The sequence below is a fragment of the Paenibacillus sp. KS1 genome, assembly GCF_001680695.1.
Classification (GTDB): domain Bacteria; phylum Bacillota; class Bacilli; order Paenibacillales; family Paenibacillaceae; genus Paenibacillus_B; species Paenibacillus_B suaedae.
This window is the reverse complement of record NZ_MAIS01000029.1, coordinates 1-57671: the sequence shown is the minus strand read 5'-3', so window position 1 is coordinate 57671 and position 57671 is coordinate 1. Positions and strand designations below refer to the sequence as shown.

General features: G+C 47.4%; 59 protein-coding genes. All 59 read left to right on the top strand.

The annotated features are described in order from the left end of the window. Nucleotides 1–223: 223 nt before the first annotated feature. Nucleotides 224–1384, top strand: coding sequence for an ADP-forming succinate--CoA ligase subunit beta (sucC, locus tag BBG47_RS12075; protein WP_065291900.1), 1161 nt, complete (start codon nt 224–226; stop codon nt 1382–1384). 25 nt (nt 1385–1409) lie between these two features. Further along, the gene (gene sucD, locus BBG47_RS12070; protein ID WP_044358057.1) at nt 1410–2351 is read left to right on the top strand and encodes a succinate--CoA ligase subunit alpha; all 942 of its coding nucleotides are present in this window, start codon (nt 1410–1412) and stop codon (nt 2349–2351) included. A 183-nt stretch (nt 2352–2534) separates the two neighbouring features. Further along, nucleotides 2535–3650 carry a DNA-processing protein DprA gene (gene dprA / locus BBG47_RS12065; RefSeq protein ID WP_065291911.1) on the top strand — a complete coding sequence of 372 codons (1116 nt, stop codon included), beginning with the start codon at nt 2535–2537 and terminating at the stop codon, nt 3648–3650. A 32-nt stretch (nt 3651–3682) separates the two neighbouring features. Beyond that, a complete protein-coding gene (topA, locus tag BBG47_RS12060; protein ID WP_028531204.1) occupies nt 3683–5776 on the top strand; it encodes a type I DNA topoisomerase in 2094 nt (697 codons plus the stop codon). Nucleotides 5777–5969: 193 nt separating this feature from the next. Next, nucleotides 5970–7295 (top strand): FADH(2)-oxidizing methylenetetrahydrofolate--tRNA-(uracil(54)-C(5))-methyltransferase TrmFO, encoded by a 1326-nt coding sequence (gene trmFO / locus BBG47_RS12055; RefSeq protein WP_021262471.1) that lies wholly within the window; start codon nt 5970–5972, stop codon nt 7293–7295. A gap of 81 nt (nt 7296–7376) precedes the next feature. Then, nucleotides 7377–7919 carry an ATP-dependent protease subunit HslV gene (hslV, locus tag BBG47_RS12050; RefSeq protein ID WP_021256561.1) on the top strand — a complete coding sequence of 181 codons (543 nt, stop codon included), beginning with the start codon at nt 7377–7379 and terminating at the stop codon, nt 7917–7919. Between the two features lie 33 nt (nt 7920–7952). Further along, nucleotides 7953–9356: an ATP-dependent protease ATPase subunit HslU gene (gene hslU / locus BBG47_RS12045; RefSeq protein WP_065291899.1), complete on the top strand. Its 1404-nt coding sequence runs from the start codon at nt 7953–7955 to the stop codon at nt 9354–9356. A gap of 332 nt (nt 9357–9688) precedes the next feature. Further along, a complete protein-coding gene (gene flgB / locus BBG47_RS12040) occupies nt 9689–10093 on the top strand; it encodes a flagellar basal body rod protein FlgB (RefSeq protein ID WP_021256559.1) in 405 nt (134 codons plus the stop codon). A 9-nt stretch (nt 10094–10102) separates the two neighbouring features. Next, on the top strand, nt 10103–10555 hold the full coding sequence (gene flgC / locus BBG47_RS12035) for a flagellar basal body rod protein FlgC (RefSeq protein WP_021256558.1): 453 nt from the start codon (nt 10103–10105) through the stop codon (nt 10553–10555). A 55-nt stretch (nt 10556–10610) separates the two neighbouring features. After that, nucleotides 10611–10925, top strand: coding sequence for a flagellar hook-basal body complex protein FliE (gene fliE, locus BBG47_RS12030; protein ID WP_021256557.1), 315 nt, complete (start codon nt 10611–10613; stop codon nt 10923–10925). Between the two features lie 40 nt (nt 10926–10965). After that, complete coding sequence (gene fliF, locus BBG47_RS12025; protein WP_021256556.1) at nt 10966–12552, top strand: flagellar basal-body MS-ring/collar protein FliF; 1587 nt, start codon at nt 10966–10968, stop codon at nt 12550–12552. A 5-nt stretch (nt 12553–12557) separates the two neighbouring features. Beyond that, complete coding sequence (gene fliG, locus BBG47_RS12020) at nt 12558–13565, top strand: flagellar motor switch protein FliG (RefSeq protein WP_005550597.1); 1008 nt, start codon at nt 12558–12560, stop codon at nt 13563–13565. After that, a complete protein-coding gene (locus BBG47_RS12015) occupies nt 13558–14403 on the top strand; it encodes a FliH/SctL family protein (protein ID WP_065291898.1) in 846 nt (281 codons plus the stop codon). The genes fliG and BBG47_RS12015 overlap by 8 nt, the downstream gene beginning before the upstream one ends. Continuing rightward, nucleotides 14393–15721 (top strand): flagellar protein export ATPase FliI, encoded by a 1329-nt coding sequence (gene fliI / locus BBG47_RS12010; protein WP_021256554.1) that lies wholly within the window; start codon nt 14393–14395, stop codon nt 15719–15721. The genes BBG47_RS12015 and fliI overlap by 11 nt, the downstream gene beginning before the upstream one ends. Nucleotides 15722–15728: 7 nt before the next feature. After that, complete coding sequence (gene fliJ, locus BBG47_RS12005; RefSeq protein ID WP_065291897.1) at nt 15729–16175, top strand: flagellar export protein FliJ; 447 nt, start codon at nt 15729–15731, stop codon at nt 16173–16175. Nucleotides 16176–16229: 54 nt separating this feature from the next. Then, on the top strand, nt 16230–17138 hold the full coding sequence (locus BBG47_RS12000; RefSeq protein ID WP_065291910.1) for a MotE family protein: 909 nt from the start codon (nt 16230–16232) through the stop codon (nt 17136–17138). A gap of 27 nt (nt 17139–17165) precedes the next feature. Then, on the top strand, nt 17166–18488 hold the full coding sequence (locus tag BBG47_RS11995) for a flagellar hook-length control protein FliK (protein WP_065291896.1): 1323 nt from the start codon (nt 17166–17168) through the stop codon (nt 18486–18488). A gap of 43 nt (nt 18489–18531) precedes the next feature. After that, complete coding sequence (locus BBG47_RS11990) at nt 18532–19071, top strand: flagellar hook capping FlgD N-terminal domain-containing protein (protein ID WP_065291909.1); 540 nt, start codon at nt 18532–18534, stop codon at nt 19069–19071. Further along, complete coding sequence (locus BBG47_RS11985) at nt 19068–19466, top strand: TIGR02530 family flagellar biosynthesis protein (RefSeq protein WP_065291895.1); 399 nt, start codon at nt 19068–19070, stop codon at nt 19464–19466. Before BBG47_RS11990 ends, BBG47_RS11985 begins: the two co-directional genes overlap by 4 nt. 141 nt (nt 19467–19607) lie before the next feature. After that, nucleotides 19608–20429 carry a flagellar basal body rod protein FlgG gene (flgG, locus tag BBG47_RS11980; RefSeq protein ID WP_021262460.1) on the top strand — a complete coding sequence of 274 codons (822 nt, stop codon included), beginning with the start codon at nt 19608–19610 and terminating at the stop codon, nt 20427–20429. Nucleotides 20430–20523: 94 nt separating this feature from the next. Further along, nucleotides 20524–20748 carry a flagellar FlbD family protein gene (locus BBG47_RS11975; RefSeq protein WP_021256547.1) on the top strand — a complete coding sequence of 75 codons (225 nt, stop codon included), beginning with the start codon at nt 20524–20526 and terminating at the stop codon, nt 20746–20748. Continuing rightward, the gene (locus BBG47_RS11970) at nt 20745–21200 is read left to right on the top strand and encodes a flagellar basal body-associated FliL family protein (protein ID WP_021262458.1); all 456 of its coding nucleotides are present in this window, start codon (nt 20745–20747) and stop codon (nt 21198–21200) included. The genes BBG47_RS11975 and BBG47_RS11970 overlap by 4 nt, the downstream gene beginning before the upstream one ends. A gap of 50 nt (nt 21201–21250) precedes the next feature. Continuing rightward, on the top strand, nt 21251–22249 hold the full coding sequence (gene fliM / locus BBG47_RS11965; protein WP_021256545.1) for a flagellar motor switch protein FliM: 999 nt from the start codon (nt 21251–21253) through the stop codon (nt 22247–22249). Beyond that, nucleotides 22239–23504: a flagellar motor switch phosphatase FliY gene (gene fliY / locus BBG47_RS11960; protein WP_065291894.1), complete on the top strand. Its 1266-nt coding sequence runs from the start codon at nt 22239–22241 to the stop codon at nt 23502–23504. Before fliM ends, fliY begins: the two co-directional genes overlap by 11 nt. Nucleotides 23505–23526: 22 nt before the next feature. After that, nucleotides 23527–23889, top strand: a complete 363-nt coding sequence (locus BBG47_RS11955) for a response regulator (RefSeq protein ID WP_005550576.1) — start codon at nt 23527–23529, stop codon at nt 23887–23889. A 4-nt stretch (nt 23890–23893) separates the two neighbouring features. After that, a complete protein-coding gene (locus BBG47_RS11950) occupies nt 23894–24433 on the top strand; it encodes a flagellar biosynthetic protein FliO (protein ID WP_021256543.1) in 540 nt (179 codons plus the stop codon). Between the two features lie 8 nt (nt 24434–24441). Continuing rightward, complete coding sequence (fliP, locus tag BBG47_RS11945; protein ID WP_021256542.1) at nt 24442–25194, top strand: flagellar type III secretion system pore protein FliP; 753 nt, start codon at nt 24442–24444, stop codon at nt 25192–25194. A 34-nt stretch (nt 25195–25228) separates the two neighbouring features. Continuing rightward, nucleotides 25229–25498 carry a flagellar biosynthesis protein FliQ gene (gene fliQ, locus BBG47_RS11940; protein WP_021256541.1) on the top strand — a complete coding sequence of 90 codons (270 nt, stop codon included), beginning with the start codon at nt 25229–25231 and terminating at the stop codon, nt 25496–25498. 11 nt (nt 25499–25509) lie between these two features. Further along, entirely contained in the window at nt 25510–26298 is a 789-nt protein-coding gene (fliR, locus tag BBG47_RS11935; RefSeq protein WP_065291893.1) for a flagellar biosynthetic protein FliR, read from the top strand. Continuing rightward, complete coding sequence (gene flhB, locus BBG47_RS11930; protein ID WP_021256539.1) at nt 26298–27434, top strand: flagellar biosynthesis protein FlhB; 1137 nt, start codon at nt 26298–26300, stop codon at nt 27432–27434. Before fliR ends, flhB begins: the two co-directional genes overlap by 1 nt. A 32-nt stretch (nt 27435–27466) precedes the next feature. Next, complete coding sequence (gene flhA, locus BBG47_RS11925; protein ID WP_021256538.1) at nt 27467–29500, top strand: flagellar biosynthesis protein FlhA; 2034 nt, start codon at nt 27467–27469, stop codon at nt 29498–29500. Beyond that, the gene (gene flhF / locus BBG47_RS11920; protein WP_065291892.1) at nt 29497–30855 is read left to right on the top strand and encodes a flagellar biosynthesis GTPase FlhF; all 1359 of its coding nucleotides are present in this window, start codon (nt 29497–29499) and stop codon (nt 30853–30855) included. The genes flhA and flhF overlap by 4 nt, the downstream gene beginning before the upstream one ends. Nucleotides 30856–30859: 4 nt before the next feature. After that, a complete protein-coding gene (locus tag BBG47_RS11915) occupies nt 30860–31774 on the top strand; it encodes a MinD/ParA family protein (protein WP_065291891.1) in 915 nt (304 codons plus the stop codon). 67 nt (nt 31775–31841) lie between these two features. Continuing rightward, entirely contained in the window at nt 31842–33200 is a 1359-nt protein-coding gene (locus BBG47_RS11910) for a protein-glutamate methylesterase/protein-glutamine glutaminase (protein ID WP_083189243.1), read from the top strand. 41 nt (nt 33201–33241) lie between these two features. After that, a complete protein-coding gene (locus BBG47_RS11905) occupies nt 33242–35326 on the top strand; it encodes a chemotaxis protein CheA (protein WP_065291890.1) in 2085 nt (694 codons plus the stop codon). A gap of 58 nt (nt 35327–35384) precedes the next feature. After that, on the top strand, nt 35385–35846 hold the full coding sequence (locus tag BBG47_RS11900) for a chemotaxis protein CheW (RefSeq protein ID WP_044356881.1): 462 nt from the start codon (nt 35385–35387) through the stop codon (nt 35844–35846). A gap of 4 nt (nt 35847–35850) precedes the next feature. Next, complete coding sequence (locus BBG47_RS11895) at nt 35851–36471, top strand: chemotaxis protein CheC (RefSeq protein ID WP_021256533.1); 621 nt, start codon at nt 35851–35853, stop codon at nt 36469–36471. Continuing rightward, entirely contained in the window at nt 36468–36962 is a 495-nt protein-coding gene (locus tag BBG47_RS11890) for a chemotaxis protein CheD (RefSeq protein ID WP_021256532.1), read from the top strand. Before BBG47_RS11895 ends, BBG47_RS11890 begins: the two co-directional genes overlap by 4 nt. 1 nt (nt 36963) lies before the next feature. Further along, nucleotides 36964–37395 (top strand): hypothetical protein, encoded by a 432-nt coding sequence (locus tag BBG47_RS11885; RefSeq protein ID WP_021256531.1) that lies wholly within the window; start codon nt 36964–36966, stop codon nt 37393–37395. Nucleotides 37396–37410: 15 nt separating this feature from the next. Next, complete coding sequence (locus BBG47_RS11880; protein WP_021256530.1) at nt 37411–38196, top strand: FliA/WhiG family RNA polymerase sigma factor; 786 nt, start codon at nt 37411–37413, stop codon at nt 38194–38196. Between the two features lie 64 nt (nt 38197–38260). After that, nucleotides 38261–39667 carry a flagellar assembly protein A gene (locus BBG47_RS11875; protein ID WP_028531193.1) on the top strand — a complete coding sequence of 469 codons (1407 nt, stop codon included), beginning with the start codon at nt 38261–38263 and terminating at the stop codon, nt 39665–39667. Nucleotides 39668–39700: 33 nt separating this feature from the next. Beyond that, nucleotides 39701–40033 (top strand): hypothetical protein, encoded by a 333-nt coding sequence (locus BBG47_RS11870; protein ID WP_065291889.1) that lies wholly within the window; start codon nt 39701–39703, stop codon nt 40031–40033. An 81-nt stretch (nt 40034–40114) separates the two neighbouring features. Next, complete coding sequence (locus tag BBG47_RS11865; protein ID WP_065291888.1) at nt 40115–40786, top strand: DUF6115 domain-containing protein; 672 nt, start codon at nt 40115–40117, stop codon at nt 40784–40786. Beyond that, nucleotides 40779–40967, top strand: coding sequence for a hypothetical protein (locus BBG47_RS11860; protein ID WP_065291887.1), 189 nt, complete (start codon nt 40779–40781; stop codon nt 40965–40967). The genes BBG47_RS11865 and BBG47_RS11860 overlap by 8 nt, the downstream gene beginning before the upstream one ends. A gap of 191 nt (nt 40968–41158) precedes the next feature. Continuing rightward, a complete protein-coding gene (gene rpsB, locus BBG47_RS11855) occupies nt 41159–41857 on the top strand; it encodes a 30S ribosomal protein S2 (protein ID WP_065291886.1) in 699 nt (232 codons plus the stop codon). Between the two features lie 143 nt (nt 41858–42000). Continuing rightward, complete coding sequence (gene tsf, locus BBG47_RS11850; protein ID WP_021256524.1) at nt 42001–42654, top strand: translation elongation factor Ts; 654 nt, start codon at nt 42001–42003, stop codon at nt 42652–42654. A 125-nt stretch (nt 42655–42779) separates the two neighbouring features. Continuing rightward, nucleotides 42780–43508 (top strand): UMP kinase, encoded by a 729-nt coding sequence (gene pyrH / locus BBG47_RS11845; RefSeq protein ID WP_021256523.1) that lies wholly within the window; start codon nt 42780–42782, stop codon nt 43506–43508. Next, nucleotides 43508–44062 carry a ribosome recycling factor gene (gene frr, locus BBG47_RS11840; RefSeq protein ID WP_021256522.1) on the top strand — a complete coding sequence of 185 codons (555 nt, stop codon included), beginning with the start codon at nt 43508–43510 and terminating at the stop codon, nt 44060–44062. The genes pyrH and frr overlap by 1 nt, the downstream gene beginning before the upstream one ends. Nucleotides 44063–44160: 98 nt before the next feature. Further along, nucleotides 44161–44928: an undecaprenyl pyrophosphate synthase gene (locus BBG47_RS11835; protein WP_021256521.1), complete on the top strand. Its 768-nt coding sequence runs from the start codon at nt 44161–44163 to the stop codon at nt 44926–44928. Between the two features lie 18 nt (nt 44929–44946). Beyond that, nucleotides 44947–45747: a phosphatidate cytidylyltransferase gene (locus tag BBG47_RS11830; protein ID WP_065291885.1), complete on the top strand. Its 801-nt coding sequence runs from the start codon at nt 44947–44949 to the stop codon at nt 45745–45747. Nucleotides 45748–45825: 78 nt separating this feature from the next. Beyond that, nucleotides 45826–46968, top strand: coding sequence for a 1-deoxy-D-xylulose-5-phosphate reductoisomerase (locus BBG47_RS11825; protein WP_065291884.1), 1143 nt, complete (start codon nt 45826–45828; stop codon nt 46966–46968). Nucleotides 46969–47122: 154 nt separating this feature from the next. Then, entirely contained in the window at nt 47123–48400 is a 1278-nt protein-coding gene (gene rseP, locus BBG47_RS11820; protein ID WP_065291883.1) for an RIP metalloprotease RseP, read from the top strand. Between the two features lie 74 nt (nt 48401–48474). Beyond that, a complete protein-coding gene (gene proS / locus BBG47_RS11815; protein ID WP_028531191.1) occupies nt 48475–49923 on the top strand; it encodes a proline--tRNA ligase in 1449 nt (482 codons plus the stop codon). 152 nt (nt 49924–50075) lie between these two features. Then, nucleotides 50076–54401, top strand: coding sequence for a PolC-type DNA polymerase III (locus BBG47_RS11810; RefSeq protein ID WP_065291907.1), 4326 nt, complete (start codon nt 50076–50078; stop codon nt 54399–54401). Between the two features lie 174 nt (nt 54402–54575). Then, entirely contained in the window at nt 54576–55037 is a 462-nt protein-coding gene (gene rimP / locus BBG47_RS11805; protein ID WP_021256515.1) for a ribosome maturation factor RimP, read from the top strand. A 90-nt stretch (nt 55038–55127) separates the two neighbouring features. Then, a complete protein-coding gene (nusA, locus tag BBG47_RS11800; RefSeq protein ID WP_021256514.1) occupies nt 55128–56225 on the top strand; it encodes a transcription termination factor NusA in 1098 nt (365 codons plus the stop codon). Between the two features lie 86 nt (nt 56226–56311). Then, a complete protein-coding gene (rnpM, locus tag BBG47_RS11795; RefSeq protein ID WP_065291882.1) occupies nt 56312–56623 on the top strand; it encodes an RNase P modulator RnpM in 312 nt (103 codons plus the stop codon). Next, nucleotides 56616–56954 carry a L7Ae/L30e/S12e/Gadd45 family ribosomal protein gene (locus BBG47_RS11790; RefSeq protein ID WP_021256512.1) on the top strand — a complete coding sequence of 113 codons (339 nt, stop codon included), beginning with the start codon at nt 56616–56618 and terminating at the stop codon, nt 56952–56954. The genes rnpM and BBG47_RS11790 overlap by 8 nt, the downstream gene beginning before the upstream one ends. Then, nucleotides 56932–57671: translation initiation factor IF-2 N-terminal domain-containing protein (locus BBG47_RS11785; RefSeq protein WP_175400517.1), on the top strand; the 740-nt coding region annotated here is incomplete at its 3' end. The genes BBG47_RS11790 and BBG47_RS11785, both read left to right, overlap by 23 nt.

Sequence of the window (57671 nt, the reverse complement as noted above, 5' to 3'; positions counted from 1 at the left end):
ATGAGAGGAAAGCGTTTTAAAATCATGATACAATGTGTTCGGATTGTATATATTTTCCGTTATTGTGAGTAGCGGTGGCGAAGCGGCGGAAGCGGTTCCCCAATTTCACGGACGCGCCGCGAGGTGTAGTAACAGGAGCTAACTCATTATGCTTCTGCCCTACAACCTCGGCTTCGAATCGGAATAAGCCCATGAGGCTAACGATCGGATAGGGGGATGCACGATGAATATTCATGAGTATCAAGGCAAAAGTGTATTGAAGCAATATGGCGTTGCTGTTCCAGAAGGGAAGGTTGCTTTTACGGTGGATGAAGCCGTCCAGGCAGCTGAAGAATTGGGCACTCCCATTGTTGTCGTCAAGGCGCAAATTCATGCAGGCGGCCGTGGTAAAGCGGGCGGAGTGAAGATAGCGAAGAGCTTAGATGACGTGCGTACATATGCGACGGAATTGCTTGGCAAAGTGCTCGTGACGCATCAAACAGGTCCGGAAGGCAAGGAAGTAAAGCGTCTGTTGATTGAACAGGGCTGCGACATTAAGAAGGAATATTACATTGGTGTAGTTGTTGATCGTGGTACAGGTCGCGTCGTGATGATGGCGTCTGAAGAAGGCGGCACGGAAATTGAAGAGGTTGCTGCAGCAACACCGGAGAAGATCGTGAAGGAAGTTATCGATCCTGCGGTCGGTCTGCAAGTCTTCCAAGCGCGCAAGCTCGCATATGCAATCAATATTCCTGCTGAGCTGGTCAGCAAGGCTGTTAAATTTATGGTTGCCCTGTACCAAGCATTCGTTGAGAAGGATTGCTCGATTGCAGAAATCAACCCACTGGTTATAACAGGTGAAGGTGAAGTAATGGCTTTGGATGCGAAGCTGAACTTTGACTCCAATGCACTGTATCGCCATAAGGACATTCAAGCGCTGCGCGATTTGGATGAAGAAGACGAGAAGGAAATCGAAGCTTCCAAGTTCGATTTGAGCTATATCGCCCTCGACGGCAACATCGGCTGTATGGTTAACGGTGCAGGTCTTGCGATGTCCACGATGGATATCATTAAATATTACGGTGGAGAGCCGGCTAACTTCCTAGATGTAGGGGGCGGCGCTACAACGGAGAAAGTAACAGAAGCATTCAAGATCATTTTGTCAGATGAAAATGTAAAAGGCATATTTGTAAATATCTTCGGCGGTATTATGCGTTGTGATGTCATTGCAAACGGTGTTGTCGAAGCTGCGAAGCAAATTGGTCTTGATCGGCCGCTCGTCGTCCGTCTGGAAGGTACGAACGTGGAGATCGGCAAGCGCATTCTGAATGAATCCGGATTGAACATTGTTGCAGCCGATTCGATGGCAGACGGTGCGCAGAAAATTGTCGCTTTGGTTCAATAATTCACGGACGAGAGGATGAGAGTCAATGAGTATCTTAATTGATAAACATACCAAGATTATTACACAAAATATGACGGGTGCTACAGGCATGTTCCATACAAAGGGCGGGCTTGAGTATGGCTCACAGATGGTGGCAGGCGCTGTCCCTGGCAAAGGCGGAACTACGGTTGACATTACGCTTGATAACGGTGAAGTGGTTACACTTCCTGTTTACAATACGGTAGTGGAAGCTAAGAATGCAACAGACGCAACAGCGAGTGTTATTTATGTGCCGCCAGCATTTGCAGCAGATGCGATTATGGAAGCAGTAGATGCCGATCTAGATCTGGTTATCTGTATTACAGAGGGTATTCCTGTATTGGATATGGTCAAGGTTAAGCGCTACATGGAAGGCAAGCGCACACGTCTTATCGGTCCGAACTGCCCAGGTGTCATCACACCAGGACAATGCAAGATCGGTATTATGCCGGGATATATTCATGCACCAGGTCATGTAGGCGTCGTATCCCGAAGTGGAACACTCACATATGAGGCTGTTCATCAATTAACAACGCGCGGCATCGGCCAATCTACTGCAGTTGGCATTGGCGGTGACCCGGTTAAAGGCTCTGAATTCATTGATATCTTGCACCTGTTCAATGAAGATCCAGATACACATGCTGTTATCATGATCGGTGAGATCGGTGGTACAGCTGAAGAAGAAGCAGCAGAGTGGATTCGTGATAACATGAAGAAGCCGGTAGTAGGTTTCATAGGCGGAGCGACAGCACCTGCAGGCAAACGTATGGGTCACGCAGGCGCCATTATTTCAGGAGGCAAGGGAACTGCTGCTGAGAAGATTGCTACGCTGGAGGCTTGTGGTGTAAGAGTTGCGCCTACTCCTTCGGAAATGGGCAGCACGCTTGTTGCTGTACTTGAAGAGCGTGGGATTCTTGAGTCCTGCACGACGCATGTTGTGAATTCCTAATATTCAAAAGGTAAGCAACCTTTATTGCACGGAAACGTGTATAAAGGTTGCTTTTTTTTATTTTGTTAGCAAATTAAAGTTCTATGAATTTCAAAAACAATGGGTTGACACTTGCAATCTGTTAATATCTCAAGCAAAATAAGGGAAGCGGATTCGCGCTTTCTAATGAAGGGAAAGAATGCGATGAGCAGATGGACTGAACGTCAAATTTTATTTGCACTACATGAAGCAGAAGGAATTGGATGGCACACTATTCGTGATTTAATGGATAGAATAGGGCTATTGGGGCTGCCATGCTGGTTGGATCGACCTTCCTCACAGTGGCAGGATTCTGGATTGAAGCCGAATGTGGCTGCCAAGCTAGCTGCACAGTTTCGTTCCGACCGTCTCGAGCAGCGACTTGAGTTCACGAAGCGCAGCGGCATTGAATGGATAACGGCGCTTGATGAACATTACCCATTATTATTGAAGGAAATCCCTCAATATCCTTGGGTGTTATATGGTAGAGGAGATTGGAAATGCCTCGGGGAAGCTTCCGTTAGTATCGTAGGTACACGAACGCCTACGTCATATGGCAAGAAGGTCGCAGCTACACTAGGGGAGCAGCTAGGACATATAGGGCTGCATGTGGTTAGCGGGCTAGCGAGAGGGATAGATGCATCCAGTCATGAAGGCGCTCTCAAGTATGGCAGAACGGTTGCAGTCATGGGGACGTCATTTGACCGAGTGTATCCACCCGAGAATCGAAGCTTGGCAGGAAGAATTGTAGAGAACGGAATTGTCATTACCGAGTATCCGCTCGGCATGAAGACGCACCCGGGAATGTTCCCACTTCGGAATCGAATTATTGCGGGGTTGTCCCTGGGAACAGTTGTTGTAGAGGCCAATTTGCGCAGTGGCGCCTTAATTACGGCGGACATGGCGTTAGAGTCGAATCGCGAAGTATTTGCCGTTCCTGGTCCGATTACATCTCCGAAGTCGGCAGGGACGTTGAAATTGCTGTACGAAGGCTCGGCTAAATTAGTTCGTTCGGCTAGTGATATTGTGGAAGAATTCAAAGGTTGGTTGACAACAATCCCTTCGCCGTACAATAATGAAACGGTCGACGCTATTGGGGAACAACCCCTAACTGATGAAGAGAAGCGCATTTATAAGCTCATTTGTGATCAAGACAGTACAATCGATGACTTAATGCAGCGCAGCAGTTCGACATTTGCGCAACTCCATGAAGTTTTGTTATCCTTACAATTAAAAAAACGAATCCGAGAAGGCCCGGGGGCCGTATATAGCTCGGAATGATAGTGCAGTATGCTGGAGAGGAGGATGCGCCTGTGGCGGATTCACTAGTAATTGTCGAGTCACCTGCGAAGGCCAAGACAATTGGAAAGTATTTAGGAAGCAAGTATATAGTGAAAGCATCAATGGGGCATGTTCGCGATTTGCCGAAGAGTCAAATTGGCGTTGAGATCGAGGACAATTTTGCACCCAAGTATATAACGATTCGCGGTAAAGGCAGCGTCCTGAAAGAATTGAAGGATGCTCGGAAAAAAGTAAAAAAAGTGTATCTCGCAGCTGACCCCGATCGTGAAGGAGAAGCGATTGCTTGGCATTTAGCACACGCTCTCGAATTGGATCAGTCAGAAGCTTGCCGAGTCGTATTTAATGAAATTACGAAGCAAGCGGTGAAGGATGCGTTCAAAACCCCGCGTCAAATCAATATGGACCTCGTTCATGCACAGCAAGCGAGACGTATCCTTGACCGTTTGGTCGGTTATAAGATAAGTCCGCTTTTGTGGAAGAAGGTGAAGAAAGGATTGTCGGCCGGACGCGTACAGTCCGTGTCCGTCAAACTGATCATCGACCGGGAAAATGAAATCAGCGCGTTCATTCCGGAAGAGTATTGGACGATTACAGCACGCTTGAACATGGGCAAGTCTTCATTCGATGCGAAGTTCTACAGTATCAATGGGGAGAAGAGAGAGCTTACGAGCGAAGCTGAAGTAAATGAAATTCTTCAAGCAATTAAGGGCAATTCATTTGTCGTCAGCGAAGTGAAAGAGAGAGAGCGCCTACGTCATCCTTCGCCTCCGTTTACGACAAGCTCCTTACAGCAGGAGGCTGCCCGCAAATTGAATTTCCGTGCGGCGAAGACGATGTCTGTTGCACAGCAATTATATGAAGGGGTCGACCTTGGCAAAGAGGGAACGGTAGGTCTCATTACGTATATGCGTACGGACTCTACGCGTATTTCCCAGACAGCACAGGAAGAAGCGGGAGAGTTCATTAAGGGTCATTACGGCGATGAGTATATGCCTGAGACTCCGCGTCAATATGTGAAGAAAAATGCGAATGCGCAGGATGCGCATGAAGCGATCAGACCTACATCCATAATGCGAACTCCTGACGAGATGAAGTCCTTCTTGAGTCGGGATCAGTTCCGCCTATACAAGCTGGTATGGGAACGGTTCGTGGCAAGCCAGATGACATCTGCCATTATGGATACGATGACCGTAGATATTAAGGTTGGAGAAACGATGTTCCGTGCGAACGGATCTAAAATCCGCTTCCCTGGCTTTATGAAGGTGTATGTGGAGGGCAACGACGATGGCACGGTTGAGGATGACAAGTTTCTGCCACCGCTCACTGTTGGAGACAGCATGCAGACCGAACAGATTGAGCCGAAGCAGCATTTTACACAGCCGCCACCGCGTTATACAGAAGCTCGACTGGTCAAGACGCTAGAGGAGCTTGGAATCGGACGGCCGAGTACATACGCGCCAACACTGGAAACAATTCAGAAGCGCGGATATGTAGCGATTGAAGAGAAGAAGTTTGTCCCAACAGAATTGGGCGAGCTGATCATTCAACTCATGGAAGAGTTCTTCCCAGAAATTTTGGATGTCGAATTTACCGCTCACATGGAAGAGGATTTAGACCATGTCGGTGAAGGGCAGCAGGATTGGGTCAAGGTACTTGCGGATTTCTATGAATCCTTCGAGAAACGACTGCTTGTAGCGGAAGAGGAAATGAAGGAAATCGAAATCGAGGATGAAGTGTCCGATGAGATTTGTGAGAAATGCGGACGTCATTTTGTATACAAGATGGGTCGGTTCGGTAAATTCCTGGCATGCTCAGGCTTCCCGGATTGCCGCAATACACGCCCGATTGTAAAAGATACCGGTGTTACTTGTCCGAAGTGCCACGAAGGCAAGCTCGTTGAGCGCCGCAGTAAGAAGGGACGTGTCTTCTATGGATGCGACCGCTACCCAGAATGCGATAATGTGATGTGGGATCGCCCTTCTGCTAAGCCTTGTCCTTCGTGCGGAAGCTTGATGATTGAGAAACGGAGCAAGCAAGGAACGAAGCTAATCTGCACAAGCTGTGATCATAATGAGCAGGTGCAAGAAGATTCAGATGATGAATAAGGAGCTGCTGGCATACACATAAATGAACGTGACCATGCTGTGGGATGTCAGGCTTCGCTGCTGTAATTCTCGTGCTATCTTCACAAGTTTACAGTCTGAATTACGATAATAAAAGGTTAGCTCTGCATCGCGGCTGCTTATTCAAGGAGCCGCGATCAGTGCTTTTGCATACAACTGAGGGGGATATCAACAAATGAATCAGCCTAGAGTAACCGTCATTGGTGCAGGATTGGCGGGGAGTGAGGCGGCATGGCAAATTGCACAGCAAGGCGTGCCTGTCACACTATATGAAATGAGACCTGTCAAACAGACTCCAGCTCACCATAGCGGACGGTTTGCTGAACTGGTGTGCAGCAACTCGCTGCGAGCAAATGGATTGAGCAATGCAGTAGGTGTATTGAAGGAAGAAATGCGCTACATGAACTCATTGATCATGAGCGCAGCTGATAAACATGCTGTACCAGCAGGTGGAGCATTGGCGGTTGACCGTGAAGGCTTCTCGGATGAGATTACGAACACGCTGAAGGAGCATCCGCTAGTTGAGGTACGCAACGAGGAAGTTGCGGATATTCCTGAAGATGGTATTACCGTCATTGCGACAGGTCCTTTGACATCCGAATCGTTATCCGCACGTATTAAAGAATTGATGGGTGAGGAGTACTTCTACTTCTACGATGCGGCGGCGCCTATCATTGATAAAGATACAATCGATATGAACAAGGTATATTTGGCTTCTCGTTATGATAAGGGTGAAGCAGCATATTTGAATTGCCCAATGAATGAAGAAGAGTTCAATGCGTTCTACGAGGCGATTATTACAGCAGAGAAAGCTGAACTGAAAACATTCGAGAAGGAAGTTTACTTTGAGGGCTGCATGCCGATTGAGGTAATGATGAGCCGCGGCAAGCAGACAGCTCTGTTCGGGCCAATGAAGCCAGTAGGTTTGGTTGATCCGAATACAGGCAAGACGCCGTATGCTGTTATTCAGCTTCGTCAGGATAATGCAGCAGGCACACTATACAACATGGTCGGTTTCCAGACTCACTTGAAATGGGGAGAACAGAAGCGGGTGTTCCGCATGATCCCTGGTTTGGAACAAGCCGAATTTGTACGTTATGGCGTTATGCACCGCAATACGTTCGTTAACTCACCGAAGCTGCTTGAGCCAACTTATCAATTCAAGGGCCGACCATCCTTGTTCTTTGCTGGTCAGATGACAGGGGTAGAAGGTTATGTAGAATCTGCAGCATCGGGATTGATTGCAGGACTGAATGCAGCACGGTATGCAGCGGGCAATTCATGTCTTGTATTGCCGCAGCAAACGACATTAGGAAGTATGGCGAATTACATTACAACCGCGGATTTTAAACATTTCCAACCTATGAATGCGAACTTTGGCTTGTTCCCGCCGCTGGAGACTCGTATTCGCAACAAAAAAGAAAAGAACGAAGCCATCGCACATCGTGCGCTTGATACGCTGCGTGCATTTCAGGAAGAGCATGGCATCCACATCAAATAATTGGTGAAGCGTAAGGAAGCAGCGGCCGTTTTGTGCATGTCTGGTTCCTTTGCGCGTTCATGAGGCAGGAGGCTTGGTAGAGTGGAATATTCATTTCATGCAACAACGATTTGTGCGGTAAGACATAATGGTGCAGCTGCGATTGCAGGCGACGGTCAGGTGACCTTCGGCAACAACATGGTGATGAAGCAGCACGCACGCAAGGTTCGACGCTTATATCGCGGTCAGGTAGTCGCTGGATTTGCAGGTTCGGTAGCGGATGCGATTACATTGTTCGAGAAGTTCGAAGGCAAGCTGGAGGAGCATCACGGCAATTTGCAGCGCGCAGCAGTCGAACTTGCGAAGGACTGGCGTCAAGATCGTGTGCTTCGCAAATTAGAAGCATTGATGATTGTAATGGATGCGACCCATATGCTGCTTATTTCGGGCGGAGGAGAGATTATTGAGCCTGATGACGATGTCATCGCAATCGGATCTGGTGGATCATTTGCACTCGCTGCTGGACGCGCTTTGAAACGACATTCTCCGAATATGACAGCCAAAGAAATGGCGGAAGCTTCACTTCAGATTGCAAGTGAAATCTGTGTATATACGAATGACAATATTGTGGTTGAACAAATTTAGTAGCCGTATGGCAGCCGGAGCGGAGGGATAGTAATGAATCAGCAAGCGTGGACACCGCGACAAATCGTTACTGAATTGGATAAGTATATTGTTGGTCAGAAGAATGCGAAACGTGCCGTTGCGATTGCACTGCGCAACCGATATCGCCGTGGACTGCTTGATGAGAGCATCCAAGATGAGATCGTTCCGAAAAATATCTTAATGATCGGGCCTACAGGTGTGGGTAAGACGGAAATTGCCCGTCGCCTGGCGAAGCTTGTTCATGCGCCATTTGTTAAAGTGGAGGCGACGAAATTCACCGAAGTAGGTTATGTCGGTAGAGATGTCGAATCCATGGTTCGAGATCTTGTAGAAACCTCGATTCGAATGGTGAAGCTGGAGCGTACAGAGAAGGTGAAGGACAAAGCAGAGGAAATGGCAAACGAGCGTATTGTTGAATTGCTAGTGCCTACACCTCAATCGAATAAGAATGGCCGTAACCCGTTTGAGATGTTTTTCGGCCAGAACAACAACCAGGAACAGTCATCTCCTGAGAAAGAGCCAGACCCGGGCATCCAAGAGAAGCGCCGCAAAGTACGTTTCGAATTGTTGTCTGGGCAGCTCGAGAACGATATGATTGAAATCGACGTGGAAGAGAATACACCGAGCATGCTTGATTTCCTGTCTGGCCAAGGTAATGAGCAGATGGGCATGAACATGCAGGAGATGTTCGGTAATCTGCTGCCTAAGCGCATGAAGAAGCGCAAGCTGACGATTAAGGAAGCACGCAAAGTTTTAACACAAGAAGAAGCGGGTAAGTTAATTGATATGGACGATGTTACTCAGGAGTCCATTCGACGTGCAGAGCAATCCGGCATCATCTTCATTGATGAGATCGACAAGATTGCTTCCAGCGGACGGGGAGGTTCTGGCCCGGATGTATCCAGAGAAGGGGTACAGCGAGACATTCTGCCGATCGTAGAAGGCTCAACCATTATGACCAAGTATGGGCCTGTAAAAACAGACTATGTGTTGTTTATTTCAGCAGGTGCCTTCCATATCGCCAAGCCGTCTGATCTTATTCCCGAATTGCAGGGACGATTCCCGATTCGTGTCGAATTGAACAATCTGTCGCTGGATGACTTCGTGTCCATCTTGACGGAGCCGAAAAACGCATTGACGAAGCAATATGTCGAATTATTGAAGACAGAGAATATTGAAATACAATTTTCGGATGAAGCAATCCGGGAGATTGCCAATATTGCTGCAACGGTGAATCAGAACATGGAGAATATCGGGGCAAGACGCCTTCATACGATCATGGAGAAGCTGCTCGAAGACTTGTCTTTCGAGGCGCCAGAGCTGACATTGGAGACATTTCAGATTACACCGGAATATGTACGTGAAAAACTAGCAGATATTTCTCAGAACCGGGACTTGAGCCAATATATATTGTAGTATAATCCGACAAAGTGTGACAATTGTTATTGAGATATAGACCAGTCAAAATGTTCGACAAACTATTTAGAAAAAGCCCTGACTTTCGGACGAAAGATAGGGCTTTTTTCTTATTGTGTTATAACCCAAAGTTTAAGATGATAGGTATGGCGTTAATTATCTTCTTCTGTCATAAAATTAACAAATTGAATGAATAATCGCGAATCATGCACATGCGTCCTTCGACTTATGCACAAAAACAAATATTTTGTCGAAAAAAAGAAGGAGAAACGTCAAAGTAAATGGTATAGTAATATAGTCAAAATTTTAAACAACGAAAAGGAGGGGTTATTGTGGATCTATTGAATGGCGTTCATATGTCGCGCCTGGAAGGTGCCATTCAAACTTCTGTAGCGAGGCAGAATGCGATTTCAAATAATATTGCGAATGTCGATACGCCATATTTTAAGCGTTCGGAAGTGCAATTTGAATCTCTCCTGAGAGATCAGATGGAGGGCGGGTCTCTGGTAGGTCGCCGAACGAATGAAAAGCACTTTTATATTGGGCCTTCTCAATCAACGCCGTCCATGCAGGTGATTCGCGACCAAGCTACCGTGATGGGCAATAATCGCAACAACGTCGACATGGATCGGGAAATGACGATGCAGGCGGAAAACCAGTTGCGCTACAACACCTTTATACAGCAGCTTAACCATCATATTAATATGATGCGAACATCAATGGATGTTAGGAGGTAATCGATAGTTATGAAGATTAGCAACAGTTTTCAAATTAGCTCGTCCGGTTTAACCGCTCAAAGATTGCGCATGGATGTCATCTCCTCCAATATCGCGAATGCGGAGACGACGCGTGCACAGTATGTGAACGGGAAGTTCGTACCGTACACTCGCAAGGTTGTCGTCATGTCACCGACAGAGCCGACTTTTCAACAATCCTTTGAAGCTGCGATGAAGGGTGAGCCGACATCAAGAGGGGTTAAGGTATCCCAAATTAAAGCGGATAATTCGGCCTTCAAGATCGCATACAATCCGACACATCCGGATGCAGATGAGAATGGTTATGTAACGATGCCTAACGTCGACATAGCGAAGGAAATGGTCGATATGATCTCAGCAACTCGATCATATGAGGCGAATGTAACAGCACTAAATGCTTCCAAATCGATGGTTATGAAGGCGCTCGAGATCGGCAAGGGATAATTTCGCTATTTTTCGACAAAAATCTGCCGAACCATTCGGATAAGGAGGGAAAAGAGTGATTCAGAATACAATGCTCCCAATACATATGGCTCAGCCGGCCACGTCTTCTACGGCCGCAGCAGGGCTGAAGCAGAATTCACCAGCAGAAGTGACAAAGTCTTTCGGCACTTTCTTTGCAGATGCACTCCAGCAACTTGAAGGACAAGAGCAGCAAGTCCAGACGATGAATGACAAGTTTATACTGGGTGAAGTTGATGTCGATCAACTCATGATCGCCTCAGAGCGTGCGCTACTCGGCATGCAGCTGACTACTCAAGTGCGCAATAAGGTCGTTGAAGCGTATCAGGATATTATGCGCATGCAGTTATAACAGCGTGATGTCTTACATAGTTTGGGTGGGGTGACGTGAAGTGAATGAAAAAGTGACCCAATATCGTGATAAAGCGTCTCGATATTGGAATCAATTCAGCAAGAAACAAAAGGCATTGCTGTTGTCGACAATTGGCCTTGTACTCGTAGCTGCAGTTATCATGACGTATTTATTTTCGAAAACCGAGTATGAACTCGCATTTCGCGATTTGAACGCAAATGATGCGGCTGGCATCATTGAGTATCTAAATTCAAACAACATTCCGTATCAATTAAGTTCCAATGGAAGCCAAATATCCGTCCCAAGCACCTCAGCTGCAAAAGTTAAGGTGGATGTTGGTGCGCAAGGGATTGTGAAGAATGGCTCGATCGGCTTCGAATCATTCGGCGCTGACGGGCTAATGAGCGGAATGACCGACAATGTATTTGACGTGCGTTATAAGAACGCATTGAACGGAGAAGTCGAACGGTTACTGCGTCAAATGCAAGGCGTTCAGGATGCAAAAGTAATCGTCAATTTGCCTAAAGAGACAGTATTTGCTACACCGGATCAAGAACAAGCATCGGCATCCATCGTGCTTAGCTTTAAAGGCGGCTATCAGCCGAACCAGGCAGAAGTTGATGGATATTTCAATTTGGTGAAGACAGCTGTGCCGCATTTGCCGATTGAAAATATTACGATTTCTAGCAATGAAAGTATGTTCTTCGCTTCGGGTTCAGTCGGCGGTAATGGCAAAAACGCGCTCGGTGAAGTCGATGAGCAACTCAAAATTCAGCGTAAGTATGAAAACGATATTCGCATGACCGTTCAGCAGTTCCTTAATGGCCAATTTCCGGCTGACAAGGTTCATATCCTTGTCTCTGCCAAATTGAATTTCGACAAAATCCACAAGAAAGAAGATCTTGTCGAGCCTGTAAATAAGGAAGAGATGAAAGGAATTGAAATTAGCGTACAGGAAATGCAGGAATCCCATACAGGTAAAGGTTCACCTGAAAGTGGTGTTGCTGGCGTTGGCGATGGAGAAGTAACGAATTATCCTTCTGCATCTAACGGCGGAGAGACGAACTCCGAGAAATCCCAACGCACGACCAATTACGATGTGAATCGGATATCGAACACGATTGAAGCAAGTCCATATGCTGTTAAAGATTTAACCATTCATGCAGCAATCGACTCAGATCAAATGCAACAAGATCGAGTGCAGCAAGTCGAAAAGGTGCTGCGCAGTATTGTTGCTACTCAATTGAGAGATTCAGGTGTTACATATACAGACGTTGATCTGACGCAAAAAGTTTCTGTTATGACTCAAAATGGTTCTAAAGATGGAGTCGTGTCGGACAATCAGTCGATTCCGAACTGGGTATGGTATGGCGCGGGTGCGCTTGGATTACTAGCTGTGGCAGGAGGAATTACCTACGCGGTCGTCCGCAAACGAAGACAAGAAGAGGAAGAAGAATATTACGAGACCGAAATGTCTGGTCCGTCTCAACTCGAACTTCCTTCTATTGACTTAGAGAATTTGACTGGCGAGCATCAGGTACGCAAACAGCTGGAATCGCTAGCGAAGAAGAAACCGGATGAATTTGTTAAATTGCTGCGCACATGGCTAGTAGAGGAATCGAGGTGAGCGGAATGGTCAAAGGCGGATTAACAGGCAGACAGAAGGCGGCGATTTTGCTTATAACGCTCGGGCCGGAAGTGTCAGCTCAAATATTCAAGCATCTTAGGGATGAAGAAATTGAGCAGCTTACGCTCGAAATTGCAAATGTCCGCAAAGTAGATGCAGCGGAAAAAGAAGCGGTAATGAGCGAATTTCACCAAATTTGCCTAGCACAGGAATATATATCGCAAGGCGGTATTACATACGCAAAAGAAATTTTGGAGAAGGCACTCGGACAGCAAAAGGCGCTGGATATTATTAATCGCCTGACAGCAACGCTGCAGGTGAGACCGTTTGACTTCGCACGCAAGGCAGACGCACAGCAGATCTTCAACTTTATACAGAACGAGAATGTTCAAACGATTGCGCTGGTTCTCTCTTACTTGCAGACCGAACAAGCTTCGGTCATCCTATCCTCGCTTCCTCCTGAGAAGCAGGCAGAGGTGGCGAGAAGAGTTGCGTTGATGGACAGCACTTCGCCGGAAGTTATTAGTCAGGTGGAGCAGGTGCTTGAACAGAAGCTTTCGTCGACGGTTACCCAAGATTACACAAGCGCAGGCGGCATCGAATCGATCGTCAATATCTTGAATGGTGTCGATCGAGGAACAGAGCGGACGATTCTGGACTCTCTCGAAATTCAGGATCCGGAATTGGCCGAAGAAATCAAAAAGAGAATGTTCGTATTCGAGGATATCGTCAATATCGACAACCGTTCGATTCAACGCATTATCCGCGACATCGACAACAGCGATTTGCAGCTCGCACTCAAAGTTGCAAGCGAAGAAGTACGCGAGTCGATATTCCGGAATATGTCCAAGCGTATGGCGGATACATTCAAGGAAGAAATGGAATTTATGGGGCCTGTACGGCTTCGTGATGTGGAAGAAGCACAGACTCGAATCGTGTCGACTATCCGTCGCTTAGAAGAAGCGGGTGAAGTGATCATCGCTCGCGGCGGAGGAGATGATATCGTTGTCTAATGTCATCAAATCAACCGAGTATGTTCCTGTCGAGCAGCTGAGAATGCTGGAGGCGGTGCGCCGCCATCTCAGACAGGACGCGGCACCGGTAGAAGAACAAGCTGAGCCGTTGACTGCGGAACATGTCTTGAATAAGGATGAGCAGCTTGCAAGTTTGCGGCAGTCCATTCTCGATGATGCAGAATCGTTCGCTGAAGAGCATGTACGCAATGCAGCAGACGAGGCTGAGACGATGTTAAGCGAAACTCGTGAACAGATCGATGCCTGGTGGACAGAGCGAAGAGAACAAGATGAGCAGCTTGTCGAGTCATTGAAGCAGCAAGGATATGACGAAGGCTATCAGCAAGGGATGGCACAAGCGGAGCAGGAAATACAGCAGGCATATGAGCGCAAGATTGCTGAAGCTCAAGCCGTTTTGCAGCAAGCGTATCAGGCCAAAGAGCAAATCCTCCAGGAGGCGGAGCCTTTCGTCGTTACGCTTAGCTGTGCCGTTGCTGAGAAGGTCATTCAGCAGCAGCTCACGGTTGATCCGGACATTATACTCGAAATCGCTCGAAGAACACTTGCCCGCAAGCGTGAGAGCGGCACAATTACACTGTGTGTGTCGCCTGAGCAGTTCTCCTTCGTCCATGCAGCACGTGAGGAGCTTGGATTTGCAATAGACTCTCAAGCAGAACTGGAGATTATTCCAGATACAAGCGTGAACGATGGAGGTTGTGTTGTACGGTCATCCCTTGGAAGCATCGACGCCCGCATAGACACACAGTTGTCTGAAATCAAGAAGGCACTTCTGCAGGTGGCGATTCAGCAAGAGGAGCGTATAGACGATGGCGCTTAATTACAAATGGAATGCGAATAAATATATGGATCATTTACGGCAAATAGATCCAGTTCGTGTTAATGGTAAGGTAACGCAAGTAATCGGGCTGATGGTTGAATCTGAGGGGCCGGATGCAAGTGTTGGGGAAGTATGTTATATCTACCCGACGAAGGGCTGCGAGCCGTTGATGGCGGAAGTGGTAGGCTTCCGTGACAATAAGGTGCTTCTTATGCCGCTTGGCGAGCTGCAATCCATTGGCCCTGGCTGTGATGTTGTAGGCACAGGAAAGCCATTGAGTGTATCGGTTGGCTCAGAACTGCTTGGCAAGGTGTTAGACGGGCTAGGAAGACCGCTCGACGGATCTTTCTTGCCGACACGAATGTCGCAGTATTCGACAAATAATATTCCGTCCAACCCGCTTAAGCGTCAGCGTGTAAGCGAACCGATTGGAGTAGGAGTAAGGGCAATTGATGGGTTGCTAACGATTGGAAACGGGCAGCGGGTTGGTATTTTTGCCGGATCTGGTGTCGGGAAGAGTACACTTCTTGGCATGATTGCACGTAATACAGATGCGGATGTAAACGTCATCGCCCTGATTGGGGAACGCGGACGCGAGGTGCTCGAATTTATCGAACGGGATTTAGGGCCTGAAGGGCTTGCTCGTTCGGTTGTTATTGTTGCAACCTCGGATCAGCCTGCGCTCGTTCGGATTAAGGGCGCGCTTATTGCGACAACGATAGCAGAGTATTTCCGAGATCGTGGGATGAATGTGATGCTGATGATGGATTCAGTAACTCGTTATGCAATGGCAATGCGTGAGGTTGGACTTGCCGTTGGGGAGCCTCCGGCGACACGCGGATATACACCGTCCGTGTTTGCAAGCTTACCGAAGCTGCTGGAGCGTTCAGGAACGGGAACAAGCGGTTCAATTACTGCGTTCTATACGGTTTTAGTAGATGGTGACGATATGAACGAACCAATTGCCGATGCGGTTCGGGGGATACTGGATGGACACATTGTATTGAACCGGAACATCGCCAATAAGGGACATTTTCCTGCAATTGATATATTGGCCAGCGTCAGTCGGGTTATGAAGGATATTGTGCCGAAGGATCACCAATTGTCAGCAGAGCAGTTGAAGCGGCTGCTGGCAGTCTACCGTGAATCGGAAGATTTGATTAACATCGGCGCTTATCAGCAAGGCAGCAATCCTGCTATCGATGAAGCGATTGCCTATATCGAGCAGATCGAAACCTTTACGAAGCAGCGTATTGAAGAGGAAGCTTCCTATGAGGATACGGTGGAACAATTAATGATGCAATTTCCAGGGAGTTGAATGAGCAGTGCGAGCTTTTCATTATTCATTCCAGAAGGTTCTGGATCTGAGGACGAATGAGAAGAAACAAGCGGAATGGATGCTGTCAGAGGCTGTTGGACATCTGCATGCGGAAGAGAACAGCCTGCAAGAATGTCTTCGAGAATTCGAGACAGCAAGGCAGCAGCTGCAGCATAGTGTGGACAGCTGTGCGCCAGCAGCTGAAGTTCAAGCTTGGCAGCAGTACATCTCCCATGTGGAACAGCAAATCCAACATGCGAGGACACGGGTACGGTCAGCAGAAATCCATGTTCAGGACAAGCAGGGTGAGCTTGCAGAACGAATGACGGATGAAAAGGTATGGACCAAAGCCCGTGAAAAAGCAGAAGAGGAGTTCAAGCGGCAGATGGCATTGTGGGAGCAAAGTGAGATGGACGAGCTCGCAACGGTCCGCTATCACATGGCCGCCCGCTAACATGGATACCGGTTCGAACCCGCCGCACAAGCAGGAGGGATAGCAGTGTCAGAGATGATGACAGAAGAAAAAGAAAGCAATTATTCAGGTTTTGAGCGTTTTTTGTTCTTTGTGACACCAATCATTTTTGCGATTATTTTAATCGGTGTGTTGTTGACACTCTTTAATGCGAATTGGCGCAGCCAGCTCGTGTCGATTGCCAGTGAGATTCCTATCGTGAACAAGTGGGTGACTCCAGAGGAAGCTCCGAAGGATAAAGCGAAGGAAGAAAAGAAGGCACAGAAGGAAGAAACCAAGGCGCAATCTGAACAAATTACAGAATTAAAGGCGCTGCTTGCTTCTAAAGATCAGGATTTGCGAGTCTTGGCCGACAAACGGAAAAGTCTTGAGGGGGAAGTTTCTGAGTTGAAGCACCAGCTTCAAAGTCTGAAAAGCAATCATCAGGAGCAGCAAGCGAATCAAGAGCAATATGATCGTCAAATTAAGGATTTGGCGAACGTGTATGCCAAGATGATGCCGAGTAAAGCAGCTCCGATCTTAGAGAATATGGCAACGGAAGAGATTGTGCTCGTACTGAATGCAATGAAACAAGACAACCGGGTCAAAGTTCTCGAGAAGATGAATCCCAAGGTGGCAGCTGAAGCATCCATGATGTTGAAGGATATTAAGCCGTCCGACAATTTGGAAATTCGCGCGCTGCAAGCGAGACTCAAGAAAAACGAGAACAGCAAAGAGGCGCAAACAGGGCTGGATCGTTCGCAGCTCAGTAAAACGTTCTCGAGCATGACACCGAAGAGCGGAGCAAGCTTCCTGCTTGAAACTGCGAAAATAAATCCGGACAAAGCACTGACAGTACTGAGTTCGGTTGACGATGCGACACGCTCGAAATTGATTAATGCCATGACAGACATAGACAAGACGAAGACAGCTAAGTTAGTTGCCAAATTATTGCCGAACCAATAACCGTATGTAACGGAAGGAGGTGAAAACATGTCAGGAACGATTACGAACGTATCTGCTGGTAATGCGGCATCGTTTTTCGGTGGAGTTCAATCGAAAGGCGATACAGGAGCTTCTGGTTTCTGGGCTACACTTGCTCAGTGCATGAGCAGTGCTGGAGCAGAAGGAGACGCAATGATGTCCTCATCACTCGGTTCAATGATGTCAGCAAATGAAATATTGGCATCACTGGGTTCGGAAGGAGAGGAATCATTGACTGAGGCGATTGGGCAATGGTTCGATGACCCGCTAAAGCAGCTGGATGAGCAGCTTGCAGCAGATCCGGACCCTGCTCTTATGGCTGCGCTGCAGCAATGGCTAATGCAAGCTCATCAGTGGCTGCAAGAACAGCAGCCAGGGCAGCAAGGCGATTCCGTACAATTTCAAAATCTGATTGCACAGCCTGAGACAATCACCATTGCAGTGCGCGATATTATGGCTCAGTTAGCGTCGTACTTGGATGCTCCAAAAGGCACGGGGGAATCGAATAACTTCGCACATATGCTGCGTGCTGCCCTTCAATCGAAGGGGGATGGGCTTGAAACTGATGCAGCTGGATCTCAAGAACTGATGCGTCTTCTTAACGGCAGTGGATCGAATCAGGCGGCATTGACAAGTGGTAATGATCAAGAAGCGGGACAAGTGCTTGGTGCTATGAAGAAGCTTACTGAATTAAACACACTGCTTCGTCCGGCAGCTACTTCAGCTGCGGCAGGAGCGGTTGTAGAATCGACTACGATTGATAGCACAGAAGCTCAGCCAACGCAGCAGGTCATGCTGGCAGGTCAATGGGCGATGAGACAGGAAGGATTGAATACAACGAAATCTACACCTGTTGTTCATGCGGATCGATTTGCGGATGAAATGTCCGGCTTCATCGTGAAGCAGCTTCGCTTTAGCAAGCTGGGTCCAGTATCAGAAGCGAAAATATCGTTGTACCCTGAGCATTTGGGGCAGGTCGATATTCGCTTGACAATACATAACGGACAATTGACAGCTCGCTTTATGACGGAGCATGGAATAGCGAAAGAGATGCTGGAACAGCAGATGTCAATGCTTCGAGGAGCATTACAGACGCAGGGCATTCAAGTTGAGAAGATTGAAGTTGCCCAGCAGCCATCTTCGTCAATGGCTTCATCGATGTTCCAGGAACAGCGGCAATCCAATGCCAATCGTCAACAATCATCGGAGCGTCAATCGAAGCAGCGTTCAGCAGCTATTGAAGATACAGCAGCACTGAAGCAGGACGAAGAGCAGGTGAAGGAAGCACTGCGTGCTCATGTCAATCCACCTTCTCAGCATCTGTATAATTGATGCGTATTTGGTAGTAGCAAGCAAGGAGAAGGGAGGGGCGGAAGTGCCAGGAGAAGTTAATAATGTAAAGAGCAATAACTTCCAGAAAGTCGTGACTTTCCCGAACTATCACAAGGACAATATGGCGTTGGCCGGTCGTGTGGAAGAGAAGAAGCTCGGGAAGGATGAATTTCTTAAAATTCTGATCACGCAATTGCAAAATCAGGATCCAATGCAGCCCATGCAAGATCGTGATTTTATCGCACAAATGGCGCAATTTAGCTCTGTCGAACAATTAATGAACATTTCGACGCAGATGAACACGATGCAGCAGACACTCGGAATGTCCTCCAATATGATCGGCAAGGAGATTACATGGATTGCGCAGAAAGATGCGGCAAGTACGGACGGTAAGGAAAGCACAACCCAAATCAAGACGGGAATCGTGGATTCCATTCTAGTTCGTGACAATCAGATGTACGCCAAAGTAGGCAAGGACGAAGTCGAAATGAAGTACATTTCTGAAATTCGCATGCCTTCAAGCGGACAAGAGGATGGGAATGCGACAAGCAAGCCGGAACAAGCCGTGGACGGCAATTCATGAATATCCAAGGCTCACTAGGGCATTTGCCGCCAATTCGTCCTGTACAGACAAGTTCTTTATCGAGGGCGACATCAAGCGGAAAGACAAGCGCTGCCCTCCAGTTTCAGCAGCTGCTGAATCAAGAGCTGCATAAGCAGGAAGACGTACGGTTCAGTCACCATGCGCAACTTCGGATGAAAGAGCGCGGGATGTCCATGACACCGGATTTGATGCAAAAGATGAAGCAGGCTATTTCACAAGCGGAATCCAAAGGAGCTAAGCAATCACTGGTTGTTGTTAACAAGCAGGCGTTCATTGTGAATGTTCACTCTCGAACGGTAATCACGGCTCTGGATGAAGCTTCTCAGCAGGATCACATCTTTACGCAAATAGACAGTGCCGTCCTTATGAATTAATGTTCATTGGCAGTTACATTGATGAGGTTGAGAAATGTGTAAATGGCAGGGCACGGTATGAAATGGCTGGACCGTTAAGGAGGCCATCGCTCATGGAACGACAGAAGTGAGCGGAATAACGAATAGTCGGAGGTAAAAAGAATGATTCGATCCATGTACTCTGGTGTATCCGGAATGCGCGGCTTTCAGACGAAGCTAGATGTAATCGGCAATAACATTGCGAACGTAAATACAGCAGGCTTCAAGGCTGGACGCGTAACCTTTAAGGATATTATGAGCCAAACGGTATCAGGAACGACTGCACCAGGCGATGGTGGTATGGGGGGCGTCAATGCTAAGCAGATCGGACTTGGTGCTGTTGTTGCTTCCATAGACAATGTGCATACAGGCGGCAGTGCGATGACGACGAACCGTCCGCTCGATTTGCGCATTGATGGAGATGGATTCTTTGCAGTAAAAATGGGTGATGATGGTGCGACCTTCTATACTCGCGCTGGTGATTTCCATCTCGATGCAATGCGTCAATTGGTAACTTCCGATGGTTTGCGAGTGCTGGACGCTGGCGGTGGCGGAATTCAATTGGATGAAGAGATCGTTGCCTTCACTATTGCACAAAATGGCGAAATTATCGCGAAGAGAGATGATGGTACGACTGAAGCAACAGGCATCAAAATTGGTGTTGCGAAGATCCCGAATCCAGAAGGCTTGGAGAAGGTGGGAGGCAACTTGTACCGATTGACTCCGAATGCGATTGAGGGCGGCGCTCTTGATGAATTGTCGGAAGCAAACAGTCCAGAAGCTGGTACAGGCGCGATCATTTCCGGACAGCTGGAAATGTCGAACGTTGATTTGACTTCTGAATTTACCGAAATGATCGTTGCGCAACGCGGCTTCCAAGCGAACTCTCGCATCATCACAACTTCCGATGAAGTGCTGCAAGAGGTTGTTAACTTGAAGCGATAAGCGGTAGGTAATCCTGCTTCCTTAATCCCGCAGGCTGTGGGGGCATAATCCCCAGTCTGCGGGATGACGGACGGCGCTCGAAAGGAGGAATAGAATGATATCTGTTACGAGATTGAATGGATCGCCTGTATGGGTGAACGCCCTTCTTATCGAGTCTGTAGAGGAGACACCCGACACGTATATTACCCTGACGACAGGCAAGAAGTTTATTGTGCTGGAGAAAGGGCAGGAAGTCATTAGTTGCATTGAACAATACATACGTTCTGTAGGCATTATTGCCGGAACGAAGAAGACAGAATTATCGGAGGGACAACCATGAAACGAATGCTGCCGTGGATGATTACGGTGCTGCTAGCGCTCACGTTAATTGCACTGGTAGTTATTATGATGTTGAACTCAACACCAGGGAAACAAGCTAACCCGACTGGGAACATTGCTGTGCCTAGACTGTCTGCCGATGAAATTGTAGAAATGACGTCCAGTATGAATGAAATCAAGACGAACCTGGCAGATCACGACTATATCGTACTGACAGGATTCGCATTTCAATTGGACAGCAAGAAGACCAAGGAGCAGTTTGACAAGATCAAAGACATGCGTATTAAACCATTGATCTTACGTACGCTCGCAGACATGAAGCCGGAGGAACTGCAAGGCATGAAGGGACAAGATCAGTTATGTTCCAAGCTGCTCGAATTGATTAACAAGCAGTTGCCAGAGGGCAAGGTCATTCAAATCGACTTGACCGATTTCATTATGCAACGCCTCTAACAAGGGCGGTTACATCTGTTGTAGTTGATTCCTGTAAGGGGGTGAAACGATTGGTTGACGTGCTGTCACAGAACGAGATTGACGCCTTGCTGGCGGCGTTGTCCTCAGGTGAGATGGATGCAGAAGAGCTGAAGAAAGAGGAGACGCAGCGTAAAATCCGCTCCTATGATTTTAAGCGGGCTGTTCGATTTTCTAAGGATCATATCCGCAGCTTAACACGCATCCATGAGAATTTTGCCAGATATTTAACGACATATTTTTCTGCGCAACTCAGGACATTTGTACAAATCAATGTCGTACAGGTAGAACAGCTGCCGTATGACGAATTTATTCGGTCTATTCCGAAGATGACGATTCTGAATATTTTCGAGGCTGAGCCGTTCAAGGGGCGAATGGTACTCGAAGTAAATCCTAACGTAGCCTTTGCGATGCTGGATCGCATGTTGGGCGGTACGGGTATGGCTCCATCGAAAATCAATGCGTTAACAGAGATTGAGACGACGGTTATGGAGCGAATATTCAGCCGTGCGTTCGACAGTTTGCAAGAAGCTTGGAAAAATGTCCTTGATATTGAACCAAGACTTGAAGCATTGGAGACGAATCCACAGTTCATGCAGATCGTATCGCCGAATGAAACGATAGCGCTCATCTCCTTGAGCACGAAAATCGGGGATACGACGGGGATGATCAACTTGTGTATCCCGCATGTCGTCATTGAGCCGATCATGCCGAAGCTCTCTGTGCACCATTGGTTCGTATCAGAGAAGAAGACAAGAGAGCCGATTGAAGTTGAAAAATTACGCCAGCGCGTAACAAAGGCGAAGCTGCCGATATCGGTGGAACTGGGGACATCCAATATTACGGTGCATGAGCTAATGCAGCTCGCGGTTGGCGATGTGATCGCGTTGAATAAGCCGGTTGACAGTGGATTGTCAATTCGGGTCGGCGAACGCGAGAAATATATAGGAACACCTGGTGTGTATAAGGATCGAGTCTCAGTACAAATCGATCACGTTGTAGATGAAGGAGTGGAAGAGCATGACGAGTAAGGACTACTTGTCACAGGAGGAAATTGACGCGTTGTTGAAGAGATCATCAGATGAACCGTCTGCCGAAGAAGCCGGTACTCCTTCCATTGAAAAGTTTTTGGACCCGATTCAAATTGATGCATTGGGTGAAATTGGCAACATCACATTCGGCAGTGCAGCAACAGCATTGTCCACGTTGCTTGGCAAGAAAGTAGAGATTACAACGCCTCGCATTTCGCTGCTTCAGCGTGAGAACTTGGAGAATGAGTTTCCAAAGCCGCACGTGGCCGTACACGTTCGCTATGTAGAAGGCTTTGAGGGTGTAAACTCACTCGTTATCAAAACATCGGATGCTCAGGTAATTGCAGACTTGATGCTTGGCGGAGATGGCACGAACACGAGTCATGATTTGACTGAAATTCATATTAGTGCTGTTCAAGAAGCTATGAACCAAATGATGGGATCTTCAGCGACTTCGATGTCTACCATCTTCAATCGCTTAGTGAATATCTCTCCTCCTGGAATTGGCATCTTGGATATGTCTAATGGAACAGGCGTAGATACATTGCCTGAAGATAATGTACTCGTTAAGGTATCGTTCCGATTGACGATTAGTGATCTGATCGATTCAACGATCATGCAAATATTAACAGTTCCGTTTGCGCGGAATATGGTCTCACTGCTGCTTGGCTCAGCTTCAGATGAACCTGCGGCTGCTGCAGAAACTCCGGTTGCAGAAATGCAGCCTGAAGCCAAATCAGCTTATGAACCGTCTATGACAGCACCAGTTCAACCGGCAATGGAATCCCATATGCCGCCGATGCAGGGCTATCATGATCCAATGGGAGGAGGGCATGCTATGCAGCAACCTTATACAACAGCTCCAATGCATACACCTGGTATGGATATACGTGGAGATCATGCTGCAGCATTTGGGACTGCACCGAATCGGAATGTGAACGTGCAGCCTGTGCAATTCGCAAGTTTCCAATCGGCTCCATACCAACAAACGGATGAATCTAATCTAAATTTATTGTTGGACATCCCACTCAAAGTCACAGTAGAATTAGGTAGGACACACAAACAGATCAAGGACATCTTGGAGCTTTCCCAGGGCTCCATTATCGAGCTGGACAAGCTGGCAGGCGAGCCTGTCGATATTCTTGTCAACAACAAGCTTATCGCGAAGGGCGAGGTTGTTGTAATCGACGAGAACTTCGGCGTGCGTGTCACAGATATTATCAATCAGTGGGATCGAATTCAAAAACTACAATAAGATTTGGGGAGGATTCTCAACGATGGCAAACCGTATTTTGATCGTAGATGACGCAGCGTTTATGCGAATGATGATTCGCGACATTTTAACTAAAAATGGTTATGATGTTGTCGCGGAAGCATCGGACGGTGCACAGGCGATCGAAAAGTACAAAGAACATAAACCAGACCTGATTACAATGGATATTACAATGCCGGAAATGGATGGAATTACAGCGCTTAAAGAAATTCGCAAATCCGATCCGAATGCCAAAGTCATTATGTGTTCCGCGATGGGACAGCAGGCAATGGTTATTGATGCGATTCAAGCAGGAGCGAAGGACTTCATCGTGAAGCCGTTCCAAGCGGATCGCGTAATCGAAGCAATCAAGAAGACATTAGGTTAATTGTATGAAAACTGACAGCGGTCAACTGATGCAATCATCTGGTGTCGATGGATATTTATCGAGCTTATTGACCGTGTTGTTGTCACTTGCCGTCATCATCGTACTTATCGTGCTGTTCATCAAGCTGTTAAGCCGCAAAAACCGAATGTGGCAAATGAACCAAAGTATCCGAACGTTGGGCGGCACCGGCCTCGGACCAAACAAGTCGATGCAAATCGTAGAAGTTGGCGATGTCGTCTATGTATTGGGCATTGGGGAAGATATTACGCTTATCGATAAAATATCCGATCCGGCCCAAGCGGCACGCTTTACCGCGGCGCTTGAACGCGAGCAGCCGACAGCGGCATGGCCAACATCCTGGTCGGAGTGGAAACAACGTCTGCGAGTTGGACGCAATGGACGAACTATTGACAGTAACACGAAGCCAGAAGAGACGGAGTCAGTCTCATTCCATGAAATGTTTCATGAGAAGCTTGAGCGCATGCCAAAGCGCAGCGAGCAAGTGGAGCAGTTATTGAAGGAAGATAATAAAGAAGATCGGTAGATGGATTCATGAACAAAAAATTGTTACTATCTGTAACCGTCGCACTGTTTGTATCCAGCATGTCAGCTCATTGGGCTATGGCATCTCCCATTATTCCGGACATCGACATTAAGGTCGGGGGCGGAGGACAACCGGGAGCATCATCAATTTCGATTTTGCTGCTTATTACGATATTGAGCATAGCTCCAGCAATTCTGGTGCTGATGACCTCCTTCACACGAATTGTGGTTGTCCTTGGGTTCGTGCGGACGTCCCTAGGGACGCAGCAGATGCCGCCCAATCAGGTGTTGATTGGTCTGGCGCTCTTTCTAACTTTGTTTGTTATGTCCCCGACAATTGGCGAAGTGAATCAATCAGCCCTACAGCCGTATTTAAAGGGTGAGTTGAACCAGACCCAAGCGCTCGAGAAGGCATCTGTTCCGATGAAGAAGTTTATGTTCTCACATACACGTGAGAAAGATTTGCTCTTATTTATGAAATACACCAAAACGGATAAACCGAAAACATACGAAGATATTCCGTTAACCGTACTCGTGCCTGCTTTCGCGATCAGTGAGTTGAAGACGGCGTTCCAAATGGGATTTATGATCTTTATTCCATTCTTGGTCATTGATATGGTTGTGGCCAGTACGCTTATGGCCATGGGGATGATGATGCTGCCTCCGGTTATGATATCGCTGCCGTTCAAGATTTTATTGTTCGTGCTCGTAGATGGCTGGTATCTTGTAGTGAAATCGCTGCTCATGAGCTTCAATACATGACGCGAGTCAGACATGGCGAACGGGAGGAATGAACATGAGTGCAGAATTTATTATGGGTCTGGCAGGACAGGCTGTGTTCACTGTTCTTAAAGTGAGCGCACCGATGTTGGTAGTTGCCTTGGTCGTCGGATTGTTAATAAGCGTTTTTCAAGCGACGACACAAATTCAGGAGCAGACGCTTGCGTTCGTACCGAAAATTGTGGCAGTTATGATCGTTGTACTGTTGTTCGGACCCTGGATTTTAACGACACTCGTGGATTTTACGCACAATATTTTAAATAATTTGCATCATTATATCGGTTAGGCAGTGAAGCCATGGAAATGCTCGTACAAGCTTTCCCTGTTTTTTTGCTCTCGATGTGTCGAATCACGGCGTTCTTTGTCGCTGTTCCTGTCTTTTCTTCCCGAGGCGTGCCGATTAGGTTCAAGATCGGACTTGCATTCTTTGTCAGCTTAATCGCTTATTTATTGTTTGGGCTTGGTAAGAGTGTACCGACAGATGGAACTTATATCATTTATATTGTCCGGGAAATAATGATAGGCCTGCTCATCGGATATTTAGCACAGCTGTTCTTCTCTATCGTGCAGACAGCAGGTTCGTTCATCGATATGCAGATTGGGTTCGGCATGGCCAATGTCATTGACCCGTTGACCGGGGCAAGTTCGCCTGTGATGGGCAACTTTAAATACATATTTGTTGTTCTATTGTTTCTTGGAATGAATGGCCACCATTACTTTATCGACGGAATTATGCAAAGTTTTAAGTGGCTGCCGCTAGATGAGAATGCTTTTTTTGCTCAAATCGCAAATGGGAATATTACAGATTTCATTGTTAAGTCATTCACTGAAGCATTCACCATTGCTTTCCAAGTGTCTGCACCGCTTATCGTCGCTCTATTTTTAACGGACGTAGCACTTGGATTTCTAGCGCGAACGGCGCCGCAATTCAATATTTTCGTCGTTGGGATTCCGCTTAAGCTAATTGTTGGTCTTCTTATGCTGCTGCTAGTCGTACCAGGTCTTGTTTACGTACTGCAGCAATTGTTCTCTACGCTGTTCGAAGCGCTCGATCAGCTGCTACGCATGATGCAGGGGGCGAGATGATGAAGCAGCTTCACGATGTACACAGAGATGAGTCGAATCGCCACGCATATGTACTGCGTTATCCTCTTGATTTGCAGCTGTTCTCGCAAGAGAAGACAGAGAAAGCAACGCCGAAAAAGAGGCAAGAAACCCGCAAGAAAGGGCAAGTTGCCAAAAGTATGGATCTCTCAGGAGCGTTCATTCTCTTGGCTGGGTTCTCTTGCTTGTTCGTGCTCGGCGGTTTTATGAAGGATCGGATCGTCGAGCTGTTCCAAGATGTGCTGCAGAATCGGCTTACAATGGATGTGACGGCGAACAATGTGCTGGACTACTTCAGTTCCATATTTCTTAAACTGATGGTTATACTGGCACCGTTGTTTATTTCAGCAATCGTTATTGCGCTCGTCGTCAACTACATGCAGGTGGGCTTCTTATTTACTGGTGAGCCGCTGAAGATGAAGCTGGAGAAGATTGATCCGGTAAAAGGTTTCAAAAATATTTTTTCCATGCGTTCTGTAGTTGAATTTCTGAAATCGATTATGAAGCTCACGACGATCGGTGTAATCGTCTACACCTCATTGTGGGGGGAGCGAGATACGATCGTCATGCTGTCCCATGTTCCTTTGAATGACATCATGTCATTTACAGGGCATTTGACACTTATGCTTGGCATGAAGATTGGAGTGGCGTTATGTGTGCTTGCCGCTCTGGATTACATGTATCAACGATATGAATACGAGAAAAGTTTACGGATGTCAAAACAGGACATTAAGGACGAATTCAAGAAGACCGAAGGTGACCCTCTTATTAAGGGTAAAATTCGTGAACGACAGCGGCGTATGGCACTCATGCGCATGATGCAGGAGGTTCCGAAAGCAGACGTCGTCATTACGAACCCGACGCACTTCGCAATTGCACTGAAATATGATGGTGGTGCGATGGAAGCACCGGAGATTGTAGCCAAGGGACAGGATTACGTCGCGCTCCGTATTAAACAGATTGCCAAGGAACACGGCGTCATAACGATGGAAAACAAGCCGCTCGCCCGTGCTTTGTATCAGAGGGCCGATATTGGCGATACCGTTCCGGCCGATTTGTTCCAAGCCGTGGCTGAGGTACTGGCATACGTATACAAAGTAAAAGGCAAAGGCAATTGATTAATCTTGATCAAGGATGGAGGGTGCATTCCGTGAAAACGAGAGATTTATTCGTCTTGGTCGGTATTATCGGTATCGTACTCATGATGGTTTTACCTATACCGACCTGGTTGCTTGACATTTTACTCGTAATCAATATATCGATCGCGCTCATGATTTTGCTCATTGCCATGAATACGAGGGAAGCGTTGAACTTCTCGATTTTCCCGGCTATGCTGCTCATTACGACATTGTTCCGACTCGCATTGAACATATCCACTACGAAGCAAATCCTTACGAATGGCGAAGCTGGTGACGTTGTTGCCACATTCGGTGAGTGGATAACCCAGGGAAATATTGCGGTTGGTCTTGTCGTCTTCCTCATTCTTGTCATTGTACAGTTTATTGTTATTACGAAAGGCTCTGAGCGGGTCGCTGAAGTATCAGCACGCTTTACGCTCGATGCGATGCCGGGTAAGCAAATGGCAATTGACGCAGACTTGAATGCAGGACTTATCAACGAACAGCAGGCCCGTGATCGCCGCGATAAGATTAGCCGAGAAGCGGATTTCTATGGCGCCATGGACGGTGCCAGTAAATTCGTAAAAGGGGATGCGATTGCAAGTATCATCATCCTGCTTATTAACTTGATCGGTGGCTTCATTATCGGAATGGCGATGCATGGAAAATCATTTGGCGATGCAGCATCTACTTATTCGATATTGTCGATTGGTGATGGACTTGTCAGCCAGATTCCAGCGCTTCTTATTTCGACCGCAGCAGGTCTTATCGTAACAAGGGCGGCATCTGATGGAAACTTGGCAGAAGATTTGCGAGCGCAGATGTTTGCTTATCCGAAGCTGCTCTATATCGTATCAGGCACGATCGCGTTACTTGGATTACTTACGCCAATTGGAATTGGATCTACGATTCCATTTGCTGTCATTCTTGGGATTGCCGGATATCGGATGCAGAAGAACATCGATGAGCGGCAAATCGAAGAAGAGCAGCTTGAGGAAGAACTGCAGATTGAAGAAGTGCGCAGTCCAGAGAGTGTAATCAATTTGCTGCAGGTTGATCCGATTGAATTTGAGTTCGGTTATGGACTCATTCCGCTTGCGGATACACAGCAAGGCGGGGATTTGCTCGACCGTATTATTATGATTCGACGCCAATGCGCGTTAGAGCTCGGCTTGGTCGTTCCTGTCATCCGCATTCGAGACAATATCCAATTGAAGCCGAATGAATATGTCATCAAGATTAAGGGCAATGCGGTAGCCCGAGGGGAGCTTCTACTCAATCATTATCTGGCGATGAATCCCGGTTATGATGATGAATCGGTATCAGGAATTGAAACGGTAGAGCCGGCATTCGGACTACCAGCATTATGGGTGGATGATGCGATGAAGGAGCGTGCCGAATTGGCAGGATATACGGTAGTAGATCCGCCTTCTGTTGTGGCTACGCATCTGACTGAAATCGTTAAAAAGCATGCACACGAGCTTATTGGACGTCAGGAGACGAAATCGCTTGTTGAAACGGTTAAGGAACAATATTCTGCTCTTGTGGATGAACTGATTCCAAATGTATTGACGATCGGGGATGTTCAGAAAGTTCTGGCGAAGCTTCTGCGAGAGAAGATCTCGATTCGCGATCTGGTAACCATATTCGAAACACTGGCAGATTACGGTACATATACGAAGGATCCGGATGTATTAACGGAATATGTGCGTCAAGCGCTTGCTCGCCAGATTACACAGCAATATTCAACTCCAGGCGAGACGCTGCGTGTGATCACAATTGGACCAAGCTTGGAAAAGAAAATTTCGGACAATGTGCAGCAGAACGAGCATGGTTCTTACCTTGTTCTAGATCCGAATACGACACAGCAGGTATATCAGCGCATGAGTGAACAGATTCAGAAGCTGCTACAGACCGGACATTCGCCGATCATGCTGGCATCTCCGAACATTCGTATGTACTTGCGGCAGCTTATGGAGCGTGCGATGCAGGATGTTCCGGTTCTGTCCTACAATGAGCTTGAACCAAATGTTGAAATTCAAAGCGTCGGAGTGGTGAATGTATGAGGGTGAAAAAATACCTCGTCGAAACGATGCCGGAGGCCATGAGTCAAATCAGGCAAGAACTTGGAAAAGATGCGGTCATTGTCAGTACCAAAGAAGTTAAGACAGGCGGTATTCTTGGCATGTTCCGTAAGCGAGCTATTGAAGTAGTGGCGGCGGTCGACGAACAAGCTAAGCCTACAGCCAAGTCTTCCACAGAACCCAATACTCCTCCTTTCAATGGGACGATGCAATCGTATGTTCCTTCATCGGTTGCTCGCTCCATGTATGGGGGAGGCGGCAGCAATGGTCAGTCTGCAAAAAATGTGGAACGTGGAACCGCCCAACCGCAGTCAATGAGCTCTAATAGGGCGGTTCAGCCTCCAAATTCCATGCAGACGATGTCGGCTGATTTAGAAGAAGAGAGTACTGCTGTGCCTTGGACGCAGCTTCCATTTGCACGGTCTGAACGGGCCGTTATGCCGATGACATCGATTGAACAAGATCCGACTGACCCGCATTTACAGAAAGAATTGGCTGAAATGAAACGGATGATGCGTAAAGTAATGGAGCGCGTCAACTATGATTCATGGTCAGAGAGTGCACAGGAGGTAGAGCGTCATCTCAGGCTTCAAGGACTGTCGCAAGAGGCTGCATATGGATACGTGCAGCAGGCTTGGGAGCAATGCAAGTTGAACCGTGAGGAAGAGCCTGATTCTGATGTGCTGAGGGGCTATGTGAAAGATATCGTAGAAGAGAAGCTTCAGTCGCATGTTGTCCATGGATTGACACCTGCTACCCGCATTTTGTATGTCGTTGGGCCGACTGGTGTAGGTAAGACGACGACGATTGCGAAGCTGGCTGCAGATCAAATGTTCCATCATCAACGCAAGGTAGGTCTAATTGCTTCTGACACCTATCGAATTGCAGCTGTTGAACAACTCAGAACATATGCATCGATATTGAACGTTCCGATGGAGGTTGTGACCTCGCCCAATGACACGGAACGGGCATTGCGGGCGCTTCAAGGCTGTGATCTGATCATTATGGATACAGCAGGGCGCAATTTCCGCAACGATATGTATGTGAATGAGTTGAATACGATGCTTAAGCCGTTCCCAGACAGTGAGACATTCCTCGTCTTGAGCTTAACTTCCAAGACGGAAGATATGATCGCTATACTGGAGCGATTCTCAAGACAGCGCATCGATCGGATCATATTCACGAAGGCGGATGAGACAGATACATTCGGTTCAGTGCTTGAACTTGCAGATCGAACGACGATTCCGTTCAGTTATATAACTACAGGACAGAATGTCCCGGACGATATCGAGCCGTTCCAGGTGGATGAAGCGGTAAGACGAATAGTAGGTGCATGACGAAATGAGCTACGATCAAGCAGAAGGACTAAGACAGTTGGTAGAATCCCGTCATGAAAGAGTTGGTTCCACGGTGTCATCTCGGATGGCGCAGGGAAGCTCTGAAGTTCGAACTGCACGTATTATTGCCGTTACGAGCGGTAAGGGCGGCGTGGGAAAATCCAATTTTACGTTGAACTTCGCGCTCTCCCTACAAGATGCGGGGTATCGAACACTTGTATTCGATGCGGATATCGGCATGGGGAACATTGATGTTCTGCTCGGTGCGACATCAGGTGTTAGCCTCATGCACGTCTTGCGAGACGGGCACTCCCTGCAGGATATTATTCAGGTAGGTCCTCGAGGAATGCACTACATTCCAGGAGGCTCCGGATTCCAAGAATTATTGGATATGCCTTCCGTTCATATTGAACACTTCATCCAAGAAATGGAGAAATGGTCATCACAGTATGATGTCATCTTGTTTGATACGGGAGCGGGGCTGAGTAAGGAGACGATGCAATTTCTCTCAGCAGCGGATGAGACGCTTGTTGTAACCACACCTGAGCCAACATCCATTGCGGATGCCTATGCACTGATTAAGGTCGTTTCCGCTGCGAGACCTGATCATTCGTTCCGTCTTGTCATCAACCGAGCTTCAGATTGGAAAGAGGGAAGCCAGACGGCTGAGCGATTATCAACGGTAGCGGAGCGATTCTTGAATCGTCCGATTCCGACGCTAGGGATTTTATATGATGATCCCCATGTGATGCAGGCCGTAAAGAGGCAAATTCCATTCGCTATTTTGTATCCACAATGTATAGTTGCCAAGCAGCTTCGTGAACTAGCCAATGCTTACATTCACGGAATCGGGCAGACTGGACAAGCTGGAGGGGTTAAGCAATTTTTGCGGAAATGGCTGGGCAGATGGTCCTCCTAAATGTAAGGCATGAAGAAATGGAGGACGCAGCATTCACAAATGGCTGCTTAGGGAGCGTGATGAGAAATTGACAACCAAGAAAGTGCTTGTCGTGGACGACTCGGCCTTCATGCGAACGATTATATCTGATTTAATTATCCAGGATCATTCCTTTGAGATTATCGGTACTGCCTCTAATGGTGTAGATGCTGTACACAAAGTGATGGAACTGAAGCCAGATGCAGTGACGCTGGATGTTGAGATGCCGATTCAGAATGGCCTCGTAGCACTTCAGAGCATAATGACAGATTGCCCTACCCCGGTCATTATGCTGTCAAGTTTAACAGAAGAAGGGCGCTCGGAGACATTATCCGCACTTGAATATGGAGCTTTTGACTTCGTATGTAAACCAAGCCCTGCGGGTGGGACGAAAGATATACATAAGGTTGGAGAAATGCTGCGGGAGAAGCTGCATACTGCAATTGCTTCTCAAGAAAGAAAGCGTCAGCTGGAACGACTGCGGGAACAAGGGGAGCGGCTAAAGCGGGAGTACGCAGCTGCTTTATCGACAGAAGAGCTCGTCCTAAGGCCTCCGCATCAATCCGGTTTAAAGTCTCGTACAGATGATGGAAATAAGCAGAGAGCGAAGAGCCCGATTACTTCTAGAGCGGCTGCAAAATTGGCAGCGAAGGAAATGCAGACACAGCGCAGCATGGAGGATACGCCGATTATTGGCCGTACTCGTGCCGGGAAGCCAGTTGCTCCGAATGCGAACGAGGAATTGCATCCTATTCACGAAGAGCGCCTAGATGTCACGCATCTGAGTGCCTCAGAATTCGTTGGAACAGCGAATGCAGCCAACTCAACGAGATTTGAGCAAATTGTTGCCATTGGGACATCGACGGGCGGTCCGCGTGCATTGAAAGAGCTGTTGTCAGCATTACCTAAACATATTCCCGCACCGATATTGGTGGTTCAGCATATGCCGCCTAATTTCACAAAATCATTAGCTGAACGTTTGAACAATTACAGTGATATTGAAGTAAGGGAAGCGCAGCATGGCGATGTGCTGCAGACTGGGGTAGCTTACATTGCACCAGGTGGCATGCATATGATGGTCGTGCGCAATGCAGAGGGGAATTATTCGATTGCTTTATCCAAAGGTGAGCCCCGCAACGGACATCGTCCATCAGTAGATTCCCTGTTCGAATCACTACTGCCGTTGAAGGGACTGAAACGGCATATCGTGCTGTTGACGGGAATGGGTAGTGACGGTGCGAAAATGATGAAACGGTTGGCCGACGAGGGCGTAACTTCAACCTTTGTCGAAAGTGAAGAAAGCTGCGTCGTCTTCGGCATGCCGCGCGCGGCAATCGAGTTGGGATGCGTATCGCAAGTCATTCCACTACATCAGATGGCAAAGTCCATTACACATGCAATGAAATGATCAGATACTGTTGTGCAAATCGTTAAAGGAGGTGTTCGAGCATGGATTTGAATCAATATTTGTCCATGTTTATTGACGAAGCGAACGACCATTTGCAAGCGTTGAACGAGCACATGCTAGAGTTGGAGAACCAGCCAGACGATGTTGGGATCGTGCAAGTCATTTTCAGGTCGGCCCACACCTTAAAAGGGATGTCGGCGACAATGGGGTTTGAGGATTTGGCCTCATTAACACACCAGATGGAAAATGTATTGGATCTTGTAAGAAACCAACAGCTCGCGATGGACTCCTTTATTTTTGATACGTTATTCCGAAGCTTGGATGCTTTGGAAGCTATGGTCTCCGATATTACTAACGGTGGAGAAGGCAAGGCAGATGTGACGGCAATTGTTGCAGCTCTCCAATCGATTGTCAAAGGCGATTACAAGAAGGAAGCTTCTTCCGCAGACGGAAGCTCCGCAGATGATGCTGAAGAGCAAAATGAGCGGCTTGATGAATTCCAGAGAAGTATCTTGGAACAATCGGTGGAAGCAGGCATGCATGTGTACTACATCCACATCCAATTGCGTGAAGATTGCGTACTAAAGGCAGCTAGAGCCTATATGGTATTTCAGGTGCTTGGGCAGTACGGTGAAGTAGTGAAGTCGAATCCTCCTGCACAGGACATAGAGCAGGATAAGTTCGACAATGGCTTTACCGTATTCTTTGTCAGCGGTGAAGATGCCGAGCGATTGCAGCAAGAGATCGGACAAGTCTCAGAGCTGGACAGCGTACAAGTACAGCCATTCACGCTTGAAGACATCCGCAATTGGAATAGTCAAATCGAAGAAGTACAAGCAGGCAGACAAGAAGCAGCAGCAACTGCAGCGCCAGCCAAGCCAGAAGTGAAGACAGAGCAGCCAGCGGCATCCGAAGCTTCGTCTGCGCCTGCACGCAAACCAAGCAGCACGCCAGCAACTGGAAAAGCAGTTGCAAACCGGACGATTCGCGTAGATATTGAACGGCTCGATGTACTGATGAATCTACTAAGCGAAATGCTCATTGATCGCGTACGGCTCGAGCAATTGTCAGGTGATCTCAAGCATCATGATTTGACAGATACCGTGGAGCATTTGTCACGAGTAAGCTCTGATTTGCAAAATATTGTGCTTAAGCTGCGCATGGTTCCTGTTGATACGGTATTCAGCAGATTCCCGCGGATGATGCGTGACTTAGCCAAATCACTTGATAAGAAGATAGACTTTATTATAACCGGTGCTGAGACAGAGCTTGACCGCACTGTAATTGATGAGATCGGAGATCCACTTGTTCACTTGCTGCGCAATGCAGTTGACCACGGTATTGAATCTATTGAGGATCGTATCGCAGCCGGCAAGCCAGAAACAGGGACTGTTCATTTGCGGGCTTTCCACAGCGGCAATCATGTCTTCATCGAAATTGAAGAAGATGGTCACGGAATCGACCGTGCGATGGTATTGAAGAAAGCCATCAAGAATGGTGTTGTCACTGCGGAGAGAGCAGCTCAAATGAGTGATGAGCAGGTATACATGCTGCTATTCGCATCTGGATTCAGTACGGCAGAGAAGGTCTCGGATATATCTGGCAGGGGTGTTGGACTGGATGTAGTAAGATCCAAGATTACATCTTTAGGTGGACACGTCATTGTTGAGTCTAAGCTGGGACAAGGAACGAAGTTTATCGTGCAGCTCCCGCTTACATTGTCCATATTATCGGCAATGCTCTTCCGTTTGGGAAGTGAGAAGTATGCGATTCCGCTTAGCTCTATTGTGGAGACAAGCATGGTCAAGAAAGAAAAAATACGCCGGGTTCATGGTGGTATCCGGATGGTTGATTACCGAGACAGTGTAATCCCTCTTCTATCACTCAGCACACTTTTCGATTGCCCGAATTATTCGGACATGGAGGAAGAAGAGGTTGAGATCATCATCGTACGCAAAGGTGACCGTATAGCGGCATTGGCTATCGATGACTTTATCGGTCAAAGCGAAATTGTTCTGAAGCCATTAGGAAGCTATTTAAAAAATGCGCCAGGCTTCTCAGGAGCAACGATTCTCGGTGATGGACAAGTTGCATTGATCATTGATCCGAATGCGTTGCTGAAGTAATCCTCAATGTCTATTTATGATTGCAAAATAGTCATATTCAAATGAAGGAGGACGTGACATGGCAGAAGAGTTAAAGGTCGTTGTCTTTACGTTAGGGGAAGAAGAATACGGAATCGAAGTTGAAAAGGTAAAAACGATAGAGCGTATGCTCCCTATCACACGGGTTCCGAAAACATACGACTTCATTAAAGGTGTTATTAACTTGCGCGGGGTTGTTGTTCCGGTCATCGAGCTTCGTGGTCGATTCGGATTGCCGTCTGCGGAAGTGACGGAACAATCTCGTATTATTATCGTAGCTTATGAAGATTTGGAAGTTGGCTTTATCGTGGATAGTGCCAATGATGTTATTGATATTATGGACGAAGATATCGAACCGGCCCCAGAGGTTGTGGGCGGCATTCAAGCCAAATACTTGCGCGGCGTAGCTAAGATTGGGGATGACCGTTTACTTATTATGCTCCATTTGGCCGAAGTGCTGAATAAGAGTGAAATTATTCGATTAGAACAGCTTGAGGCATAACAGCGTGCACTTATTCGAACGACTCGGAGAGTTCAAGCTGGATGTTCTGAAGGAAGTCGGGAATATTGGTGCTGGCAACGCCGCAACGGCACTATCCCGGCTGCTCAACCGACCGATTGACATGGCTGTACCGAAGGTGCGGCTTCTGCCGTTCGAGGAAATTGCGGACGAGGTTGGTGGCGCAGAACATGTTGTGATTGCAATATATTTTCGTGTCGAAGGAGATGCGCCAAGTCATTTGTTCTTTATGTTCGATACGGATGCCGCTAAGCGTCTTTTGTCGCACTTGGAAGCATTGCCTTCAGATACGAGTCAATGTTTCAATGACATGGAATTGTCCGCCTTGTCGGAGATCGGCAACATTTTAGCAGGTTCTTACTTGTCTTCCTTGGCAGATTTCACTCATATGGCGATGTCGCCAACGGTTCCTCAGCTTGCTATCGATATGGCGGGCGCAGTGCTCAACTACGGAATACTGCAATACGGGGAAATGGGAGACAGCGCGTTGCTAATCGATACGAAGTTTTTGCAAGACTGCGATGAAGTGCAAGGAACCTTTTTCTTAATACCTGACCCGGACTCTTTTGACAAAATATTTGCTGCATTGGGAGTGCCATTCGAATGATAGAAGAGTCGACGGTTGTAAAAGTCGGAATGGCTGATTTGCAGGTATGCCGTTTCGGTTCCTTACGAACGACCGGTCTCGGATCGTGCGTTGGATTGACGTTATATGACCCGGTTGCCAAAATTGCCGGAATGGCGCATGTTATGCTGCCGTCTTCGGATATTGCTAGAGAGGGGAATCGCAACATCGCCAAGTATGCGGATACTGCCATTCCAGAATTGATACGCCGTATGACAGAAGCGGGTGCTTCTCTGTCCCGGGTTCATGCGAAGATGGCTGGAGGCGCCCAGATGTTTGCTTTTGCTTCGAATAACGATATGATGCGTATCGGACCACGGAATGTAGATTCCTGCAAATCGATGTTGGAGCAATACAGTATCCCGCTTCATGCCGAAGACACAGGCGCCAATTATGGGAGAACGATAGAACTGTTCTGTGATGACGGGAGACTTCACATTCGCAGCGTGCAGATGGGTGAAAAGGATATATAGCATGAGAGGAACAATACGTTGGAATTACATATTCGGTGCTGTTGGATCTATCTTTGCCTTAATGGTGTCATGGAGCAATAATGTATGGACGACGAGTCTGCTCCGAGCAATTATTGCGTTTGTAATATGGTTCGGACTCGCATATGGGGTCAGATTTGCCTTGGGCGTGCTGCTATCTGACGATGAAGGCAAGCAGCCTGAGGCCGGCGCATCTAAGAATCCAAACGCAGGGACGATGTTGGACATGACAACTCCGGATGAAGAGGATGTTCTTCGAGATTTACTGCGGCCGAACGGTGCAGATTCGAAGTCAAATCCGGTAGAAGATGAAGGCGGCTCGTTCCAACCGCTGCAACCACCCAAGCTCGTGACCAAAGCGCAACCAGATGCGGAGGAATTGGCACAGGCTGTTCGTCACTTCGTACAAAAGTAAGGAGGTTGACTGTCGGTGAGCGTACAGAAATTACAACCTGGCTCGCAAGAGGGACTGTGGGAACGCTGGAAGGATCATGGTGATCAGGATGCGAAGCGGCAATTGATAGAAAATCATCTATCGATCGTCGACTTCGTATCGAATCGACTTGCTGCAGGTCTGCCTCGCAATGTAAGTAAGGACGATCTGGCAAGCCATGGTGTGATTGGCCTGATAGATGCTGTTGAGAAATTCGATTACCACAGAGGGCTGCAATTTGAAACCTATGCCTCATGGCGGGTTCGTGGAGCCATCCTAGACGGACTGCGTTCTGGAGATTGGGTACCTCGCTCGGTAAGAGAGAAGGCGAAGAAAATTGAAGAGGCTTATCAGCAATTGGAGCAGCAATACTTGCGTACAGTTACGGATGAAGAGATGAGCTCCTATTTGCAAGTCAGTGAGAAGGACTTCCAAGGGATGCTTCAAGACGTATCGATCATGTCGATTTGTTCATTGGAAGATCCGATTCGTGAGGACGACTCTGAGACGCGAATATCGCTTCTTATCGATGAGACGGCGAAGAATCCGGAGTATAAGGTAAATGAGTACTATTTAAAGGAAGCACTTGTTCAGGGAATTGATAAATTAACCGATAAAGAGAGAACAGTGATCTCCTTGTTCTATTATGAGGATTTGTCACTAAGTGAGATAGCGGAAGTGATGTCACTATCACCATCTCGAATTTCGCAGCTGCACTCTAAGGCGATACTGAGACTTCGAACCGTATTGGAGAAGCAGAAGCCAATGCTGATGGAAAATTGATGGGATACGGAATAGTTGAGAAGAAACTACGCTGAATAAAGAGAAAAAGAAAGGGGGGTTTTTCGTGAGTATGACATTGGCATTGGAAGAGTATTTGGAAGTAACCGTATCTGAAGATAAATTGCAGGCGCATCTCCATTTTAAGAAGGCTGTTGAAGGGCTCACGTGCACGATTGAAGAGCTGGACGAATTGCTGCGTTCCTACGGCATTCGATATGGAGTACAGTCTCAGGTATTGAAGGATATCGCTGCGAATCCGAACAATTTTGCTCGAGGTGCGACGATGGTCGCTCATGGAAAAGCACCCGTACACGGTGTAGATGGTCGAATAGAGCTTCTGCTTCCGCAGAACGGGAAGGAGTCCAAGCCGGCTGAACGGGAAGACGGAACGGTTAATTTCCGTGAAGTGAAGCAGTTGGACAATGTGAAGAAGGGTCAAATGATAGCCAAGCGAATTCCGAGCCAAGAAGGGATACCCGGCATGTCCGTTCTTGGTGAGGAGATGAAGGCCATCACTGGGCGTGAGGCACGATTCAAGCAAGGGAAGAATGTTGTTCTAGATGAGGCGGAAAATGCGCTTTATTCGGCGATTGACGGACTCATATCCCGTATTGAGCCGGAACGAATTAGTGTGTTCCCTGTGTATGAAGTAAACGGAGATGTGGACTATCGCACTGGTAATATTGATTTTGTCGGTACGATTGTCATTCGCGGCAATGTGCTGACAGGCTTTACTGTGAAAGCTTCGGGAGATATTCGCGTATATGGCGGCGTGGAAGGTGCAACGCTTACTGCGGAAGGCTGCATTGAGGTAAGCGGAGGCATTATTGCCGGCAATAAAGGGATGGTCAAGGCCGGAACCCATGTGAAATGTTCGTTCATTCAGGAGGCCACCGTCGTTGCGGGCACTGAGGTCAATGTATCGCAGAGTATTATGCACTCCAATATTCGAGCAGGCAAGCGGGTTGTATGCCAAGGCACCAAGGGACTTATTGTGGGCGGGATTGTACAAGCAGGTGAGCGAGTGATTGCACGTACAATTGGCAATACGATGTCCACGGCCACCGTAATTGAAGTAGGGGTGCTGCCAGATTTGCGCAATGAATTGACGGATTTACGGACTAAGCTTAAATATAATATTGAAAACGTAGAAAAAACCGAAAAGGCACTTCGCATACTCGATCAGCTTGCCGCTACTGGGCAGTTGACAGGGGAGAAGCTAGGCATGCGCATTAAGCTGAATTCTACGAAAAAGCAGCTTGTTGGAGAGCAGACTGAAATGCGAGAGCGTATGCTGGAGATTGAGAAGTTGCTTGAGGACACAGCTGTGTCTTCCATAGATGTGTCTCATACGATATACGGTGGAGCTAAGCTGGTTATTGGCCGCAATGTTCGTTTCATCAAAGACATGGCTCAGCGTATTTCCTTCCGGATCGTTGACGGCGATATCATGATGACAACTTACCGTTAAGGTGAAGGACAATAGCCTAACCGGGGTGATTCGATGAATTGGAAGCCTGTAGAAATGCAAATCGCGATACCACGAACGCAAGAGTCATCGACATTGCAGCATCAACAGCAACAGCGTCCTGTAACAGAACAAGCGATACTGAACGACCAAGCCCAAAGGTTGATGGAAAAGTCGCGGGAACGAAATGCACAGGTGGAGTCATCACAGGATGCTCGCATTCGCAATCAACATCATGAAGGTGGGAACCATGCAGAACGGGATGGAAGCGATAACAGCCATTCGGAGCAAAAACAAGATGAAACTGAGCAAGTCATGGTTCCGGCTCAACATCCTTTCAAAGGAAAGCATATCGATTTCATGTGTTAAATGGTGGCGCCGGGTTCCCGCATAACGTGAGGATCGCGGCGCTTGCATTTAGGAAGCGTGACAACATAAGGAGGTGCATACATGGAACCTTGGATCTACATTGTGCTGTTAGGTGGTGTCATCGTTGTCATTGGATGGCTTCGTCCTCGCACTCAGGCAACAATGGACACCACAGAAATACGACGTAATATGGAAGAGACACTTGAGCATTATATGACAGAACTTGAAGAAGAAAATGAGAAGCTCTTAAAAGTCATTGAGCGGATGAAGCAAGAGGGAGAGTACCGGGATGAGGCGCTGCGCAAGCGAATGGACAAGCTTGAACAAGCATGGGAGAGCAAATGGAGCAGCTTAGAACAGGCAACTGCACAACCTGTATATACGGAATTAGAAGCAGGTCATCCCTCCGCACTGTCTGAACGCGAGCAGGAGCTTCTGCAGCGCACAGCCAATACGCAAGACTCAGAATTACAAGAGACGGTTCCCTCGCAGATGGCATCGTTATCCGTTCCGAGCGGACATAGATCTGCCTCGTCTCGTAAGGAAGAACTTCATGCTGCAGATGAAGCTGATTCTCATGAAGAACTTCATGAAGAACAGTCTAGCGCTCCCATTCAAACACGATACGCGGAGATCTTCAGACTCTTTCAGAACGGATGGACAGAGCAGGCTATTGCAGACCATCTGGGAATGCCAATTGGTGAGCTCCAGTTAATTATCCGGTTGGGGCAGCAGGAGGGATCACATGATTAAGGATCGCCGCTTTCTTATCGGGTTAGGCGCCGGAATTGTGCTAGGGGGTCTCCTTCTTCAGCTATGTCTTATCGGTCAGCGTTCGATAGAACCGATGTCGGATACGGAGCTTCATCGAGCTGCCGAGCAGGCTGGATATAAGCTTGTACCGCAGCAGCCTGCAAGTTCGAATAACAAGTAGTATAGCTTGACCCGAACAGTGGATAAAGTGGTTGCAACTGGGTAGGCGTTATGGTATATTAAATGACGGTGTTAAGAACACACGTCAGTGTATTTCAGTGAGGGTGCTTTCTGTCGGGTTGACTGCGGGAAGTCTCAACGAAAGAGGATACTGGCGGAGGATAAATAACCATATTAGGAGGTGTAGTGAAGATGGCAGTTATCTCCATGAAACAGCTTTTGGAAGCTGGGGTACACTTCGGTCACCAAACACGTCGTTGGAATCCGAAGATGGACAGATATATCTTCACAGAACGTAACGGTATTTACATCATTGACTTGCAAAAGACAGTGAAAAAGGTCGAGGAAGCTTACAATTTTGTAAAATCCGTCGGCGAAGAAAATGGAACAATCTTGTTCGTAGGTACGAAAAAGCAAGCTCAAGATTCCGTTAAGGAAGAAGCTGAGCGTTGCGGCATGTACTACATCAACCAACGTTGGTTGGGTGGTACTTTGACTAACTTCGAAACAATCCAAAAACGTATCGATCGCTTGAAGCTACTCGAAACGATGGAAGAAGATGGAACATTCGAAGTTCTTCCGAAGAAAGAAGTTATCATTCTTCGCAAAGAAAAAGATCGTCTCGAGAAGTTCTTGGGCGGTATCAAAAATATGAAAGGTTTGCCTAGCGCGTTGTTCGTTATCGATCCACGCAAAGAGCGCATCGCTGTTGCGGAAGCTCGTAAACTGGGTATCCCAATCGTAGGTATTGTTGATACAAACTGTGATCCGGACGAAATCGACTACGTTATCCCTGGTAACGACGATGCAATCCGTGCAGTTAAATTGTTGACTGCTAAGATGGCTGATGCAATTGTTGAAGCTCATCAAGGCGAAGAAACAACAGCGTAATTTTGGAATACTAATTGGATGAACAAAAGGGTGGTTGGCAGGTGGTTCACCTCTCGCCGCCCTTTTTTTAAGCTGTATAACGTTCGGTGCCGTTAATCGTACATATACGTGGGTACCAATTTATTGATGGAGGGAAATACGACATGGCAGTAAATGCGAGTGCAGTAAAAGAATTGCGCGAAAAAACAGGCGCAGGTATGCTGGATTGCAAAAAAGCATTGGAAGAGGCTAACGGCGATTTGACGAAAGCAGCTGAATTGCTTCGTGAGAAAGGCCTTGCAGCAGCAGCAAAGAAATCCGACCGTATCGCAACGGAAGGTGTGGTTGAGTCTTACATCCACGCTGGCGGACGTATCGGCGTATTGGTTGAAATCAACTGCGAAACAGACTTCGTAGCAAAAACGGACAACTTCAAGGATTTCGCTCGTGATGTAGCTATGCAAATCGCAGCGACTGCTCCAAAATATGTTCGCCGCGAAGAAGTTTCTCAAGAGGAAATCGAGAAAGAAAAAGAAATCTTGAAAGCACAAGCATTGAACGAAGGCAAGCCTGAAAAAATCGTTGAAAAAATGGTTGAAGGCCGCATCGGTAAATACTATGAAGAGTATTGCTTGATGGAGCAATCCTTCATTAAAGACCCAGACAAAACAATCGAAACGTTGCTGAAAGAAAAAATCGCAACAATCGGTGAAAACATTTCTATCCGTCGCTTCGCTCGCTTCGAGCTTGGTGAAGGCTTGGAGAAAAAAGAAGATAATTTTGTTGAAGAAGTTATGGCTCAAGCGAACCTGAAGTAATCTTTTCTTTTTGAAAAGAGAGCATCGAACGCGGCTACTACGTAATCAACAGACGCGCTTAAAAGTTGGAACACATCGTGTTCCTTCTTTTTTAGCGGCCGTTATGGAAAAGTGGAGGGTATACATTGAAACAACCGGTTTATAAACGTATCGTACTTAAAGTAAGCGGAGAGTCGTTGTCCGGGCAAGCTGGATACGGCATCGAATCCGAAATGATCAACTCCATTGCCGAGCAAGTGAAAGAAGTTGTAGAGCTTGGCGTAGAGGTCGCAATCGTCTGCGGAGGCGGCAACATTTGGCGCGGTATTGCGGGAAGTGAAAAAGGAATCGACCGCGGAACAGCAGACTACATGGGGATGCTTGCAACGGTTATGAACTCGCTTGCCTTACAGGATGCCCTCGAACAAATTGGCGTGCCGACTCGTGTACAAACTTCGATTGCGATGCAACAAATCGCAGAACCATATATTCGCCGTCGTGCAATACGTCATTTGGAAAAGGGACGTGTTGTTATTTTTGCAGCAGGAACCGGGAATCCATTCTTCTCGACGGATACGACAGCTGCGCTTCGTGCCGCTGAAATCGAAGCTGATGTGATCTTGATGGCGAAGAATAAAGTCGATGGTGTATACTCGGCTGACCCATTCAAGGATGAGACAGCTGAGAAGTTTGAGCAATTGACATATATGGAAGTATTGAACCGCAACTTGGGTGTAATGGATTCAACGGCATCCTCGCTGTGCATGGACAATAACATTCCGCTTATTGTATTTGCAATTACGGAGTCTGGCAATATCAAGCGCGTCGTGCTCGGCGAGAAGATTGGAACGATTGTAAAAGGGAGTGTAGAATAGTGCCACAAGCAGTGAAGAAAAACGCAGAAGAACGCATGGAAAAGGCGATTGCCGCTCTAAAACGGGAACTGGCAACATTGCGCGCTGGACGCGCAACACCTGCATTGCTTGATCGTGTTCAAGTAGAATACTATGGCGCGATGACGCCGGTAAACCAATTGGCGAACATCAGCACGCCAGATCCGCGCACGCTTATGATCCAGCCTTGGGACAAATCCTCATTGTCTGATATTGAGCGCGCAATTATGAAGTCGGATCTTGGACTGACTCCAGCTAACGATGGATCAATGATTCGTCTTGCGATTCCAGCGTTGACAGAAGAACGTCGTGCAGAGCTCGTGAAGCACACGAAGAAGTTCGGTGAAGAAGCGAAAGTTGCTGTCCGCAACATTCGTCGTGATGCGAATGATGACATCAAGAAGCTTGAGAAAACGGACATTTCAGAAGATGAGTCCCGTCGTCATCAAGAAGATATCCAGAAGACGACTGACAAATACATCGCTGAAGTTGATAAAGTATTAGTTGCTAAAGAAAAAGAAATTATGGAAGTATAAAAGTTAGACACGATAGAACCTATTCTTTTTGTTCTTCATGCCCCTCCGAACGGTGGGGTTTATTGTCTTTTTTTCATCACCGGGTTGGAGGAGACCGAATGATTAAGCGATTCCAAACATGGTTACAGCAGCGTGGAGGCCACAAGCAGCTGGAACTGATGCCGGATAATATCCCACAACATGTGGCGATCATTATGGACGGTAACGGTCGCTGGGCTAAAAAAAGGGGCTTGCCGCGCGTTGCCGGCCACCATTCAGGAATGAAAGCCGTTAAGCGCGTAACCATCGCAGCGAATGATATGGGCGTAAAAGTGCTTACGATGTACGCTTTTTCGACCGAAAACTGGAAACGCCCAAAGGACGAAGTCGATTTTCTCATGAAATTGCCACAGGAATTTTTGGCGATCGAACTCGAAGAATTGATTGAGAAAAATGTTCAAGTGCGTATGATGGGCTATCGTGACCGATTGCCTAAACATACGATTCTGGCACTTGAGGAAGCCATTGAAAAGACGAAGCACAATACAGGACTTATTTTGAATTTTGCTTTGAATTATGGTAGTCAGCGTGAAATCGTAGAAGGTGTTCGTGATATTGTACGTAAAGTGAAAACAGGTGAGATTGAAGTTGGTTCGATTGATGAGAGCATGATCCACGATCATCTCTTATCCAGCAGCTTGCCTGATCCTGATCTGCTCATTCGTACAAGCGGAGAAATGAGATTAAGTAACTTCATGCTCTGGCAAATCGCGTACAGCGAATTGTGGTTCACCAATGATTACTGGCCAGAGTTCACTGAGCGACATCTAATGGAGGCCGTTATGGAGTATCAGCGCAGAACGCGAAGATACGGTGGATTACAATAAGTTGGAGGAACAGTCTATATGAAACAGCGCATCGTTACAGGGCTTATAGCAGGACTATTGTTCGGCGCATTATGCATAATTGGCGGTCTGCCATATGAACTGCTGCTCCTCGCACTTGCCTTTGTAGGCTATTATGAATTTGCTCGAATGCATCATGTATCACCGTTCGATCTGGCATCGTTGATTGGCTACGCAACGATGTCCTTGATTGTGATTCCGTGGACAAGCTTATCAATTGGATGGAGTCTGTCATTGGAGGCTATTGTATGGATCAGCCTGCTGCTGATGCTGGGTGTGACCGTATTATCCAAAAACAAAGTGTCCATTGAAGCAGTATCGCAGTTGTGGCTGGGAGCATTCTATATTGGCATTGGCTTCAAATATATGATGCTGACGCGTACTTCAATGGGAGATGACGGCTTATTCTGGACGCTTATGCTGTTTGCAGCCATTTGGTCATCAGACATTGGTGCTTACTTCATCGGACGTGCGATCGGCAAGCACAAGCTCTGGCCGTCGATTAGTCCTAATAAGACGATTGAAGGAGCAATTGGCGGTGTACTGACATCAATTATTGTGGCGCTATTATTTGCTGTTGGACGACCGGATATTGTCAGCTTGCCGCTTGCATTTGGCATTGGGGTATCTGCTGCTGTTGTCGGTCAGTTCGGTGATTTGATTCAATCGGCATATAAGCGAGTCCGTGGTGTGAAGGACTCAGGTACATTGCTGCCTGGGCATGGCGGTGTTCTGGATCGATGCGACAGCTGGCTTGTCGTATTTCCATTTGTGCATTTGATCGGATTATTAACGTTGTAAATTGAACGTCATCGAGAGAACAGCGATGATGTTATCATGTAATAGATATAGCTATGAATAGGATGAAGAGGTGAGGTCATGAAGCGGATATCCATACTTGGATCGACCGGCTCCATCGGGACACAGACACTCGACATCGTCAGACAGCATCCTGAGCAGTTTAAGGTAGAAGCGTTAGCAGCTGGGAACAATACAACATTGCTGCTTGAGCAGATACGAGAGTTCAAGCCCAGCATTGTATCGGTTCACGATAAGGCTGCAGCAGATCGCCTTCGGGAACAACTGCCCCAGGGTGTTGAACTGTATTATGGAGAAGATGGATTGGTCGAAGTGGCAGCGGGTACTGACGCCGATACGGTCGTTACAGCTGTTGTAGGAAGTGTCGGTCTGAAGTCAACGCTCGCGGCTATCGATGAAGGCAAGACGATTGCCATTGCGAACAAAGAAACGCTGGTAACAGCTGGTCATTTGGTAACAGAACGTGCACAAGCGAAAGGCGTCAAGCTGATGCCAGTTGACAGTGAGCACTCCGCTATCTTCCAATGCTTGAACGGAGAGCCGATGCGCGGAGTTCGTGCCATTACATTGACAGCATCAGGCGGCAGCTTCCGCGATCGTACGAGGGACGAGCTGGCGAATGTTACCGTTGAGGATGCACTTAAGCATCCGAATTGGTCTATGGGCGCGAAGGTGACGATTGATTCAGCAACAATGGCTAATAAAGGACTTGAAGTGATTGAAGCTCGCTGGCTGTTCGATTTGCCTTATGATCAAATTCATGTACTTATCCATCCTGAAAGTATTATTCATTCTTTTGTCGAATATTTGGATGGAAGCATTATTGCGCAATTGGGGGTTCCTGATATGCGCGTACCTATCCAGTATGCATTGGCGTATCCGGAAAGACTTCCGAATACATCGGCTTCGCTTAATTTAGCTGAGGTGGCGAAGCTTCATTTCCGTGAGATGGATACAGAGAGATTCCCAATGGTTCGTTATGCTTATGAATGCGGCAGAACAGGAGGTACAGCTACTACCGTGTTTAATGCGGCGAACGAAGTGGCTGTAGCGAGATTCCTGCGCGGTGAAATTTCCTTCTTGGATATTGAACGTATCGTGAGTACCTTAATATCGAAACATACTGCGATTCCGCATCCGTCCTTGGAAGCTATTCAGGAGACAGATATGCGAACGCGTTCGGAGGCTCTGTCCATTTTATAATCGCCATTCACTAGATATGGATTCTCTTGTGCGGGATTGGAGAATAATGATAATCTATATAGACAAACCGCTGTCCGATTGTTATTGGGCCGTTCTTGAAGCCTAGGGTTGTGCTAGGACGATTGAACACGCACACAAAGGAGGATTCTACGCAGTGCAAATGGTGCAAATCGTATTTTTAACCGTGCTCGTCTTTTTTGTTATCGTAACGATTCATGAATGGGGACATTTTATTTTCGCGAAACGGGCAGGGATCCTCGTTAGAGAGTTCGCTATCGGATTCGGACCGAAAGTATTCTCCTATACTCGTGGGGAAACCAAATATACACTCCGGCTATTGCCGGTGGGCGGCTTTGTACGGATGGCAGGCGAAGACCCTGAAATTGTAGAGGTCAGTCCAGGGCAGACGGTAGCGATACGTGTGTCAAGTGACAACAAGGTGACGAAGCTGTATCTGGATCAATTAGACATGCGCAAGCAGGTAGTGCGTGGCGAAGTGAAGACGATTGATCTGGAGCATACGTTGAAGCTGACGCTGGATGTTGAGGATGAAGAAGTTACGTACGACATTCATCCGCAAGCCAAAATGATTGTGAAGGGCGACGAAATTCAGATCGCGCCTCATGATCGTCAGTTTGGCAGCAAGACAGTGGGCCAGCGGGCGCTAGCTATTTTTGCAGGGCCTTTTATGAACTTTGTGCTCGCTTTTATTTTGTTCGGCGTATCGGTATCCATTTCGGGCGTTCCGGTCGAGAACCCGACGTCTGTGAAGATTGGAGACGTATCACCAGGACTTCCTGCTGCGCAGGCACAACTGCAAAAAGGAGATATTATCGAGGAAGTGAACGGCAAGCAAATTGGCGGCAATCGTGACATGTTAATTAAGCTGATTGCTGACTCCGAAGGCAAGCCGATGACATTCCTTATTGTGCGTGGTGAAGAACGCTTCACTGCAACACTGACTCCACAGAAGGTGGAAGGTCAAGAAGGCGGCAAGGTTGGTATCGTACCGGTACTGCCAACACGAACGGCTTCATTCGGTGAGACGATGTCGTTCGCCTCAACATCTATGGTGAATACGACGGAGAAGATTTTTGAAGGATTCCGCATGCTTATTTTTGGTCAATTTAAACTGGACGACTTGGGCGGTCCGGTTCGGACGTTCGAAGTAACAGGACAGATTGCGAAGAAAGGGATCGAACAGCTTACATTATGGACGGCGATTTTGAGCTTGTATTTGGGAATCTTCAATTTGCTTCCAATCCCGGCGTTGGATGGAAGCCGTCTCGTATTCCTTGGGCTGGAGGCTGTCAGAGGTAAGCCTGTTGATCCGAGCAGGGAGAGCATGGTTCATTTTGTAGGTTTTGCAATGCTCATGCTATTGATGCTTGCTGTAACCTACAATGATATATTACGATTGGTTAAAGGTTAACATTTATATCACGGTTCATTTCATTTATACTAGAATACGAATAACCGTGTTTATCGGGAGGAACGTATACCGTTATGTCGAAAGAGAAGCAGTTTGTTACGGAGATTACCCCACAGCAGGAGGACTTCTCCCGTTGGTATATTGATGTGATTAAGAAGGCGGATTTGATGGATTATTCACCAGTCCGGGGATGTATCGTATTCCGCCCAGATGGCTACGAAATCTGGGAACATATTCGTGACGAGCTGGATCGCCGCTTCAAGGCTACTGGCCATCGTAATGCTTACTTCCCAATGTTCATACCAGAGAGCTTTTTCCAGAAGGAAAAAGAACACGTTGAAGGCTTCAATCCTGAGCTGCCTTGGGTAACCGAAGCAGGCGGCGAACAATTAGAGGAGAAGCTGGCGATTCGTCCGACATCCGAGACAATGATTGGCCATATGTACTCCAAATGGATTCAATCGTACCGTGACTTGCCTGTGTTGATTAACCAATGGGCGAACGTTGTTCGTTGGGAGAAGCGCACATTGCCGTTCTTGCGTACAAGTGAGTTCTTGTGGCAGGAAGGCCATACTGCGCACGAGACTGAGCAGGAAGCACGCGAAGAAACGATGCTCATGTTGAAAACATATCGTGAATTCGTAGAAGATTATCTTGCAATTCCGGTCATTGAAGGCCAGAAAACTCCTTCTGAGAAATTTGCCGGTGCAGTAGATACATTCTCCATTGAAGCGATGATGAAAGACGGCAGAGCCGTTCAAGCCGGAACATCGCATTACTTGGGAACGAATTTTGCGGTTGCTTTTGATATTAAATTCTTGGGGCGTGAAAATGAACAGGAATTTGTTCATACTACTTCTTGGGGGGTCAGCACCCGCCTAATCGGTTCCATGATTATGGTGCACGGTGATGACAGAGGTCTTGTATTGCCTCCGAAGGTAGCTCCTACACAGGTTATTATGATTCCAATTGGGCCAGCGAAGATGCGCGAGCAAGTTGTGGGACGAGCTAATGAGTTGTTTAGCGAATTGAAGCAAGCTGGCGTACGTGTTCGTATGGATGATCGCTCTGATATTAGCCCAGGTTGGAAATTCAATGAGTATGAAATGCGCGGCGTGCCTGTTCGCCTTGAAATTGGCCCGCGTGATATGGAGAATGGTGTTTGCGTATTGGTATCCCGCGTAACAGGCGAGAAGCGCATTGTACAGCAGGCGGATTTGGTTGAAGAAGTGAACCGCATGCTTGCTGACGTCCATCAAGAAATGTTCGAGCGTGCACGTTCCTTCCGTGATGAGCACTTCTACTCGGTAGAGACAATTGACGAGATGAAGGCACAAATGGAAGAAAAACGTGGATTTACACTTGCTGGCTGGTGTGGATCGGAAGCGTGCGAGAAGCATGTTAAGGATGAGACTGGTGCAACAAGCCGCAACATTCCATTCGAACCGCAAACGACAAAGACGAAGTGCCTTGTCTGCGGAGAAGATGCCAAGCATACGGTCGTATTTGCACGAGCGTATTAATTAGATACATGCTCCTCGAAGCAGGGGCGCAATGAAGGGAAGCTTCCATCATTGGAACATCCAACGGAACACCGGACGATGGCTCGATTGAGGGGGGCTTCTCTTTGTTCACACACTGCCACTTTGCCATTAGGTACGGCAGCAGTATGGGGTTGGGAGGTGCTTCAGTCTATATGACAGATAAACGGAAGCGATTTGAATTGTTGATGAGACAGGCGGAGGTTCCTGTTGAACTGTTAGATAGCTTTTTCCATGATGGATGGATTGATAGAGTGGAGTGCAGCCGCTCCAATAAGGAGTGGACGATTTATATAGGCAAGTCAACTGTCGTTCCGGCAGAAGCTTACCGTACGTTTTGCCTGCGTGTACAGGACAAGTTGTCCCACATTGCCAAGATTAAGATCATATTCCACTATGAAGAGCAGCTTCCAAATAAGGAGATCGTGGATGCCTATTGGAGTTTGTTCATGGAATGGGTCAAGCGAGAGGTTGCTTCAGTTAACGGTTGGCTGCACAAAGGGAAGTATGAAGTTGAGAAAGATTTGATCAAGCTCTTTTTACCGGATGCGACATCATTAGAGCTGGCGAAGAAGAAGCAGATTGATAAATATTGCACGACGTTCTTTGAGACGTATTTCACACGCACACTTCGTGTAACGATGCAGCAGGGCGGCCATGATACGGAAGCCTATGAAGCATTCCAGCAGAAGCTGATGGAAGAAGAGCGCCAAGTTATTCAGCAAATGATGGAAGAATCAGCACGCGAAGTCGAGGAAGAAGAAGGAGAAGCGCCAGAGCGTCTGCATGTCGGATACGACATTAAGGATGAGCCTACTCCAATCATGAATGTACAGGATGAAGAGAAACGTGTCACGATTCAAGGTGCAGTATTTGGCGTTGAGATGAAGGAACTTCGCAATGGCAGTACCTTATTCACATTCAACCTAACTGATTTTTCTGACTCTATGGCGATGAAAATGTTCGCGAAGACGAAGGAAGACGTTAAAATGCTGAGCCTCATCTCGAATGGTCAATGGCTCAAAGCTCGTGGACGTGTTGAGTACGATCGCTTCATGCAAGTCCCTGAGCTTGTCATGATGCCAAATGATTTGAATGAAGTAAAGGCACCGGCAGAACGCAAGGATACTGCTGAGGAGAAGCGCGTGGAATTCCATCTTCATTCTACGATGAGTGCAATGGATGCCGTTACGTCTATCAGCGATTATGTGAAGCAGGCGGCGAAGTGGGGCCATAAGGCGATCGCGGTAACGGATCACGGCAACGTTCAGTGTTATCCAGAGGCAGCGAAGGCAGCCAAGAAAAATGGCATTAAAATGCTTTATGGCTTAGAAGCGAATGTCGTGAATGACAATATGGAAGTTGTTCTAAATGCGGACAATCGTCCGGTGAAAGATGCCATCTATACCGTATTCGATATCGAGACAACCGGTTTGTCTGTAACAAACAATAAAATCATCGAGATTGCAGCTGTCAAAATGCAAGAAGGCAAAGAAATTGATCGGTACAGCACTTTCGTCAATCCGCATGTACGAATTCCTTATAACATTCAACAGCTTACTAATATTACGGATGAAATGGTAGCTGATGCACCAGATATCGAAGAAGTGCTTCCGAAGTTTGTGGAATTTGCCCAAGATACCATTCTTGTTGCGCATAACGCGAGGTTCGATATTGGCTTTATCCAGCATAACTTGAAGCTAATGAATCTGCCAGATATGATGAATCCGGTACTCGATACCTTGGAGCTAGCGCGTTTGCTGCATCCGACACTCAAAAATCACCGACTCAATACGTTGGCAGCTAAATATAAAGTATCACTTGAGAACCATCACCGTGCGATTGACGATACGATTGCACTAGGCGGCATTCTTACGGGACTACTTCAGGACGCTCAGCAGCTTATCGGAATCGAGACGCTGGAACGCATGAATGATTATGTAGGTCAGAACCTACAAAATGCCCGTCCATTTCACTGCGGCATTTATGCGCTTAATGCAGTAGGCAAGAAAAATCTGTATAAGCTTGTGTCAATGTCTCATACAGAATATTTCAAGCGGGTAGCCTGCATTCCGAAGAGTAAACTGGTGGGGATGCGCGAAGGCTTGCTCATTATGTCCGGCTGTGAGAAAGGCGAATTCTTCGAGACCGTACTTAACAAGTCGGTGGAGGAAGCCGAGCAAGTAGCAGAGTTTTATGACGTCCTTGAAATTCAGCCTTTGACGATGTATATGCATTTGGTAGAGAAGGGTTTGGTTGGATCGACGGCCGAGATCGAAGACGCTATTCGCAAAATTGTTCAGATTGGCGAAAAGCAGAATAAGCTCGTCGTCGCAACAGGCAATGTGCATTACCTGCATCCACGAGACAAGATGTTCCGTGATATTACCATTCATGGAATTACGGGCTTCAGTCCACTGAAGGATATTCGCAAACCGGATGCGCATTTCCGCACGACGAATGAAATGCTTCAAGAATTTGAATTTTTGGGTAAGGAACAAGCTTACAAGTTTGTTGTAGAGAATACGAACACGCTGTTGGAACGATTTGAAGATTTCGACCTGTTCCCGAAGGAATTATTCACACCGAACATCGAGGGTGCAGATCAGGAAATTCGTGATAAGTGCTACAATAAGGCAATGAGCATTTACGGGGAACCGTTGAACGATATTATTGTGCAGCGTCTGGAGAAGGAACTGGTACCAATCATTAAATTCGGATTCTCCGCGAACTATCTGATCTCAGAGCGTCTTGTGAAGAAGTCCAATGAAGATGGTTACCTGGTTGGTTCACGGGGATCCGTAGGCTCTTCCGTCGTTGCGATGTTCCTTGGTATCTCAGAAGTTAATCCGCTGCCACCGCATTATTCGTGTCGCAATTCGGAATGCAAGCACAGCGAATGGTTCACGGACGGCAGTGTGCCGAGTGGATTTGACCTGCCGAACAAGGATTGTCCGGAGTGTGGCCAGCCAATGAAGGGCGATGGACAAGATATTCCGTTCGAGACGTTCCTTGGATTTAAGGGGGATAAGGTTCCCGATATCGACTTGAACTTCTCGGGGGACTATCAGCCTGTCGCACACAACTACACGAAGGTACTGTTCGGTGAAAAGAGTGTATTTCGTGCGGGAACGATTGGTACGGTAGCGGAGAAGACGGCTTATGGATTCGCGAAGAAATATGAAGAAGATCACGGCAAGCGATGGCGCGGAGCAGAGCTTAACCGTCTAGCAGCAGGATGTACCGGCGTAAAACGCAGCACAGGTCAGCATCCGGGCGGTATCGTCGTTGTGCCAGACTATATTGAAGTGGAAGACGTAACACCCGTTCAATATCCGGCGGATGATACAACGGCTGAATGGAAGACGACGCACTTCGATTATCATGCCTTCGAAGATAACCTGTTGAAGCTTGATATTCTGGGTCACGATGATCCGACGATGATGCGGATGCTGCAGGATTTGACAGGCGTTGATCCGACGACGATTCCGATGAATGATCCGAAGGTCATGAGTATGTTCAACTCCGTTGACGCACTCGGCGTAACGCCGCAGCAGATCCGGACACCGGTTGCGACCTTTGGCGTACCTGAGATGGGAACACGTTTCGTGCGCCAGATGCTTGTGGAAGCACAGCCAAGCACGTTCGCCGATTTGCTGCAGATCTCTGGATTGTCCCATGGCACGGGCGTATGGCTCGGTAATGCACAGGAACTGATTAAGAATGGGATCTGTACGATTAAGACCGTAATCGGTTGTCGTGACGAGATCATGTTGTACTTAATCTACAAAGCCGGTATGGACGCTGGGCTTGCATTTAAAATTACGGAGAGCGTTCGTAAGGGCCGAGGTCTTAGTGATGAATGGATTCAAGAGATGAAAAACTGCAATGTGCCGCAATGGTACATTGATTCCTGCTTGAAGATTCAATACATGTTCCCGAAAGCCCATGCTGCTGCTTATGTTATTTCCGCGGTACGTACAGCTTACTTCAAGCTGTACCATCCAATCGAGTTCTATGCGACTTACTTTACTGTTCGTGCGGAGGACTTCGATATCGAATTATGCTGCCAAGGTTATGATGCGATCAATAAGAAGATCGATGAGATCGAGGCAAAGGGCTTCCAAGCAACAACGAAAGAGAAGGCCATGATCTCGATCTTGGAGATGGCGGTTGAAATGACAGCCCGTGGGTTCTCATTCAAGCCAATCGATCTATATCGATCAGATGCAACGAAATTCCTTGTCGATGGCAACTCGCTCATCCCGCCATTCTCTGCAGTACAAGGGATTGGGGATAATGCGGCACGCAATATTGCGGCTTCTCGCGATGGGGTGGAGTACTTGTCCATCGAGGATTTCCAGATGCGTTCCAAGGCAACGAAGACGATTGTCGAGCTCCTGAATCAGATGGGGTGCTTCCGGGGACTGCCGGAGACGAACCAATTGTCTCTGTTTTAGTGCATGATCGGAGACACCCTTGCCATATTGTAGATGGCTATGATATAATTTTTTTGGTAATCATGTGGATAAATCCGTTACGTAAAGAGTGGGGAAACCCACTCTTTCATGTTTAGTATCGGGTTCTAACATAGAGGAACATCATTATTCCTAACATTCAGGAGGTTCTTGAATTTGAGCTCAGCCAATATCAAATCGACAGTTGAGAATATGATCACACCCTATTTGGAAGAGAACAACTTCGAACTTGTCGATGTGGAATATGTGAAGGAAGGCAGCAGTTGGTTTCTTCGCGTATTTGTGGACAAGGAAGGCGGCATTGACATTGAGGATTGCGGCCGTATTAGTGAAGTATTAAGCCAGAAGCTGGACGAAAACGATCCGATTACAGACGCGTACTTCTTGGAAGTATCGTCTCCAGGCGCGGAACGCCCGCTGAAGAAGACGAAGGACTTCGTTAAGGCGGTAGGCAAGCATGTGTATGTGACTACATACGAACCCATTGGCGCATTGAAGGAGTTCGAAGGGGTTCTCACTTCCTTCGATGAACAGACGGTTGTCGTTCAAGTCGGCAAGAAGGAACATGCAATTCCGTATGAGAAGGTAGCGAGCGCACGTCTTGCTATCGTTTTTTAGGACGATTGTAATCAACGATTGGATATCGTTCTGCTGAATGTAACATTATTGGAATGAAGCCGGATTCGGCTGAAAGGGGGAACTCACCAAATGAGTATGGATTTTATTGACGCGTTGTCGGAAATCGAAAGAGAAAAAGGAATTAGCAAGGAAGTACTCATTGATGCGATTGAAGCGGCTCTGATCTCGAGCTATAAGCGCAACTTCAATACTGCACAAAATGTACGTGTAGACATCAATCGGGCAACTGGAGTAATTAAAGTATATGCACGCAAGAACGTAGTGGACGAGGTGTTGGACCCACGTCTTGAAATTTCACTTCATGCCGCTCGCGAACATAATCCGAACTACCAAATGGATGATATTTGTGAGATTGAGGTTACACCACGTGATTTTGGCCGCATCGCTGCACAAACAGCGAAACAAGTCGTGACACAGCGTATTCGGGAAGCTGAGCGTGGCCTTATCTATAACGCGTTCATCGACAAGTCAGATGATATCGTAACAGGTATTGTACAACGTCAGGACATGCGTAATGTGTATGTAGATTTGGGTAAAGTGGAAGCAGTTCTTCCATTGAATGAGTTGATGCCGAATGAAAAGTTCAAGCACGGCGATCGCACCAAAGCATACATTACGAAAGTGGAGAACACGACCAAGGGGCCGCAAATTATTTTGTCCCGCACGCATCCTGGACTGCTAAAGCGCTTGTTCGAGCTGGAAGTACCTGAAATCTTCGACGGCGTCGTTGAAATCAAATCGGTAGCTCGTGAAGCGGGTCAACGTTCTAAAATTGCGGTATACTCCCGCAACGAGGAAGTTGATCCAGTTGGTTCATGCGTTGGCCCTAAAGGTATGCGTGTCCAGACAATTGTTAATGAGCTGCGCGGCGAGAAAATTGATATCGTGCGCTGGTCAGAAGATGTAAGTGAGTATGTAGCGAATGCACTGAGCCCATCCAAAGTTGTTGATGTGGAAGTTCGTGAAGCTGAGAAAATGGCTCGTGTCATCGTGCCTGATTATCAGTTGTCACTGGCAATTGGAATTAAGGGTCAGAACGCTCGACTTGCTGCAAAATTGACTGGCTGGAAAATTGATATTAAAAGCGAGACTCAAGCTGATGAAGAAGGGCTTCCAATGTCTTCTGATGAGCACACACCAGATGACAGCATGGAAGTAAGCGAATAAACACTGAAGGCGCGACCAACGCCATATGAAGCGGTCGTCTCCTTCAATCAGGGATGTATGACCGAATCGTAAGGGGGGATTGAGTCATGAGAACAAGGAAAGTTCCACTTCGCAAGTGTGTCGCATGTCAAGAAATGATGCCGAAGAAAGAGCTAATCCGTGTTGTGAAGACACCACAGGACGAGGTTCTAATCGATTTGACAGGGAAGAAGTCTGGACGCGGCGCATACCTATGTGGGAAGTTGTCCTGCTTCAGACTTGCACATAAGTCTCGTGCGCTTGATCGGGCTTTGAAGCATCAGGTGAACTCTGCCATCTATGAACAGCTTGCTCAAGACTTCATCAAGGTGGAGAATGATTTCCACGCCTTGAAGGAGCAGGAGGACGATCATGAGTAAGGTCAAGTCGCAGCTAGGTCTTGCCCAGCGGGCAGGGAAGCTTGCGACTGGTGATGAGATAGTCCTCAAGGCGATTCGCAATAAGCAAGCACGCTTGGTGATTGTTGCGGCGGACGCTTCTGACAACACGAAGAAGAAGTTTCGAGATAAATGTAAGTCGTACGGGGTGCCACTTGCTATCGGATTTACGCGAACCGAACTCGGTGAGAGCATCGGGAAATTGCAACGGGTAGTATTGGCGGTAACGGATGATGGATTTGCGACCATGATGACGAACGGGCTGAAAACGATGTCGGAGGTGGAGTATATTGAGCAAACAAGAGAACACTAAGGACAAAACAAGAGTTTACGAATATGCCAAATCGCTTAATATGAGCAGCAAAGAAATTATTACGATACTCAAACGTCTTAACATACCAGTTAACAATCATATGAGCGTAATGGAGAATGATGCCGTGGGGAAAGTCGAATCGTACATGCGCACGATTAAGGAGAATGCGCAGGCGAAGCGGGAAAGCAATAGCACCCCACAATCGAAAGTGAACATCAGCCAGTCAAAAACAACAGAAGTACCAAATAGAACAGCTGGCCAATCGGCAGGAAATACAAGTCAGGGCCAGTCGGATCAGCGCGACTCACGTGCTGGACAGCAGCAAATGCAACGTGACGGTCGCGACCATCAGCGCGAAGATAACCGAGGCGGGCGTGATGAACGTCAGGATCGCAGTAATCGCGGTGAAGGTCGTGACGGTCAAAAAGACCATAATAGACAGGGCGAGATAAACATTAATATGGATAATAGACAAGGCAACCAACAGGGGAATATGAACGGACAAGAACAACGTCGATCAGGTGAACAACAGCAAAACCAAGGTAACAGATCTAACGGCCAGCAAAGATCAGGCCAAGGCGCACCACGTCAAGGCGGCGGCCCGCGTCAAGGTCAGGGCGGATCCCGTCCAGGTCAAGGTGGCGGCCCACGTCAAGGTGGCCAAGGTGGCGGATCACGCCCAGGCCAAGGCCAAGGCGGACAACAACGTCCAGGTCA

Excerpts from the sequence above, each read along its gene's own strand:
- sucC (WP_065291900.1), top strand. The coding sequence starts at position 224 with ATGAATATTCATGAGTATCAAGGCAAAAGTGTATTGAAGCAATATGGC.
- sucD (WP_044358057.1), top strand. The coding sequence starts at position 1,410 with ATGAGTATCTTAATTGATAAACATACCAAGATTATTACACAAAATATG.
- dprA (WP_065291911.1), top strand. The coding sequence starts at position 2,535 with ATGAGCAGATGGACTGAACGTCAAATTTTATTTGCACTACATGAAGCA.
- trmFO (WP_021262471.1), top strand. The coding sequence starts at position 5,970 with ATGAATCAGCCTAGAGTAACCGTCATTGGTGCAGGATTGGCGGGGAGT.
- hslU (WP_065291899.1), top strand. The coding sequence starts at position 7,953 with ATGAATCAGCAAGCGTGGACACCGCGACAAATCGTTACTGAATTGGAT.
- flgC (WP_021256558.1), top strand. The coding sequence starts at position 10,103 with ATGAAGATTAGCAACAGTTTTCAAATTAGCTCGTCCGGTTTAACCGCT.
- fliG (WP_005550597.1), top strand. The coding sequence starts at position 12,558 with ATGGTCAAAGGCGGATTAACAGGCAGACAGAAGGCGGCGATTTTGCTT.
- fliI (WP_021256554.1), top strand. The coding sequence starts at position 14,393 with ATGGCGCTTAATTACAAATGGAATGCGAATAAATATATGGATCATTTA.
- BBG47_RS12000 (WP_065291910.1), top strand. The coding sequence starts at position 16,230 with ATGATGACAGAAGAAAAAGAAAGCAATTATTCAGGTTTTGAGCGTTTT.
- BBG47_RS11995 (WP_065291896.1), top strand. The coding sequence starts at position 17,166 with ATGTCAGGAACGATTACGAACGTATCTGCTGGTAATGCGGCATCGTTT.
- BBG47_RS11985 (WP_065291895.1), top strand. The coding sequence starts at position 19,068 with ATGAATATCCAAGGCTCACTAGGGCATTTGCCGCCAATTCGTCCTGTA.
- flgG (WP_021262460.1), top strand. The coding sequence starts at position 19,608 with ATGATTCGATCCATGTACTCTGGTGTATCCGGAATGCGCGGCTTTCAG.
- BBG47_RS11975 (WP_021256547.1), top strand. The coding sequence starts at position 20,524 with ATGATATCTGTTACGAGATTGAATGGATCGCCTGTATGGGTGAACGCC.
- BBG47_RS11970 (WP_021262458.1), top strand. The coding sequence starts at position 20,745 with ATGAAACGAATGCTGCCGTGGATGATTACGGTGCTGCTAGCGCTCACG.
- fliY (WP_065291894.1), top strand. The coding sequence starts at position 22,239 with ATGACGAGTAAGGACTACTTGTCACAGGAGGAAATTGACGCGTTGTTG.
- BBG47_RS11955 (WP_005550576.1), top strand. The coding sequence starts at position 23,527 with ATGGCAAACCGTATTTTGATCGTAGATGACGCAGCGTTTATGCGAATG.
- BBG47_RS11950 (WP_021256543.1), top strand. The coding sequence starts at position 23,894 with ATGAAAACTGACAGCGGTCAACTGATGCAATCATCTGGTGTCGATGGA.
- fliP (WP_021256542.1), top strand. The coding sequence starts at position 24,442 with ATGAACAAAAAATTGTTACTATCTGTAACCGTCGCACTGTTTGTATCC.
- fliQ (WP_021256541.1), top strand. The coding sequence starts at position 25,229 with ATGAGTGCAGAATTTATTATGGGTCTGGCAGGACAGGCTGTGTTCACT.
- fliR (WP_065291893.1), top strand. The coding sequence starts at position 25,510 with ATGGAAATGCTCGTACAAGCTTTCCCTGTTTTTTTGCTCTCGATGTGT.
- flhB (WP_021256539.1), top strand. The coding sequence starts at position 26,298 with ATGAAGCAGCTTCACGATGTACACAGAGATGAGTCGAATCGCCACGCA.
- flhF (WP_065291892.1), top strand. The coding sequence starts at position 29,497 with ATGAGGGTGAAAAAATACCTCGTCGAAACGATGCCGGAGGCCATGAGT.
- BBG47_RS11915 (WP_065291891.1), top strand. The coding sequence starts at position 30,860 with ATGAGCTACGATCAAGCAGAAGGACTAAGACAGTTGGTAGAATCCCGT.
- BBG47_RS11905 (WP_065291890.1), top strand. The coding sequence starts at position 33,242 with ATGGATTTGAATCAATATTTGTCCATGTTTATTGACGAAGCGAACGAC.
- BBG47_RS11900 (WP_044356881.1), top strand. The coding sequence starts at position 35,385 with ATGGCAGAAGAGTTAAAGGTCGTTGTCTTTACGTTAGGGGAAGAAGAA.
- BBG47_RS11890 (WP_021256532.1), top strand. The coding sequence starts at position 36,468 with ATGATAGAAGAGTCGACGGTTGTAAAAGTCGGAATGGCTGATTTGCAG.
- BBG47_RS11885 (WP_021256531.1), top strand. The coding sequence starts at position 36,964 with ATGAGAGGAACAATACGTTGGAATTACATATTCGGTGCTGTTGGATCT.
- BBG47_RS11870 (WP_065291889.1), top strand. The coding sequence starts at position 39,701 with ATGAATTGGAAGCCTGTAGAAATGCAAATCGCGATACCACGAACGCAA.
- BBG47_RS11865 (WP_065291888.1), top strand. The coding sequence starts at position 40,115 with ATGGAACCTTGGATCTACATTGTGCTGTTAGGTGGTGTCATCGTTGTC.
- BBG47_RS11860 (WP_065291887.1), top strand. The coding sequence starts at position 40,779 with ATGATTAAGGATCGCCGCTTTCTTATCGGGTTAGGCGCCGGAATTGTG.
- rpsB (WP_065291886.1), top strand. The coding sequence starts at position 41,159 with ATGGCAGTTATCTCCATGAAACAGCTTTTGGAAGCTGGGGTACACTTC.
- tsf (WP_021256524.1), top strand. The coding sequence starts at position 42,001 with ATGGCAGTAAATGCGAGTGCAGTAAAAGAATTGCGCGAAAAAACAGGC.
- BBG47_RS11835 (WP_021256521.1), top strand. The coding sequence starts at position 44,161 with ATGATTAAGCGATTCCAAACATGGTTACAGCAGCGTGGAGGCCACAAG.
- BBG47_RS11830 (WP_065291885.1), top strand. The coding sequence starts at position 44,947 with ATGAAACAGCGCATCGTTACAGGGCTTATAGCAGGACTATTGTTCGGC.
- BBG47_RS11825 (WP_065291884.1), top strand. The coding sequence starts at position 45,826 with ATGAAGCGGATATCCATACTTGGATCGACCGGCTCCATCGGGACACAG.
- proS (WP_028531191.1), top strand. The coding sequence starts at position 48,475 with ATGTCGAAAGAGAAGCAGTTTGTTACGGAGATTACCCCACAGCAGGAG.
- nusA (WP_021256514.1), top strand. The coding sequence starts at position 55,128 with ATGAGTATGGATTTTATTGACGCGTTGTCGGAAATCGAAAGAGAAAAA.
- rnpM (WP_065291882.1), top strand. The coding sequence starts at position 56,312 with ATGAGAACAAGGAAAGTTCCACTTCGCAAGTGTGTCGCATGTCAAGAA.
- BBG47_RS11790 (WP_021256512.1), top strand. The coding sequence starts at position 56,616 with ATGAGTAAGGTCAAGTCGCAGCTAGGTCTTGCCCAGCGGGCAGGGAAG.